Origin of the sequence: Henriciella mobilis, assembly GCF_003576285.1 — a bacterium.
GTDB classification, from domain to species: domain Bacteria; phylum Pseudomonadota; class Alphaproteobacteria; order Caulobacterales; family Hyphomonadaceae; genus Henriciella; species Henriciella mobilis.
On the sequence record NZ_QWFX01000016.1, the window covers coordinates 510,377 to 568,047 of the forward strand.

The 57,671-nt window shown below is 58.3% G+C and carries 42 protein-coding genes, 1 tRNA gene and 2 pseudogenes (2 of these 45 running past the window's edge); 22 read left to right on the forward strand and 23 right to left on the reverse strand.

Annotated elements, in window-relative coordinates; genetic code table 11:
- The 5 genes from D1223_RS17950 to D1223_RS17975 form a co-directional block, all read right to left on the reverse strand.
- Nucleotides 1–297: the beginning of a thiolase domain-containing protein gene (locus D1223_RS17950; RefSeq protein ID WP_119377716.1), read on the reverse strand. 867 nt of this gene lie to the left of the window's left edge; only the first 297 of its 1,164 coding nucleotides appear in the window; its start codon is at nt 295–297; its stop codon lies beyond the left edge, outside the window.
- A complete protein-coding gene (locus tag D1223_RS17955) occupies nt 294–2,189 on the reverse strand; it encodes a feruloyl-CoA synthase (RefSeq protein WP_119377717.1) in 1,896 nt (631 codons plus the stop codon). The genes D1223_RS17950 and D1223_RS17955 overlap by 4 nt, the downstream gene beginning before the upstream one ends.
- A gap of 101 nt (nt 2,190–2,290) precedes the next feature.
- Nucleotides 2,291–3,565 carry an amidohydrolase family protein gene (locus D1223_RS17960; protein ID WP_119377718.1) on the reverse strand — a complete coding sequence of 425 codons (1,275 nt, stop codon included), beginning with the start codon at nt 3,563–3,565 and terminating at the stop codon, nt 2,291–2,293.
- A gap of 48 nt (nt 3,566–3,613) precedes the next feature.
- Nucleotides 3,614–5,113, reverse strand: coding sequence for a class I adenylate-forming enzyme family protein (locus tag D1223_RS17965; protein WP_119377719.1), 1,500 nt, complete (start codon nt 5,111–5,113; stop codon nt 3,614–3,616).
- 351 nt (nt 5,114–5,464) lie between these two features.
- Nucleotides 5,465–6,679 carry a CaiB/BaiF CoA transferase family protein gene (locus tag D1223_RS17975; RefSeq protein WP_119377721.1) on the reverse strand — a complete coding sequence of 405 codons (1,215 nt, stop codon included), beginning with the start codon at nt 6,677–6,679 and terminating at the stop codon, nt 5,465–5,467.
- Between the two features lie 286 nt (nt 6,680–6,965).
- Here D1223_RS17975 and D1223_RS17980 point away from each other — a divergent pair, with 286 nt between their 5' ends.
- Nucleotides 6,966–7,838, forward strand: coding sequence for an alpha/beta hydrolase (locus D1223_RS17980; protein WP_158588527.1), 873 nt, complete (start codon nt 6,966–6,968; stop codon nt 7,836–7,838).
- Nucleotides 7,839–7,914: 76 nt separating this feature from the next.
- On the opposite strand, the gene D1223_RS17985 is transcribed toward D1223_RS17980, so the two are convergent.
- The 3 genes from D1223_RS17985 to D1223_RS19335 all read right to left on the reverse strand — a co-directional run bounded on the left by D1223_RS17985 (nt 7,915) and on the right by D1223_RS19335 (nt 10,279).
- On the reverse strand, nt 7,915–8,631 hold the full coding sequence (locus D1223_RS17985; protein ID WP_119377723.1) for a TetR/AcrR family transcriptional regulator: 717 nt from the start codon (nt 8,629–8,631) through the stop codon (nt 7,915–7,917).
- Nucleotides 8,632–8,699: 68 nt separating this feature from the next.
- Nucleotides 8,700–9,884 carry a thiolase C-terminal domain-containing protein gene (locus D1223_RS18775; protein ID WP_147372899.1) on the reverse strand — a complete coding sequence of 395 codons (1,185 nt, stop codon included), beginning with the start codon at nt 9,882–9,884 and terminating at the stop codon, nt 8,700–8,702.
- A complete protein-coding gene (locus D1223_RS19335; RefSeq protein WP_119377725.1) occupies nt 9,881–10,279 on the reverse strand; it encodes a Zn-ribbon domain-containing OB-fold protein in 399 nt (132 codons plus the stop codon). Before D1223_RS19335 ends, D1223_RS18775 begins: the two co-directional genes overlap by 4 nt.
- A 405-nt stretch (nt 10,280–10,684) precedes the next feature.
- Here D1223_RS19335 and D1223_RS18000 point away from each other — a divergent pair, with 405 nt between their 5' ends.
- The 4 genes from D1223_RS18000 to D1223_RS18015 all read left to right on the forward strand — a co-directional run bounded on the left by D1223_RS18000 (nt 10,685) and on the right by D1223_RS18015 (nt 16,633).
- The gene (locus D1223_RS18000) at nt 10,685–12,802 is read left to right on the forward strand and encodes a TonB-dependent receptor (protein WP_119377726.1); all 2,118 of its coding nucleotides are present in this window, start codon (nt 10,685–10,687) and stop codon (nt 12,800–12,802) included.
- Nucleotides 12,803–13,068: 266 nt separating this feature from the next.
- On the forward strand, nt 13,069–14,157 hold the full coding sequence (locus D1223_RS18005) for an enoyl-CoA hydratase/isomerase family protein (RefSeq protein ID WP_119377727.1): 1,089 nt from the start codon (nt 13,069–13,071) through the stop codon (nt 14,155–14,157).
- The gene (locus tag D1223_RS18010; protein WP_158588528.1) at nt 14,148–15,197 is read left to right on the forward strand and encodes a CoA transferase; all 1,050 of its coding nucleotides are present in this window, start codon (nt 14,148–14,150) and stop codon (nt 15,195–15,197) included. The genes D1223_RS18005 and D1223_RS18010 overlap by 10 nt, the downstream gene beginning before the upstream one ends.
- Complete coding sequence (locus D1223_RS18015) at nt 15,194–16,633, forward strand: amidohydrolase family protein (protein WP_119377729.1); 1,440 nt, start codon at nt 15,194–15,196, stop codon at nt 16,631–16,633. Before D1223_RS18010 ends, D1223_RS18015 begins: the two co-directional genes overlap by 4 nt.
- Before the next feature lie 62 nt (nt 16,634–16,695).
- Here the strand turns inward: D1223_RS18015 and D1223_RS18020 are convergent, their stop codons facing one another.
- A complete protein-coding gene (locus D1223_RS18020) occupies nt 16,696–17,211 on the reverse strand; it encodes an aromatic-ring-hydroxylating dioxygenase subunit beta (RefSeq protein WP_119377730.1) in 516 nt (171 codons plus the stop codon).
- Nucleotides 17,208–18,602 (reverse strand): Rieske 2Fe-2S domain-containing protein, encoded by a 1,395-nt coding sequence (locus D1223_RS18025; protein ID WP_119377731.1) that lies wholly within the window; start codon nt 18,600–18,602, stop codon nt 17,208–17,210. Before D1223_RS18025 ends, D1223_RS18020 begins: the two co-directional genes overlap by 4 nt.
- Before the next feature lie 269 nt (nt 18,603–18,871).
- Here D1223_RS18025 and D1223_RS18030 point away from each other — a divergent pair, with 269 nt between their 5' ends.
- From D1223_RS18030 to D1223_RS18040, 3 genes are all read left to right on the forward strand, one after another.
- Entirely contained in the window at nt 18,872–19,630 is a 759-nt protein-coding gene (locus tag D1223_RS18030; RefSeq protein ID WP_158588529.1) for a GntR family transcriptional regulator, read from the forward strand.
- A gap of 18 nt (nt 19,631–19,648) precedes the next feature.
- Entirely contained in the window at nt 19,649–20,503 is an 855-nt protein-coding gene (locus D1223_RS18035; RefSeq protein ID WP_119377733.1) for an SDR family NAD(P)-dependent oxidoreductase, read from the forward strand.
- Between the two features lie 203 nt (nt 20,504–20,706).
- On the forward strand, nt 20,707–21,594 hold the full coding sequence (locus D1223_RS18040) for a VOC family protein (RefSeq protein ID WP_119377734.1): 888 nt from the start codon (nt 20,707–20,709) through the stop codon (nt 21,592–21,594).
- Nucleotides 21,595–21,692: 98 nt separating this feature from the next.
- Here D1223_RS18040 and D1223_RS18045 read toward each other — a convergent pair whose 3' ends face one another.
- The 7 genes from D1223_RS18045 to D1223_RS18075 form a co-directional block, all read right to left on the reverse strand.
- On the reverse strand, nt 21,693–22,472 hold the full coding sequence (locus tag D1223_RS18045; RefSeq protein ID WP_119377735.1) for a 2-keto-4-pentenoate hydratase: 780 nt from the start codon (nt 22,470–22,472) through the stop codon (nt 21,693–21,695).
- 127 nt (nt 22,473–22,599) lie between these two features.
- A complete protein-coding gene (locus D1223_RS18050) occupies nt 22,600–24,957 on the reverse strand; it encodes a TonB-dependent receptor (protein ID WP_158588530.1) in 2,358 nt (785 codons plus the stop codon).
- A gap of 205 nt (nt 24,958–25,162) precedes the next feature.
- Nucleotides 25,163–26,497 carry an MFS transporter gene (locus D1223_RS18055; protein WP_233353225.1) on the reverse strand — a complete coding sequence of 445 codons (1,335 nt, stop codon included), beginning with the start codon at nt 26,495–26,497 and terminating at the stop codon, nt 25,163–25,165.
- 129 nt (nt 26,498–26,626) lie between these two features.
- Entirely contained in the window at nt 26,627–27,601 is a 975-nt protein-coding gene (locus D1223_RS18060; RefSeq protein WP_119377738.1) for a hypothetical protein, read from the reverse strand.
- Nucleotides 27,598–31,071: an indolepyruvate ferredoxin oxidoreductase family protein gene (locus tag D1223_RS18065; protein WP_119377739.1), complete on the reverse strand. Its 3,474-nt coding sequence runs from the start codon at nt 31,069–31,071 to the stop codon at nt 27,598–27,600. Before D1223_RS18065 ends, D1223_RS18060 begins: the two co-directional genes overlap by 4 nt.
- Before the next feature lie 2 nt (nt 31,072–31,073).
- Entirely contained in the window at nt 31,074–31,853 is a 780-nt protein-coding gene (locus tag D1223_RS18070) for an SDR family oxidoreductase (RefSeq protein ID WP_119377740.1), read from the reverse strand.
- Nucleotides 31,854–31,885: 32 nt separating this feature from the next.
- Nucleotides 31,886–33,676, reverse strand: coding sequence for an acyl-CoA dehydrogenase (locus D1223_RS18075; RefSeq protein ID WP_119377741.1), 1,791 nt, complete (start codon nt 33,674–33,676; stop codon nt 31,886–31,888).
- Between the two features lie 273 nt (nt 33,677–33,949).
- Here D1223_RS18075 and D1223_RS18080 point away from each other — a divergent pair, with 273 nt between their 5' ends.
- The 4 genes and pseudogenes from D1223_RS18080 to D1223_RS18095 all read left to right on the forward strand — a co-directional run bounded on the left by D1223_RS18080 (nt 33,950) and on the right by D1223_RS18095 (nt 38,823).
- On the forward strand, nt 33,950–34,720 hold the full coding sequence (locus D1223_RS18080) for an SDR family oxidoreductase (protein WP_119377883.1): 771 nt from the start codon (nt 33,950–33,952) through the stop codon (nt 34,718–34,720).
- Between the two features lie 145 nt (nt 34,721–34,865).
- A pseudogene (locus tag D1223_RS18085) lies at nt 34,866–35,510 on the forward strand (IS6 family transposase).
- 416 nt (nt 35,511–35,926) lie between these two features.
- On the forward strand, nt 35,927–37,270 hold the full coding sequence (locus D1223_RS18090) for a spinster family MFS transporter (protein ID WP_119377742.1): 1,344 nt from the start codon (nt 35,927–35,929) through the stop codon (nt 37,268–37,270).
- Nucleotides 37,270–38,823, forward strand: a complete 1,554-nt coding sequence (locus tag D1223_RS18095; RefSeq protein ID WP_119377743.1) for an FG-GAP repeat domain-containing protein — start codon at nt 37,270–37,272, stop codon at nt 38,821–38,823. The genes D1223_RS18090 and D1223_RS18095 overlap by 1 nt, the downstream gene beginning before the upstream one ends.
- A gap of 7 nt (nt 38,824–38,830) precedes the next feature.
- On the opposite strand, the pseudogene D1223_RS18100 reads toward D1223_RS18095, so the two are convergent.
- The 5 genes and pseudogenes from D1223_RS18100 to D1223_RS19130 all read right to left on the reverse strand — a co-directional run bounded on the left by D1223_RS18100 (nt 38,831) and on the right by D1223_RS19130 (nt 46,103).
- Nucleotides 38,831–40,498: pseudogene (locus tag D1223_RS18100) on the reverse strand (carboxylesterase/lipase family protein).
- An 18-nt stretch (nt 40,499–40,516) separates the two neighbouring features.
- Nucleotides 40,517–42,109 (reverse strand): AMP-binding protein, encoded by a 1,593-nt coding sequence (locus D1223_RS18105; protein ID WP_119377744.1) that lies wholly within the window; start codon nt 42,107–42,109, stop codon nt 40,517–40,519.
- Nucleotides 42,100–43,815, reverse strand: a complete 1,716-nt coding sequence (locus D1223_RS18110) for a carboxylesterase/lipase family protein (protein ID WP_233353228.1) — start codon at nt 43,813–43,815, stop codon at nt 42,100–42,102. Before D1223_RS18110 ends, D1223_RS18105 begins: the two co-directional genes overlap by 10 nt.
- Nucleotides 43,816–43,829: 14 nt before the next feature.
- Nucleotides 43,830–44,918 carry a TonB-dependent receptor gene (locus tag D1223_RS19125; protein ID WP_267896332.1) on the reverse strand — a complete coding sequence of 363 codons (1,089 nt, stop codon included), beginning with the start codon at nt 44,916–44,918 and terminating at the stop codon, nt 43,830–43,832.
- A gap of 9 nt (nt 44,919–44,927) precedes the next feature.
- A complete protein-coding gene (locus D1223_RS19130) occupies nt 44,928–46,103 on the reverse strand; it encodes a TonB-dependent receptor (protein WP_233349541.1) in 1,176 nt (391 codons plus the stop codon).
- A 307-nt stretch (nt 46,104–46,410) separates the two neighbouring features.
- On the opposite strand from D1223_RS19130, the gene D1223_RS18120 reads away from it, so the two are divergent.
- From D1223_RS18120 to D1223_RS18165, 10 genes are all read left to right on the forward strand, one after another.
- A complete protein-coding gene (locus D1223_RS18120) occupies nt 46,411–47,097 on the forward strand; it encodes a TetR/AcrR family transcriptional regulator (protein ID WP_119377745.1) in 687 nt (228 codons plus the stop codon).
- Between the two features lie 348 nt (nt 47,098–47,445).
- Nucleotides 47,446–47,530 (forward strand) — tRNA-Leu (locus tag D1223_RS18125).
- Nucleotides 47,531–47,634: 104 nt separating this feature from the next.
- A complete protein-coding gene (locus D1223_RS18130) occupies nt 47,635–47,964 on the forward strand; it encodes a CoA transferase (protein WP_267896333.1) in 330 nt (109 codons plus the stop codon).
- A gap of 215 nt (nt 47,965–48,179) precedes the next feature.
- The gene (locus D1223_RS18135; protein WP_119377747.1) at nt 48,180–49,469 is read left to right on the forward strand and encodes a 3-hydroxyacyl-CoA dehydrogenase; all 1,290 of its coding nucleotides are present in this window, start codon (nt 48,180–48,182) and stop codon (nt 49,467–49,469) included.
- Nucleotides 49,469–51,082 (forward strand): GMC family oxidoreductase, encoded by a 1,614-nt coding sequence (locus tag D1223_RS18140; protein WP_119377748.1) that lies wholly within the window; start codon nt 49,469–49,471, stop codon nt 51,080–51,082. The genes D1223_RS18135 and D1223_RS18140 overlap by 1 nt, the downstream gene beginning before the upstream one ends.
- A gap of 192 nt (nt 51,083–51,274) precedes the next feature.
- Nucleotides 51,275–52,396, forward strand: coding sequence for an acyl-CoA dehydrogenase family protein (locus tag D1223_RS18145; RefSeq protein ID WP_119377749.1), 1,122 nt, complete (start codon nt 51,275–51,277; stop codon nt 52,394–52,396).
- Nucleotides 52,397–52,413: 17 nt separating this feature from the next.
- A complete protein-coding gene (locus D1223_RS18150; protein WP_119377750.1) occupies nt 52,414–53,673 on the forward strand; it encodes an acyl-CoA dehydrogenase in 1,260 nt (419 codons plus the stop codon).
- Nucleotides 53,674–53,707: 34 nt separating this feature from the next.
- Nucleotides 53,708–55,747: an NADPH-dependent 2,4-dienoyl-CoA reductase gene (locus tag D1223_RS18155; RefSeq protein WP_233349539.1), complete on the forward strand. Its 2,040-nt coding sequence runs from the start codon at nt 53,708–53,710 to the stop codon at nt 55,745–55,747.
- Nucleotides 55,748–55,767: 20 nt separating this feature from the next.
- Entirely contained in the window at nt 55,768–56,541 is a 774-nt protein-coding gene (locus D1223_RS18160) for an SDR family NAD(P)-dependent oxidoreductase (protein ID WP_119377751.1), read from the forward strand.
- Nucleotides 56,542–56,569: 28 nt separating this feature from the next.
- Entirely contained in the window at nt 56,570–57,367 is a 798-nt protein-coding gene (locus tag D1223_RS18165; RefSeq protein WP_119377752.1) for an enoyl-CoA hydratase/isomerase family protein, read from the forward strand.
- A 26-nt stretch (nt 57,368–57,393) separates the two neighbouring features.
- Here D1223_RS18165 and D1223_RS18170 read toward each other — a convergent pair whose 3' ends face one another.
- Nucleotides 57,394–57,671: the 3' end of a sugar kinase gene (locus tag D1223_RS18170; RefSeq protein WP_119377753.1), read on the reverse strand. It continues 721 nt past the right edge of the window; only the last 278 of its 999 coding nucleotides appear in the window; its start codon lies off the right edge, out of view; it ends in the stop codon at nt 57,394–57,396.

Below are 57,671 nucleotides of genomic sequence, written 5' to 3' on the forward strand. Positions count from 1 at the left end.
TTTACCAGACTGTATCGCCATCGCAGCGTGGCGCACATGTCCGATATATGATGACCCACCTGTCTCAGTACTTTCCGAATAACGCAGATCGAGGCCGAGATGCTGCGCAATCGTCATACCCCCGATTCCGGGCGCATCGGCTGCACAAAAGTAGCCGTCGATATCTGACAGGGCGAGCCCGGCATCTTCAAGTGCACCTTTGGCTACATCGGCGTGAAGCTGAGCCAGTGACACGCCGACCGCCTTGCGCGTTGGATGCTCGTATATGCCGACGATATGGGCTGGATTACTTGTCATTGGCCTATCCCCTCAACTGCAGAGGAAAGCGAAATCACTGATCCGGCGGCCCCCTCGGCGTATAGCTGCTTTACATCATCGGCACGCCTGTTCAGGACCGCCCGCTGATTGATGTATCCCTTGTCGGTAATCTCATTATGCTCTGATGACGGAGGCTCCGTGAGAATGATCGCACGCTCGATCCGTGTTGATGATGCTGGATTGTCCTCATTGTAGGAGAGAAGCTTCTCGGTGATGACCTTGCGGACGACTGGTATGTTGACGAGTTCTTCTGCGCTTACGCCTTGCTCATTCTCCGGAACCAAGCGTTTGCAGGCCGCCTCGTTCAGCCAAATCAGGGCGCCAATATGGGGCCGGTTCTCTCCCGCCACGACGATGTCGCTGACATACGGCGACAACGCACTTACAACATTGGCCCGCACCGTCCCGACAGCAACAAATGTTCCGGAGAGAAGTTTGAAATCCTCGACAATTCGGCTATCGAAGCGCAATCCTTTCACCATCTTCCGCGGATCTACAAAAGAAACGGCGTCGCCGGTTCGGTAGAAGCCGTCCTCATCAAAGGCATTTTCTGTCAGTTCGGTCTCACCAAGATAGCCGGGGGTGACATTGGGGCCCCGTGCCCGCGCCTCAAACCTGTTTTCATCAACTTTCAGCAGCTTCAATTCGATTCCTGGGACGGGGATGCCGATGAATCCGCTACCCTCAACTGGCCAATAGAGCTGAGTGATTAGTGGACCTGTTTCAGTACATCCATATCCTGTGAGAAACGGCATTCGCATTCCGAGAGACTTGACACTCAGTTTCTGGAACCGCCGCCAGACGTCCAATGGCAGGCTTGCACCGGCATATTGCACAAATCGCAAATTTTTGAAGAAGCTGTCTCGAAGATCCTGGTCTTGCTCCATCGCGTCCGTCAGCATTGCGTAACCTGCCGGGACGTCTGAATAGCTGTGCGGAGAAATCTCGCGTAAATTTGCAATGGTTTTCGAGAATTCGCCCGGGAGCGGGCGCCCATCATCAATATAATATGTGCCGCCCTGACGCAGGGAGCGGTTGAATAGGCCATTTCCCGCCATGGTATGGTTCCATGGCATCCAGCTTATAGTTTCGTATGGAAAATAGTTTTCTTCATCCGACCACATCGCATCGCACATCGCCATGTTCGTACACAGCATTTTTTGCGTGTTGATGACGCCTTTCGGCCATCCGGTTGACCCCGAGCTGAACAAGATCTTTGCAACTGTATCAGGCCCCACTGCTTTGTGGGCACGCTCGACGTCTGCAGTTGCTTTCGTCTCTAATATTTGATCAAGCCGTTGGTATCGTCGTCCGTCTGGCAGCTCCTCTGCGCATACAATATTCGCCTTCTCTGTTCGATTTTCCTCTATTGCCCCCTCAAATAGGCGTCCATTTTGAGCAAATATCAATGACGGGCGCACTGCATCGAAGACTGACTTTAACTTAGGTTTGCCACCTGGCATGAGGGCGTAAGCTGGAGATATTGGCGCATATGTGACCCCCGCCATCATCGCCCCGAGCGCTACAATGGCATGCTCAATTGAGTTACCGGATAGAATAACTACTCTCTGGCCAGGCCCAATTTCATGATCAATCAGAAACTGCGCGAAACTCGAGGCCGAAGAATGCATCTTCGAATACGTTACGTGATTCCAACTACCATTTTTATTGCGCGCACAGAGCATCGGCCGCTCTGGCGCGTGCTCGGCCCAATATATTAGATAATCTACGATCGAATTCTTGGGGGCGCCTAGCGGTCTTGGATCATACAATAACCAATCTGACTCACCATACCTTCGGACCGCCTCAACGAGCGGTTCATTCGCATTCAAGGGCAAGAACGGTACGCTCTTCGAATCCGTCTCGGCCATCAGAGTATTCCTGTAGCGGTATCAAAAACCCATCGAAAGGGGAGCGGACAGCTGGGGCAACGCGAAACGCTCGGGCGTTGCATGTTGCCCCACGTCACATTCTAGAACTTTAGATTATAGCAACGTTCAGCATTGCCCTGTAGGACCTTTCGAAGGGTTGGCTTATCGACCCCGCCAAGCGCTTCCGTGATGTGAGCCTGAGGATCGGGATAAAGGGATGTAGGGTGCGGAAAATCCGTCTCGAACATCACATTGTCAGGCCCAATGATGTCGAGCATCTTTTGCGGTGCCACCTTCTCGAACCAGAAGGATGCAAACATCTGATCTCTGAAATACTCCGCGGGACGACGCTGAAGCTTCTTGTCTGGCATCATTTCATCCATCTGGTACTCAAGCGCCTCGAGAAGGAATGGCACCCAACCAATACCGCTTTCCACCGAGACGATCTTCATCTTCTGGTACTTATCCATCAAACCACTGACAATGAAATTGCCGAGTGTGGCGGCATTGCCGATGTAGAACAACATCGCGCCAATCGCGAGCTTGGTCTGGAACTCGAAGTCCTTCCAGGTGATGCTAAACCCATCAATGCCGCCGGTCGCAATGTGGAAATTTATTGGAATCTCTTTGGCATCGCAAATTTCGAACAACGGTGCCCAGTGATCCTCGGTAAAACTTGGAATACCGAATTGCTCCGGCCGATCAGGAAGGTTGAAACCCTTCATGTCCAAATCTTCCAGACAACGTCGAGCTTCCTTTTCCATTGCTTTTGAATCCCAGACTGGCAGCAGGGCCATCGGGAAGATTCGGTTGTTCGACCGCTTCTGAAAGTCTGCCCGGTCGTCATTATAGATCTTGATGAGCGTCTCGGCGAATTCCTTGTCGACCCACTGAAGCAAACTCACGGATGAACCCGCGAATGAATTCGGATAAGCAATCTGAGCCCAGATACCCATGTCATCCATGAATTTAACGCGTGCATCAACCTCGTACGCACCGGGGTGTATCTGCTCAACGGTTGGTAAGCTCAGCCGTCCGAGCGTCTTGTTTCGCTTCTTGTCGATTACGGACGCGCCGCCGGGCGAAATAACCTCATCACCGATATGCCAGTAATCCATGGCACCTACTCGTTTGATATAGGGCGCCTTGGCCTTCAAGCTCTGCGGCAGCCTGGCCGTCCAGAGGTCTCCGGGCTCTGACAGATGTGTGTCCACATCGACGATCTTGATATCCTTGGTGAGTTCTGAAGTTCCCTTGAGATCTACGGCAGGCTTTATCGTTCCGCCCGGCTGGAACGCACCCACCAGCCATCCCGCTACCTCAGTGTCTTCAAGATCCAGCTTTTCACCAAATCCAAATTTTCCATCGTCAGCCATTTCATACTCCCTTTCTTATTGGTGCGGTTAATTCGTCTTGCGCGAAATCTACTCGGTCACGGTCGTGCTTTGCATTTCCGCGAGGTCAGCCTTCAGGAAGCGGCGCATCAGTTTTCCTGTTTCATTGTAAGGCAGGCTGTTCCTGAAAAAGACCGTTTCGGGCGCACGCGTTGAGCGCAGGCGTCCCCGAACCAACGCCTTGATCTCGCTTGATGAGACGGGTTTTCTCGCAACGACTGCAGCGACAACGCGCTCGCCCCACTGCTCATCTGGCAGCCCCAGAACAGCGACATCCTCAACATCTGGATGCGTCCGGATCACATCTTCGATCTCACCAGGGGATATGTTTTCTCCACCGCGGACTATCACATCATCCAGGCGCCCCTCGACAAACAGGAAGCCGTCCTTGTCGACCCATCCTGCATCCTTGGTCGCGAACCAGCCATCGGCAGCGATCATCTTTCGCCCGGCATATTCACCTGAAACCTGGTCGCCCCGCACAAAAATCTCGCCCGAAACTCCGGGTGGCACGCGCGCGCCAGCTTCATCACGAATTTCAAGCTCAAGATCAGGCAACGGCTTGCCGACGGAGCCGAGGCGGCGACGGATTACAGGATCGCTGGAGGCCTTTGAGCTCCTGTGGGTTTCAGGGTCCAGTACTGCAATCGTCGAACTTGTCTCGGTCAGGCCGTATGCATTCACAAAATCCACATGAGGCAAGAGATCCATGGCGCGCTCAATAACGGCAAGCGGCATTCTCCCTCCGCCATAAGACAGGACACGCAAACTGCTGAGTGACACATTTTTTTGCTGGGCAACATCAAGGACACGCCCGAGCATGGTTGGAACGACCATAGCATGGGTAATCTTCTGCTCGCTAACAGCATCAACCCAGGCTTCAGGCTCGAAGCTTGGCAGATAAACAATGCGTCTGCCACAAAATACGGACGTCAGTACCGCCGAGATTCCTGCGATATGATAGGGAGGCACGCTGACAAGTGCCGCCTCGGATGCATCGGCACCGAGGAATTCAACGGTGGAGAGGACATAAGACGTCAAATTTTGATGGCGAAGGAGCGCTTCCTTCGGCTCACTTGTTGTTCCACTCGTAAAAAGGATAACAGCAATTTCATTCTCGCTGCCCGCCACATCTTCAGGCGATTGAGTGTAGAGCTGACCTACGGACGATGTATCGAATAGCCTAAGCTCCGCGCTCTCGCCTATCCTGGCGATCATGTCGGTATCTGCAAATGAGACGGCAGGCGCGCACCGCTGATGCAAGCGCATGAAATCCGAATCCGCTAAACGGTAATTGATCGGCGTGAACGTGACCCCCGCCATGGAGGCACCAAAGAGAAGCGCGGGAAAATGCTCGCTGTTCAAGCCAGCAAACGTAACGCGGGGCACGCCCGCATTCTCTATTTCGCCCGCGACAGCCCGAGACCTACGCACCAGCTCGGACAGAGTCACTGCCTCGGCCTTGCCCGTCAAAATGACCCGATCAGGCTCAGCATCTGCAACCATTTCAAGAAGTGTGTGCAACTGCATAACGTCAATCCGAAGCTGGCAGGGGTTTAGCGGATTTCAGGGAAAGCGCCCGTCCCTCATAAGCCAGGGCGCCAAACCCCGCCTTCGAGCAAAGAACTTCCAGCCCCGAATCCGGATCGACGTAACGTTTACCGACAGCTGCATGCCCCGGTTGCGGAACGCTCAATGACTCGCCCCCAGAAACATCCTCACCAAGCGGCACCATACTGACGCCCCCACAGCTCAACTCACCGGCCGGCAATGGGGGGACACGAATTATGACGAGCTCAGTGCTGCAAACGGCACTCTTGTAACGGGCTCCCGGTTTCATATCGTCTCCTGTCTCCCTAAATTTCTCGCCCTGGCGCGCTGCTAGGATATTGCGCCTGAAATCTTGAATTCGATCAGTTGGCCTTCCGAATACCCCAGCGATGCGAGCACCTCATCCGTATGCTCACAATGCTCGGGCGCCCTGCTCGCCGCTGGCGTGGCGCCATCAACGATGGCTGGCACGGAAACCAGGGGCAATTTACCACCGCCCGCATAGTCGAGGACTTTTATGTAGCCATTTTCCAGTGACTGCTGATCATCAACCGTTTCACGCGGCAGCTGGACCGTGCTCCACTGCCCCTCCTGGCCATTCAGCCGTCGGGCAATTTCGTCCATATCCATCTTGGCGAAAACTTCGTCTAGTATACCGACGAGCTTCTCGGAATTCTCCGCACGCGCACTCATTGAGGCGAACCGCTCATCCTCGGCTAGATTGCCGACATCAAAAGCCTCGCACAAGCCCGCCCAGTACCGGTCCGACTCCAGCATCCCCAGTAAAAAGAACCGGCCGTCCCCAGAACGATAGATATTGGCTAGCGGGTTGGGCGGCCTGTGGCGATCCAATTGCACGATATTGTCGCTGCCACGAGCATATGCGCCAGCAATCGTCGCCTGCATCGCCCAAAGCCCGGATCCGAGCAGCGAGACGTCTACAACGGAGCCCTTTCCGGTCTTTTCCCGTTGATAGAGCGCAGCGGCGATCCCGCCAGCCAGGTTCATTCCACTTTGCACATCACCGAAGGCCGGCCCCGGCAGCATGACAGGGAAGTCGTAATCCGGGGGCATGGCAGCCGTGCTTACACCCGGACGCCCCCAATAAGACAGGCCGTCAAAGCCACCCTTGTCCGCATCCGGCCCAAGTGGCCCCTGCCCCGTGCCCCGACCGTATATGATCCGTGGATTGCGGGTCATGATATCATCGACATCGATACCGAGCTTCTTGCGCGCAGGCGCCATGAAGTTCGTGAGAAAGACGTCGGCCTCATCAACAAGCTTCAGAAGAAGTTCCAGCCCTTGCTCAGAGGCAATATTGATGCCGACACTTTTCTTTCCACGGTTGAACACTTCCCATAGGGCCGTCACACCACCCATGCCGGGTGAAATTCCGTATGAAGCCAGCCCCCTCATGGGATCGCCCGTTTCCGGATGCTCGATCTTCAGGACGTCAGCCCCCCAGTCGGCCAGCGCAGCCCCTGTTGAAGGGACGAAAGCGTATATGGCGACCTCGACGACCTTTATGCCAGAAAGCAAGCTCATAAAATTCCTCCCATTCATCGGCGCGGCCTATTGGCCTTGTGCTCCAGCCGGAGGCTGATGAGTGCCGTTGTGCAAATTACCATCTCACAGATACGTGAATTTCACAATACGTTTCCGTTTTCAAGTGCCTGAAAATTTTACCCCAGACTGAAACGCACCCAAACTGGATAGCCATATAGTAAAATCAACGAGCGCAACCTCACCCGCTCATCAAAGAACTGAAAGGCGGGCTTCCGGCTTGACGGCATTAGATCAAATAACATAACGTGTGCTAATTATGAGGGGCGTGGCTGACGCGACAATGGTAAGCGAAGAAGTAGTCAAAGCAGGAAGGATTTGGCTTTCAGCGATCTCCGCAAAGCCGGACCGCGCACCCGCTCGCGCCAATATTATTGCCCTTCCCGGTGGGGGGCACACCTGTCGCTACTGGCATCATCCACGCAAGCAAGATGCCTCACTACTTCACCTTGGCGCCCTCCTCGGATACAGGGTGGTGGCATTCGATCGCCCCGGCTACGGCACATCGACCGACGCCAAAGGCTCAGGATTTTCGCACGACCAGCAAATTGAGCTCTTTGCCGAAGCGATCACAAGAGTCTGCCACGCGAGCGAGGCAGACCAATTATTTCTTGTCGGACACTCCATGGGGGGAATTCTCTCCATTAAACTGGCAGCTTCTGGAGAGCTTGCCGACCTGCAAGGCATTGATGTTTCAGGTGTCCCTTATCAATTTTCCGACGTCCTGCTGACCGCAATGGCAGAAGCCACCCCCACCAACGCTAGCCGCTCAGCGAGGTCCCTGTTTTATGGTCCGGAGGGATCGTTTGATCCGTCAATCTTCAAGGCCGACAATCAGGTAACAGCGCCAGTCCCCCCGAGCGAACTCGAGGATTCAAGCGTCTGGCCAAAGCAATTCTCGGCGATCACCCGAAGGGTCACAGTCCCCGTCCAGTACACCCTGGCAGATCACGATCGCACAACACCGTCCGATGACACCACGCTGGAGGCCATCCGAAACAACTTCTCTGCGTCACCAAGAGTTGAGACCAGGCGCCAACTGGCAAGCGGCCACAATATCAGCTTTCACCATATCGCGCGATCTTATCATCTTCGTGCGATTGCATTTTTTGATGAGGTTTTGGCACTTCAGGGACGCTAGCCGAGGCGACGGCGCGCCTTCTACCGGCAGCCATCACGTTACAGCGCCACAAGACACTATTCTCGCGGGTCCAGCTTCAGCTTGTGCTGCCGATAGCCTGACGAATTTCATCAAACTTCACTCTCCGCCCCATAAGGTCATTCAGGTACATGTTGACCTGCTTCAGTCCGGCGCCCCGGCAGGCACCCGCTGAATAGACAAGCAGAGCTTCCAGCTTCCTGAAAATGAAATCCTCATCGGAAATGGCGCCACGACACCACTCCAGCGAAACATAAAACAGCAAGGCAACGATGGAATTGGTGAAGTCGACTGGATTCACACCGGACCGCAAATAGCCGCCCTCTCTCAGGGCAACGACCCAGGGCCGCAGCGTCGATGTAATGTTTGCCCGAGTGGCAAGCTTGAGATCCTCATCCGAAGTATTTGAAAAATGGATGGCAACAATCGCACCGACAAACTCCCGCATATTAGTCATATTACGGTCGCTCCTGATCAACCGCTCGATCACGCCCTCCAGTGACGCTTTGTCAAAGTGATACGCTTGCTGCTTGGTAAAGAGCTGGAAATGATGCCGGATGGCCAGGGCGATAATTCGCTCTTTACTCTCGAAGGCCTTGTAGACTGTCTGCGGCGCGACGGATGCCCGCTCGCAGAGCTCACGAATTCCAAACCCGTCATATCCCCTCTCGGCGATCAGAAGACGAGCAGTCTCCAGGATACGCCGCCGCCGCTCAAAGATTTTTGGGCTACCATAAGTCAGATTCTCATTCAGAACCGGATCGTCAATATCCATAGAAAACTCGATGGGAGCGCCTCCTATTCCAATAACACCCGGCAACCTCACCGGACAGCATACACAAACTATAAGGTCCTTAGTATCATTCCGGCATTTACAGGATTATTTCCATTTGTGACCAAAGCAAGCCTTGCGTTTTCCACCTGCCTGCCCAATGCATGACCGCGCAATTGTGTCACCGCTTCCAGAACATGTCCAAATCCCTGTACACGCCCCTCACCGAGATTTCCTCCATGGGTGCTCATCGGTATGCGGCCATGAAAGAACAGCTTTTCCTGATCCTCTGACCAGGCATCTTCGAGGAAGCCACCAACCTCACCCCTGACACCAAAGATCGCCTCTATCCATTCAAGCGCCAAGGTGGAGAAACCGTCATAAACATTAATCAGGTCCATGTCGGTCGCCCTGCAGCCCGACTTCTCCCAGAGCCTATCAATCAAGACCCGGTATGACCGGTAGCTATCGAAGGCCTGAAAGAAAAAGTCAGACCTCCCAGCAATTCCATTGGACACCGCCTCAACCAGAACAACCGGCTGAGCCAGGTCCTTGGCCCTCTCAGCAGTTGTAATCACGACAGCCATTGCCCCGTCGATCGGCATATCCATGTCCAACATGCAAAGAGGGGGAATAATTTGCTCGGCCCCCATATAGCCGTCAAGGCTGAGGGGCTGGTCCTTGAGAATTGCGCGATCATTCTGCAGCGCCCATTGTCGGTTGTTCACTACGATACGCCCTAGATGGTCACGCCGTGTACCGAACTGATGCATATGACGCTGAAACGATGCAAACATTCCGTTCGGCGCACCCAGATGCTCAACCAAAGGAAGAGACATGCTGGCATCAAAACTGGTCGGCGGCGATTTGCGCAATGGATCATTCCGCGCTGACGCCGACGCTATGTCCCAGCGGAATTTCGAGTGATAGCAAACCGCATACTCGCACGCGCCGGCAGCGACCGCCCATATCCCCTCCGCGACTGTATTCGCCGATGGCGGCGTCGAGCAGTTGGACCAGACGATGTTATCGAGCCCGAGGCTTTCTGCGACATATCCCGGCCAGACCGTCGGTAGATCTGTGCTGTAGATGCCAGACACACCATTTATTTTTTCTTTTGGCACGCCGGAATCCAGAATTGCCGCGCGAACCGCATCACAAGCTAGCGCACCAATCGACCGGCCGGCATCCCTCGACAATTGCGAGGCACCTATACCAACAATCGCTATGTTGCCACGAACCGCATCCAGACTCATGTTTCGCACCTGCCTTTGAACATTGGCCCTTTTGCCCCATCTTTTTTTGACCAGAAAAGCTCAAGAGGCTCGCCTAGACGAGGGGGCGTTTCTGAATCCAGAACGACGGGCGCGACGATCAAGAGCCGGTCTTGTTCGACAAGCTCTACCCAACCGATGATGGCAGGAATGCCCCTGCCCCGGTTTCTGGGCGCAAGATAGCTGAAAAGCGTTGCGGCGCCTGAAGGCTCCTCATGATCAATCTCGTTCGACCAACATGAAGGGCAACACCCCTTGGGTGGATGTATCCATGTCCGGCACGCCTGACAGCGCGCAATAAGAAGGCGCCCCTCACCAAGCCCAGCCCAATAAACCCTTGTGTCGTGATCAATACGCGGTCCAGTATTGTTGAGCATAATGCCTCCCAAAAAACGAAAAGCCCAAGCCCCTCAGGACTCCATGCTCAGGCCATCAATTATGATACGGATTTTACTTTTATAACACGATGTCAACCCACCAACTCCTAACGAAGGGCCAGAAAGAGGCTCCATAAGCGGCCGTGAGCTTCTACCCGGCTCGGCTCATCTAACGCTCGCGACGCGAAAAAGCACTCCATCAGGCCGCCAATTTCTAGATCGCGTGTTATTTTTGTTGACCCCCGTCCGCGGTTTGCTAACATTCTAGCCCGTTAGGGGTGCGGTGCGCATAACTGGCGAACAAGAATTTAGGCACGGGGCAATGAATCCTGCGCCATCACTCACAAGGGAGGAATTAGGGTGAGATATCATATATCGAAGTACACGCTCGCTGCGAGCGTAAGCATGATCACACTGGGGGCCGCCACAGCTCAGGAAACCGCTCAACCGGTTGACACCTCCAGTACCGAAGCGGCTCAGACTCGCGTCATGGACTCGGTTGTCGTCAAATCGCAGCGCAGGGATGAACGACTGGTCGACGTTCCAATTTCCGTTAGCGTCGCTTCCGGCGAGCAGTTGAAGCAGGCCGGGATCACCAACTCAGCGGATCTAAAACTTGTTACGCCTGCGCTTAATTTGACCCAGCAGGGCAGCTTCGTACAGCCCACGATTCGCGGCGTGGGGACGTCTGTCGTAGGGCCCGGCGCGGATGGAAATGTCGCCCTTTATATTGACGGCGTTTACCAGGCCACGCAGGCTGCAGCCCTGTTCGAACTCAATGCAATCGATAGCATTGAAGTCCTGAAAGGCCCCCAGGGCTCCCTGTTCGGGCGGAATGCGACCGGCGGCGCCATCGTTGTAACGACAGCTGCACCAGAATTTGATTTCTCCGGCCGCGTAACGGGGAGCTATGGCAATTTCAACGACCGGAAACTGAGCGGCTATATAACCGGGCCGATTACTGACAAGATTGCTGCCAATCTGGCCGTTCTCTACCATGAAGATGATGGGTACGTAACAAACGTCGCGACCGGGAGCGACCTTGCAAAGACGAACGCATATCTCGCCCGCGGTAAAATTCTCGTTGAAGCCACTGAAGACCTGAGCCTCACATTTACCGGCTCTTACGTAAAGCATGAGAACAATGCCGCATTCTCATACATTCCTGTTCCTGAAAACTTTCGCTACGTGACCAGTGACGCCTATTCACTCGGCGTCGCCGGCTCCCGAGATGAAGCGTCGATGGACTTCAACCCCTACTCCCAGCTGGAAGGCGGTTCCCTGTCCATAAACGCTGTCTATGATGCCGATTGGGCCACAATCACGTCGACAACGGGCTACACTCAGCAACAACAGCCATTCTATACCGACACTGATGGTACAGAGCTTCCAATTCAGGAAGTTCACAGCCCTCAAGATCAGGATACTTTTGTCCAGGAACTCACCTTCGCATCTAACTCTGACGGGAATGTTTCGTGGATATTCGGCGGCATGTATTATGATGACGAATCCGAATCGTATGGGACGGTTTATGTAAACAACACGCCCGTGATCGTTCTGGTCCCGAATGTAAAAACCGAGGCAGCTGCCGCATTCGCTGAAGTGAGCTACAGCCCCACAGAGCGCCTGCATTTGCTGCTTGGGGGCCGATACAATACCGAGACAAAAACATTTGTTGGCAGAGTTGGCGGCCGCAACGGCCCGATCGTCGCAAACGACGATGAAAAGTGGGATTCGTTTACACCCCGCGCATCAATCCGTTACGAACTCAGCGATCAGTCGAGCCTGTACCTGACCTATAGTGAAGGCTTCAAGAGCGGCTTGTACAATGCCACAAGCCTTGACCCGGCACCTGTGGATCCGGAAGAAATCAAGTCCTATGAGGTCGGCTACAAATACAGCGGGTCGACCTTACTGTTCACTGGAGCCGCTTACTTCTACGATTACACCGGCATTCAGGTAAATGCGATCGACCAGAGCCGGGGCGGCTTTGTTACCGTAACAAACGCGGGTAACGCAGAGATTTACGGTGCAGACTTTGATCTCTCGTTCCCGATTACAAACGAACTGAGCGCCCGTACAGGTGCCTCCTATATTCATGGCGAATACAATGATTTTCCGGGAGCCATCGTCTACATTCCAGAGCCGAACGGCATAGGTTACGTTCAGGTCAACCGCGATGTGAGCGGCAATCGGATCATGAAAACTCCGGAATACACTGCCTTCGGAACGCTGCTTTATACACGCCCCATTTCTCAGACAGGCGAAATTCAGGGCGCCCTGACCGTATCGTACAATGACGGATGGTACTGGGATCCATCAAATACGTCCCAGCAGGATGGGTACACCCAAATAAATGCCCGCCTTTCCTGGTCGCCAAATGATCGCTTCACAGTAACCGCCTATGGACAGAACGTCTCGGACGAGAAAGTCGAGATCTTTCGCCGAACGGGCACAATGGGCGACCTGGCCTCTTACAACAAACCCGCCTCCTACGGCGTAGAACTTGACCTGAAATTCTAGCGCTTCCTCCTCGCCTGATTTCGGGCTAGTTAACTGCCGGCTGCATTGTGCAGTCGGCTCTTTTTTGACAGCTTCGACCCGGCGGGCCGACGGCCCCAATTTGGTCAGATGATTCCAAGCCCTCCAATCAAAGAGACCGGCCTGCCGACCCAGCCCCGCAATTGTTGTCAGCTTTTCATATTTTGATAGGCTCTATTCTCTTTAAGGTAAATGGATAAACAGGGTTTACGGGTTGGTCTACCCAACCGCAAAACTGAACGGGCTTAATGCACATGGTCGCCAGGCTCCCATCTGAGGCTTCCCCGCCACATAGCCGGAATGCGCAAGACCTGCAGGCCATCAGCCAGACTGATCAGCACCTGTATTCGCCAATCGGAGATGCGCCCTGCGTTGTCTTAAACGTCGAAGAGGTCGATGTATCCAGCAGCCCTGCGCGCTGCAACGCTCTCGACCACGCTGTCATTATCGGTGTGGACACATCTGAAAAGCCAGTCGCCTTCAGCGCCGAAGATTTTGACGTGCTCCTGACCACCAACCCTGGAAGGGGAAGGCCTTTTGTTGAAGTAACGCGCAGTGAGCTAGACGTGGCTCTTGGCGTTCTTGACCGGCAGATCAGGGCTAATCCCGCAGCAGCATCGATCCTCTGCCAGGTTTTGCGCGCAGGAAGCAACCTCCCCTATAATCAGGCATTGCTCGTGGAATCACTGGGTTATTCAACCCTTCTCGGAGGTGGAGAATTCCAAAAATGGCTGGCGAGCCGGTCTGACAGGACGCCGATCAAGGGTGGCCCGAAACCACCGCCCGTACTCGTTGATCGTGTGGATGACTGCGTTTATATTACATTAAATAATGCTGGCGAGCGCAATGCCATGTCAGCAGCCATGCGGGACGCCCTGTTTGAGGCGCTGTCATCAGTAGTTGACGACCCAACCGAGCCCGACATTGTCCTTAATGCAAACGGGAAATGCTTCTCAGTCGGCGGTGAACTCGGTGAGTTCGGGCTGTCAGACGACCTCGCACTGGCGCACAGCATTCGATCACTTCGGTCTTGCACACGTCTCCTGGCCTCACTCGGGGACAGGGCATCCGTCAGGGTTCATGGCGCATGCATAGGGTCGGGCATTGAAATCGCAGCGGCCGCAAAATACAGGCATGCTGCATCAGGCGCATTCATCCAACTCCCCGAGGTCAGCATGGGGCTGATCCCGGGCGCTGGCGGCACTGCTTCCCTGGCAAGAGCGATCGGCAGGCACCGCACCGCCTATCTCGCCCTTAGCGGTAAGCGGTTCCGGGCAGAGCGCCTGTCAGGATGGGGGCTTTTCAATTCCATCGGCGAACCTTCCCGATGCCGTTAACACCCCTTTTCCATCGGCTCACGAACGAAATCGAGCGCTTGACGGGCTTGCTAGGCGATGCGGTCCGGCTGCCTCCTGACAGGATCTTTGACAGATCTGATTCTGTCGATCTCGGCCCGGCTGGCAAGGTCTCTGCTAATGGCTCTTGCAGGCTGCTGCTGGCGAACGATGGGTGGCTTGCGCTCAACCTTCCACGCGAAACGGACCTGGAATTGATCCCCGCACTGGTCGAAGCCAATATAGATCATGCCGACTGGCGGGACGTTACGGAGCGGATACAACGAAGACCGAAACGCGAAGTTTTTCAATCGGCGGCGAGACTCGGCCTGGCGGTTTCGATTCCCGGCGAAGTTAATACCTGCGACGAGTTTCCATTTGTTTCTCGGACTAAACCTGTCGGAGCCTCCGCGCGAGGGCACAGAATGCCTCAGGTTATTGATCTTTCGAGCCTTTGGGCAGGGCCGCTCTGCGGATCCATATTTGCAGAAATGGGAGCAGATGTGCTGAAGGTGGAAAGCATTCACCGCATGACAATCGGAGCAGCGGCCCGCTCTCCCCATCACCACCGCCTCAACAGCAAGAAGCGACATCTGCAGCTCGATTTCCGGAGCGAACGGGACCTTGAAAAGCTACGGCACCTTCTGTCCAACGCCGACATCGTTATTACAAATGGACGCCGGCGCGCCTTCGAGCAGATGGGAATAATTCCTTCAGATCTCATGAAGGGCAAACCTGGCTTGGTCTGGATCGCGATTACGGGATACGGATTTTACGGGCCCCAGTCACACAGGATCGCTTTCGGTGACGATGCGGCCGTCGCCGGCGGGTTGGTTGATCTAGCCGATGACGGCAGCCCCGTGTTTATGGGAGATGCGATTGCGGACCCATTGACCGGATTATCAGCAGCGATTGCAGCAATCGAACTGGTGACGAAAGACACAGGTGCCTTCATAGATGCATCTCTTTCGCGTGTTGCTGCTGGCGCGGCCCGCTCGAGCTGCCAAACGACGGCAACGACTGGTGGACAAATTTCTGAATGAAGACGGCACACCCCGATACATTGCTGATCCATAATGCGGAGATCAACGGAATCCCGGGATTGCAGCTCCTTATTGAGTCCGGTCATATTCGCGCCATTGGGGGCAATTTGTCGCCGGAACCGCGTCCCCATCTACGAATAGACGCAAAAGGTGGCGCATTGCTCCCCGGATTAACCGACCATCACATTCACCTACTGGCAACCGCCGCCAAGCGCGCCTCGCTGTCAGCAGAACATGTCACCTCTTTTGAGGAGCTCGCCACCCTCATAAGAAATGCAGCATGCGGTCTTTCTCCCGGGGAGTGGCTGAGAGTGACGGAACTGGACACATTTACTGTAGGAATTCCTGATAAGGATGAGCTAGACAGGATTGAATCCACCCAACCGATACGAATACAGGACCGAACCGGAGCGCTATGGATCCTTAACAGTTGCGGGCTTTCCTTCATTGACTCAAACCGTGGCGACCACCTCCCGGAGGGCGTCGAACGAAACAAAGCCGGCCAACTCACAGGCAGGATCTGGAGAGAATCCGAATGGTTGAAAGATTGTCTCAAGTCTCCCCCGCCGGATCTCGAACGTCTCGGGGCAGAATTGTCCTCACTAGGCGTTACAAGCGTCACTGACGCAAGCGTTTCAACAACCCAGGAAATGGCAGGTGTCCTTGGCAGGGCACATAAATCCGGCACGCTCCCTCAGCGCCTTCGCCTGATGAGCGGCGGAAAGCTGACGCCTTGTGAAGTCGGCAGCTTTGAAGTCGGAGAAACAAAAGTCTTGCTGGATGAACGCAGCCTTGTCGACTTCGATGAGTTCGGGCTCACAATCAGGCGATCCAGGGAACAAGGCAGACGCGTCGCGGTGCACTGCGTAACGGCCGTGGAGTTGTCCTATTGCCTTGCGGCCTTTGAGACATATGGGGCATATCCCGGAGATCGGATCGAGCATGGCTCAATCATTCCGAAGGAGGCGATTCCCCCCATAAATAAGCTTGGCCTAGCCGTTGTCACACAACCAGGCTTCCTGCATGCTCGCGGTGAGCGCTATCTGGCTCGGGTGGATCCGTGCGAACAGGAGGATCTGTACCGTTGTGCCAGTCTTGTTGAACAAGAGATCCCCGTCGCTTTCAGCTCAGATGCTCCGTATGGACCGATCGACCCTTGGCTGGCCATGCGAACCGCCACGGATCGCCTGACAGAAACGGGCCACCCAATCTGCCTAAAGGAGCGTATACCGGCAGCGCGCGCTTTGGACATGTATCTTGGCACTCCCCCGCATCAAGCGGCCCGCGCGAGGCAGGTGCGGGTTGGTACCGCAGCTGACCTCTGCCTTCTCAAGCTGCCGCTGGTGGAAGCCTTGAGCGATCTATCAAGGCACCATGTCGCTGCCACGTTTATTAATGGCAGAATCGTTTTCCAGTCCGACTGCACGCCAAGCTAAAACGCGGCTCGAAAGACTGAAACGCGGTACACCCATCCCTGAAGATGCCCAGCAAACCCGGATTATATTGAGTAAATGTCAAGCACGTTCGGAATTGTGTCACTATGCACGAGTGTTCGGCGCTTCTTGATCTGAAACCCGGTCTCCGTCTCCTTGAGGAGATAATTTGACAGGCCGAACAAATGAGCCGCCTTCTCAAACCGATAAGAGTAAACAGACCAGCTACAATCGGCTTCTACGAGGCCATCGTCCCGTCGGGCAACCCGTGCAATATTCATCATATGGCATGTCCGCGGAAGCGGGGTAGATGCAAGAGACTTTCCGGACTTGATGCGAAATACTCTGTCCTCGAGCCCAGTCCTGTTGGGATAATAGATCAACGAAAGCTCCCGCGCAGGATCTTCAGTAACGGATAGGTCGTCTTTCCACGCCGGCACCCAATATTCTGCATCCTTTGCATAAAGATCCAGCCAGTCGTCCCAACGCTTAACGTCCAGGAGGTACCCTTCGAGCGATAGTATCCGCTGAGCCTTTTGATACAGGCTCTCTTCTTGAGGCCGCTCTGTCATCACACTCATTCTGCTGCCCTCACTTCAGTGTCTGATTCTGCCTCTAATTCTGCAGCGAGACCTGCCTTGAGGAGGTCCAGCCATTTGTGGTGCTGGTTGAGGTAGATGCCTTCGTCCTGAAGCTGGCTTCCACCAAACTGGGGTTCAAAACCTGATTCTTCAGCCCTTTCATCGGGCCCTTCAAACCTGTTCAGTGCCCCCCGCGAGATATCGCTCCATTCAGCATCAAGCGCTGACAGGCCAGACTGTGTTGCATTGAATGCAGCAAGGTCGTCCGGTGTCGCCATGCCTGAGGCGTTGAAGAAATCTTCATACTGACGCAACCGCGCGACACGGTCGCTGGCCGACTCATTTTTCGGGGCGAAACAGAGACTAGTGACTACGGTCTTATCAACGGCCAGAGGCCTGAAAAACCGAATCTGCGAACTCATCTGATCCATCAAAAAGACGTTCGGATACAGAAGAAGGTTCCGCCAGCAACTGGACATCCAGTGCGCCCGGGCAGCCCCATACTTCTCTCCAAATTGATCGCGGTGTCTATATGCCGGGCGCACTTCCGGGTTAGGAGATTCATTCCAGAGAAGAACATGGCCGTTTTCAAAAGCGTAGTAGCCGCCAGCAAAGCGGCTGAAGGCACTGACATCCATGACATCCTGCACCTGACGCCCTTCGGCAATTCTTTTGCGATTAGCGGTCGTCTCGACATAATTGCCGTGAATTGGACCGACATGATAGCCATCGACACCATTCTCGGCCTGAAGCTTCCAGTTCCCATCATAGGTATAGGAGTGCACGCCAGGCAAGACTTCGATTTCGCCCTTTGGGTCCTGGTCTACGATAAAGTCGATGAATGTCCTGGCGGCGCCGAGATGGCTCAACAGGTCCGGCACATCAGCATTGAGACTTCCGAAGATAAAGCCACGATAGCTTTCCAGTCTGGGAACACGCTTGAGATTATGGTTTTCCTTGGCAAACCCAGGTGCGTAACCCGCCGTTTCGCTCTCCCCGCAACTGAGTACCTTTCCATCATTTCGGAAGCTCCAAGCGTGAAATGGGCAAACAAACAGTTTTTTGTTACCGCATTTTGAACGCTCAAGGGATGCCCCGCGGTGCGCACATGCATTCAAGACGGCCGACAACTCTCCACTCGCGGTCCGCGTCAAAATGATGGGCTGTCGCCCTATATAGGTTGTGAGGAAATCGTTACGATTGGGAATTTGGCTTTCATGAGCGATAAAAACCCAGTTTCCCTCGAAGATGTGGCGCATCTCCAACTCGAATATATCCTCATCAAGAAACATGCTCCGATGCACACGGAAGACGCCGTCTTTCGGACGCTCATCCACGAGTTGCTCCAGTTGTTCGGGAGTGAGTGTGCTCATTAACTTCGCCTTCCTTATTTTTCCGTGTCGAGCGGCTCATCAGTATCATTGACATTCTAGCATGTTTTATGCGACGAGTTCAACTCTCCAAGGCATCGTTAGCCGTTTCCCGGCGGCGCCGAGCCAGCTACTTTTCCGTTGATTGGTCAGTTATGATAACAGCTACAACAACACGGCCATCATGGACAAACTCTTGTCTCCGCCCTATGCGCCCCTGTCGTTGGCTTGTTTCAAATCCTTGCAGTAGTATCACTTTTTATTCGCGGGACGCCGGTGCAGTCCGCCCGATGAAACGCAAGGCAATATGGAATTCAGGCTCAGGACAAATGAACATGCAGCTTTCAGAACGTCGCTCCACCCTGGCCGGCAAGGCGGGTGAAGTCGCCGAGGAGATGAAACGCCGGCTCGTACTCGGTATTTACAAATTTGGTGAGTCGATCTCCATAACCGATCTCGCCAACGAAATGAGCGCAAGCAGGCAGCCCGTCAGTGCCGCTCTCTCGCACCTGAGAACATTGGGCTTCGTCGACATCATCCCCCAAGTCGGTTGCCGCGTGGTGAGCCCAGGCCCCGAAGCCATAGAAGATTTCTTCCTTGCTTTCGGGAAAATCGAAGGGGTCTTTGCAGCATTTGCAGCCTCAAGGCATCGTGGCGATGAAGCCAAGGATCTGATCAAAATTGCCGAAGGGCCAGGTCCTGACGCTCTTGAAAGCCTCGCCAGCAGACAGGACTACATTAATAAGCTCAACGATTTTCATGACCAGATTCGCCGGATGGGCCGGTCGCCGCTGGTTGAAGCACGTACGGCCAGTTTCCGGCAGCTGTCGATTTTCTATCTCTGGCAAGGCCTGCCGAAAATGGCCCCCAGATCGGCCAAGTATTTCATCGGGCAGAGGCGCCAGATCGCCGAGGCAATCGCAGAGCGCGATGCGAAAGCGGCAGAATTGCTGATGGCTGAACATATTGCCAAGAAGCCCCAAATGAGCGGGCTCCTAGAAAGATCGGCAGCGAGCGACCCGGATCGCACTGACCATACACCACCATAAAAGACCGAGAGAGAAGCCTTGCTCAATTTCACCAACAAAGTAGCTGTTGTGACAGGCGGCGCATCGGGAATTGGCAGAGCAACTGTCAAGACGCTTGCCAGCCTCGAGGCAAATGTCGTCATCGCTGATATTGATGAGAAGAATGCAGGTACGCTGATTGACGAATGCGCTGACCTGCCTGGGAAAGTTGTCTTCTGCTCAACCGATATTCTGCACGAAGAACAGATAGCCAATATGATCAGCCACGCATTATCGAGCTTTGGTCGTATCGATATCCTGCACAATAATGCAGGAGTCCCGAGAAGTCGCGCACCCGACTGCGAGATTACCGACATGACTGTCGAGTGGTGGCACAGGACGATTGATGCCCACCTCACCAGTGCGATGCTTGGCTGCAAGTATGCCCTGCCGCACATGATCACCAATGGCGGTGGCGTCATCGTCAACACCTCCTCTTCTGCTGCCGCAGACGCCACGGTCGACTTGCCTGCCTACAGTTCCGCAAAGGCTGGCCTGCATCAGCTCACACGAGAAGTGGCGGCAACTTATGGGAGGGATAATGTCCGTTGCAATGCTGTCGTACCCGGCTTGGTTCTGACAGAGCGGGGACGGGCAACACTTCCTGCAGAACAGATCAAATTGTTCGCCGCCCAGACCCCGCTCCCTTATCTGGCTGAAGCGCAGGACATTGCCAATGTCGTTGTCTTCCTCGCATCGGATGCATCGCGCATGATCAACGGTGAATGCCTTCGCGCTGAAGGAGGCATGATGATCAAGCTCCCTTATTGGGAATCGAAACTCAAAGCGAGCCGGGGCCCCTCATTCAGCCGAAAAGCGTACCGGGACACCCGCCCAGCAAAATCTGCCGGCTGAAGCTAGGTAAAGTTCGCGCGGGAATTGCCAACGAAAATCTAAAATGCTAACATTTCAGTGGGACGTACTAGCGTTTGCCTACATGTACGGATGAAGCCCACCTGAAATGCAATACGAACGGCTCATGCGAGCCTTGGGTCCGTCATCTGCCCGAAACGCTGACCGAAGAAACATGGACAGAAAATATCAGGGAAGGAATTCAAATGGCAGCAGTCACCGAGCTTGGTTATGTCGGCCTGAACGTTACCGATATAGAGGCGTGGAAGGACTTTGCTTCCAGCGTCGCTGGCCTGGAAGTCATGGATGAGGGGGAAAAAGATCGCTTCTACCTCCGCATGGACTATTGGCATCATCGGCTTGTCGTTCACCGGTCCGATGAAGATGACATGGCATATATGGGTTGGCGCGTGCCTGACGCAGAAGCCCTGAATGAAATCAAGGACCAGTTGCAAGCCGCCGGTTATCAGAGCCGGATCGCTTCACCCGAGGAAGCTGCCGAGCGTCGCGTGCTTGGACTGCTGAAGCTCGATGACCCGTCTGGCAATCCGGTCGAGGTGTTTCACGGCCCGCTCGTCGATTCCCACCTGCCCTTCCACCCAGGCCGGCGCATGCATGGCAAGTGGGTTACCGGCGCCCAAGGCATGGGACATGTCTTGGTGCGGGCATATGATCAAGCTGAAACCTACAATTTCTATTCGGCGCTCGGTCTGAAAGGAAATGTACAGTACCACCTCAACACGCCAAATGGCGTCGTCAAGCCGACCTTCATGTATTGCAACCGCCGCCAGCACTCTCTGGCCTTCGGCGTCGGAGACGAAAAACGACTAAACCACATGATGCTCGAATATGAGCATCTCAATGACCTTGGGAAAGCTCATGACATTGTCCGCGAACGCGGGATCGATGTTGCCTTGCAGCTTGGCAAACATGCCAATGATGCCGCTCTGACATTCTATTTTGCCACGCCATCAGGATGGCTGCTTGAATTGGGCTGGGCCGGCGAACCGTCCTTCCAGCAGCAGCAATATCACATCAAGGATGTCTTCGGGCATGGTATCGAGGCATCCGGCATGCACGATGTAGAACTCTAATAATGCCTCTTCGGAATGCGCTTTGTTATGTGGATTCAGGCCCGGTTTTCAACATATGAAGACTGGGTCGCCTGTGCTCATCTTAATTGGAATGTGTGCTAGCGACCGAGAGTAAAATCGAGAGAACCGAGCCTCTCAATGCCCGTTCGCACACTAGCGCCGCGTCGAATCTTCACAGGAGGCATCAGACTGCCGGACAGGATGATCTCTCCCTTTTGCAAGGGGACCCCAAGCTCTATAGCCTTGCCCGCTAGCCAGTAAGCTGCTTCGGCGCCCTCATCGATCGCCTTCTCTGTCAAGACCTGTTCAGACCGGTTTTGCCCAATCTGGCAAAAAACACTCCCATTCAAACCTGAAGACCGGACCGCTTCCGTAAGCATGAAATCGCCGATCACGAAGGCTCCTGCCGCTCCATTGTCGGCAATCATATCCGTCAGATCGATCTTCCAGCCTGCTATCCGGGAATCAACAATCTCAACCGCCAGCGAGATTTCGGCCAGCAAACTCGGAAACTCTTCAAAGCTAGGCAGGCTTTCAACCGTAGCCGCCATGCGAAAAGCTAGCTCCACTTCCGCTAGTGGCTCTATGAAGCCTTGCCACGGAATGCACGCACCCGATGCGTACATCATGTCTGACAGAAGGAAGCCCTGATCGGGAGCGTCGGCATTGAATGCCTTTTGGGCAGTAAGGGTGGTCAGACCGATCTTCCTGCCGACCAGTTTGTGCCCTTCATCAAGTCTGCGATGGAAATTTCTGGTTTGAACCTGATAGGCCGCATCTATATGGCCTTCCAGCAAGCTTCGTACAGGCTCGCAGGACCGGCCATGCTTCTGGGCATCGAAAAGCATACCCGCGGCAGTTTCGACGTTTGCAGCCATCAGTCACCTTCTGAAGTACAGGGGTTCTATATTCAGCCTATCCGCCATCACTTCCGGGCGGACGCCTGCGGCTCCTCGATGGCAAAATGCCATCGAGGAGCCCTTTGTGGCCGTCAGGGCCGAGCCGCTAGTAATCTACCGTCAACTCAACCCCAAGAACCGTCCCCCGCCCGAGCGGGGCAAAAGTCGGAAACGCATTGCCCGGAATACCGTCACCACCAAAGGCCGGACTGTCAGGCAATACGACATTGTTCCCGTAAGTCGTCTCGTTTGTCAGGTTCTTTCCGTACAGCGTCAGCCGGAAACTGCCCGAATTGGGCTCAAAGGCGATGCTGCCATTGAGCAGGTCTACGGGCGCATAGAAGCCGACATTGTCATCGGTGTGATACGACTTGTCACGGTGGCTATAGGCCAGACGGCCCGTAATCAGCCCCGCCCCGACCGGAATGTCCAGTGTTGCATTGACGCCGTAGATCCAGGGCGCAAGGCGCGGCAACAGAAGTCCATAGTCATCTTCGTCGATGACACCGTCCCTAGTAATGTCGATGTTCAGGGAATTGTACTCGCTGTCGAGGTAGCCAAAATTCGCAGCGAGCACGAGATTGCTCGTTACAGCATACTGAACTTCACCTTCAAAACCGATGACCTGGGCTTCCCCGACATTCTGGATTTGCTGCACAAAGCCAAGGTCGCCAAGGGGGACCTGTACTTCCCTCTGGATATCCTGAATCGTGTTCTGGAAGGCAGCCAGGTTGACCCTGCCCTTACCTTCGTTGAAGTCCTTCTTCAGGCCGATTTCATAAGTAGTATTCTCTTCCTGGTCATATGGACCAGGAGTCGCCCCCGGCACCGTATTGCGGAAGTTATAGCCACCGCTGCGAAAGCCTTTTGCCACATAGGCATACACTTGTGTGTCGCTGTCCGGTTCCCATTGAACACCGAGGCGCGGCGAGAAGCTCTCCCAGGTATCTTCATCCTCGAAATCGGGATTGAGGCCAGACCGGCTTTCATAATCCCCGCCACCGGGACGAAGCGTTGAAACGCGCGCTTCTTTATCTTCCTGACTGTACCGGCCGCCTATATTGATCGTCCATGTATCGTTCAGGTGCCAGTCAAGGGCGACGAATGCTGCAAGTGTAGAGAACGTGCCGTCCCCGCCACCATCCAGTATGTTTGCTCCACCCCCAAAAATGCGCCTCTCAAGGAAGAACATGTCCTGGGAAAAATAGTAGAGCCCGGTTGTCACATCGACGGGACCGAATGTTCCAACATAGCGAAGTTCGTTGCTGATTTGCTCTTGATCGAGATAAGTGCCTGAATCAAATACAGTATTCGGTGTGCTGTCGACGTCGAGAAATGCATCACTTTCGAGCGTCCGCCAGCCGAGGATGTTTGTAATGCGACCATTGCCGAAAGAAACATCTATGTTTGTTTCCAGCGTCGCAGAGGCCCACTCATTCTCGTAAAATCCGGGCTCATCAATCGAAAAATTGAACGAATCGCGATCGAAAAGGCCATGGTTCTGGGTTGCCGGGCCATCGCCTTCGGCATGCCCGACCTCCATGCGCAACAGGAATTCGACATTGTCCGTCGGCATGAAAGCCAGGGCCGGCCGGATAATGTACTGCTCGTCTTCTCCGAATTCACTATTGTCGAAATCGTTCGTGTGCCAGCCATCATCATGAGAGTAATAGGCCGCGAGCTTGGCATTCAGCCTATCTTTGATGATCGGACCTGAAACCGACGCGTCGGCGATGGTTCTGAGGCCTGTTTCGGCTGCAAGCCGGCCATGAACCCTGAGCTCGTCCGTGGGCTTCTTTGTGCGGATCAGTACAGCACCGCCGGTAACATTGCGGCCGAAGTAGATTCCTTGCGGCCCGCGCAGGACTTCAATGGCTTCAATGTCGAAATTGTCCTGGACCTGGCCGCCTGAAACCCCCTGATAGATACCGTCAACGAAGAGGCCGACTGTTGGGTCCAGCGAGGGAATCGAGCTGTTCAGGCCCTGACCGCGAATGGAAAAATTCGCAAAGCCCTTCACCTGGCCGTTATCGTCAAACGAAACATTGGGAATCGTGAAGCTGAGCGATGACAGGTCTCGAAAGTGGATTGCTTCGAGCTGCTGCTCATCAATCCCCGTCACGGCAACCGGGACATCCTGTTGGTTCTCGACCTTCTTGGTCGCCGTAACAGTCACTGTCCCCATCAGCTTTTCAGCAGAAGATCTTGGCGCCTTACTTGCCTGATCAGCCCCATCTTCCGTAGACTGCGCATATACGGGCGGCGCAAGGAGCGCACACAGCAGGGTGCCGCTCGCCAGGCACGTCCGCACCCTTGTTGAATTCAATTGTATTTTCGTCATTTTTTCCTCCCTTGAATGTGCAGCACCGGGCCGCGTCATGCACGGCTTCGTTATGTCGTCCTGGGGATGCACTAGATGTTGATATTTTGACCTTTCACTTGTGCCCGATGCGTGGCCGCCCATACAGATGACGCGCCCGAACACCATAGATATTCTAGCATGCTAGCGTTCCAAGAGCTTGGTGTCACGAAATAATTCGTCCGTTCTCAGGAATTTTCGTACTGTGCGTAAAAAGCAACACAAACAGCGGTCTCCCGCCGAACCGCCGCAGTATATCCCCCTGGCAAGGCGAGCAGATGATCCCGTGTCATGTCAGCTCGTCAGCTGCTCAATCCCGGCTGATCCGTAGCACGATGATGGCCCCCACGATTGCAGCAGGCACACCCAGCAAAAGCACCGCATCAAAAACCGCCCAGCCCAGATCCAGAACATAGCCTGCGATAAGCGGTGACAGGATGGCACCAAACCGGCCGACTCCGATGCTCCACCCAATCCCCGTGGCCTGTATCTCGACAGGATAAATTCGCGACACAACGGCGTAAAGAGCCGTGAGTCCTCCATTCAGACTGAAGCCGACGAGGAACATCGCCCCGTAACTGAGGTAGGGACTGGCAGGCTTTGTAAGGCAGAAAGCAGCCAGCAGGGCCGCTGCAATGAACAGCACTGCCGATACGAGCCGGTTGATGTTGATCCACGTACTGGCAACCGCCAGGAACCAGGCACCGATAAGCCCCCCCAATGTCAGGATTGTAAGCGCGAAAATACTTTGCTCAAGCTCGAAACCATTGAGTGTAAAAAGCTGGGGAATCCAGTTGAGCAGAAAATAGACCGCAAAATAGACCACGAAGAACAAGATCCAGAGCAGCAAGGTGTTTCGGATATATTCGCCATCTATAAGCTTGAGGATTCCCGTCTTCGCGCCCGTACCCGGCGTTTCCGCAACGGGCAATTGAGAGACTGGGGCAAGCCCGATCTTCGCAAGCGCATCATTGACCTTGTCCAGCCGGACATCATGACTGGTCTTGCGGGAGGACATGAACTCGATGGATTCCGGAAGCAGGAAGAAGGCACACAAGAGCGTCGTGTATCCAAGCACTGAACCTGCCACGAACACCGAATGCCAGCCTGCCCGATCGATCAGGAAACCGGCAAGCGGCCCGACGACTACCGTCCCGACTGTAAATCCTGTTGCCACGATTATGATCGCCAGGCTTCTGCGGCGCCCTGGCATAAATTCGCTTGTTATGGATGTGGCACTGGCAAGCACTGCTCCAATGCCTATCCCGGTCAGGAACCTGAGTGCGACCAGTTGGACAAGGTTGCCCACAAAAGCCGTAAGCAGCATCGACGTCGATATTGCAAAAACAGACAGCAATATGACTTTCCGACGCCCCCATTTGTCGCTGAGCGGTGCAAGGAACAGGGAACCGATCGCCATTCCGAATAGCGCTGCTGAAAAGACGACACCAAGTTCGGTCTGCCGGACTGCCAGGTCTTCGGAGACGACAGGGGCGGCCACGGACATCGCAATGACATCGAACCCATCCGTGAAGTTTATGGCAAAGCAGATGAAGACGATAAGCATTTGCCGCATGCTGATTGCGCTTTCGTCAATTCGTGCACGGATCGTATCATTGGATACAAGATGCGCTTGTTCGCTCATGGCCTTGTCCTCCCGGCACATTTTCTGTTCGGCCGTGCCGTCGAGGGCACGGTCCATAATACTGGATTGAATTCGAAGTAACCGACAATGCCAGGCGATGGCCCGGAACCGGAACAGGCCTGGATTCCATCATGACCCTGATGAGGTCAGCTGGCGCAGGTCCCGCTCATAATCAGCATAGGAGTCATTCAGGCTCGCCGTGCTGAGAAGCATTCGGGCAATTAAGACGTCGCTTCCACATTCAAAAACGTCGGTCTGCGTCCACAAAGATTCGGTACGCTGGCTGCCGGAACGCGCGCGCACGCTACGCTCGATCTCATAATCCGTGTTCGAGAACAGAGGTCCATCATACATCTTCACTTCCTGGGCCGTGAAAAAGTCGACAGTCGGCCCGTGAATGGTCCAGAGATCACTGTCCGAGACATGGTTGAGGACAACACTGACCATTTCAAAGGGAATGACCACACGGCCCCATGGTGTTGCCGAAGCGTCAGCCGTGTACCAGGGCGAGGGTTCGGTGATGTTGGCAATCTTGTTATTCAAGGAGAAAGGATAGAGCTCTTCCATCTCTTGATCCGGATGAACATTGAGCTTGATACGCTGCCGCGTCATCCCCGGCAGAGCATCGCGCAAGATCGCATAAGGGTCGGCCTGTCTCAGGGCGCCGAACTTTGCCTCGATACAGCTGGGCGGTGCCGTCTGTCCGACGGATACGGTGCCCTGAAGAATTATCTCGCCATCCTCGCGCAAAGTCCGGATGCGCGCAAAGTCTTCGCTCGCGGAATCACGCTCGACCTCCGCCCTTACCGCTTCGCCCTCATAGCTTGGGGAGCGGCATTCAACCGAGATGCAGCCCTCCTCAAACCATCGCTTTCCCCACAATGTAAAGCAGATCGGATCGAACTGAGTGAAATGTGTCGGCTCTTCGATCGCCCCCCCCTTGAAGCCCAATGCCTGCGCCGTCTGATCATCATGAATGGACGCATGCCCATCATTGATTTGCGATCTCAGCATTTGTCTGGGCGACCGCAGCGGCCCTATGATGCACTGCCCATCCTGCTGCAGAGGCGTCAAAAATGCAGGTTTGGCCGTCGTCTCGATCATATTGCAAGCCGCTTTCTGGTTTCCGGATTGCGAAAGACCTCAAGCAGACGGGCAACCTCTTCCCGATAGACCGCGGCATTCCTTTCCTTGACATGTCCATAGCCCTTCACCAAGCTCGGCGCCGCTGCAACATCGATGGCGATGTCCATATTGGCGGTGGTCAGATTGTCGAGGAGCTCGGCCAGCATGGCTTCATACTGAGCAATTAGCTGCCGCTCCATGCGCCGCTCAGCTGTCCATCCAAAGATGTCGAAGGGGCCGCCGCGTAATCCCTTGAGACGTGTCAGGAGCCGGAAAGCAAACCTGACCCAGGGGCCAAAACTGCTTTTTTTCAGCTCTCCGGTCTCCCGGTCGCGACGCGAGAAAACGGGCGGTGCGAGGTGGTAGGTCACCCGAAGGTCACCGTCGAACTGGGCCTTCAGGTCGTTCAGGAAATCGCCGTCCGTATAGAGACGGGCAACTTCATACTCATCTTTGTAGGCCATGAGCTTGTAGTAGTTGCGTGCCACGGCCTCGGTCAGCCTTGCCTGACCGGGTATCAAGCGCGTCTCCGCCGCTTTTACCTTCTTCAGCATGTCTGCATAGCGCTTCGCGTAGGCCTCATCCTGATACGCTGTCAGGTCCTCACAGCGGCGCTTGATGAAAACATCGACATTGAACGGCGCTTCGACAGAATCCGCAGTCTTGCCCAATGCCAGTTCATTCACGGCATGCAGGTCATGAGCTGCCGATCGGCCCCACTGAAAAGCCTGACGGTTGGCTTCAATCGCGACTGCATTCAACTCGATTGCACGATCGATGGCATCGAAGGACAGGGGCACGACCCCCTTCTGCCAGGCATAACCTAGCATGAAGAGATTGGTCGCGATTGAATCGCCCATGAGGGCGACCGCGAGTTCACTCGCCCTGACGAATTCTGCAGATTGCCCCAGGCGTTGGGACAGGGCCTTGCGGTCCGCCGCCGCTGAAAGGTTGATGGCCCCATCGCGCACGAATGCGGCGGTTGGCGTAACCGTTTCATTGATCAGGGCCCACGTCCTTTCCGCATCCAGCCTTGAGTTGCAGGCGGGACTTGCTGCCACCACGAGATCGCAGGCAAGAAGGAGGTCGGCGCTTCCGGCCCCAATTCGCGCCGCTCTCAGTTCGTCCTGTGTCGGCGCGATACGTACATGGCTTGTCACACCGCCATTTTTCTGGGCGAGCCCGGTTTCATCAAGGACCGTGACGCCCTTGTTCTCAAGGTGTGCGGCCATGCCGAGCAGGGCGCCAATCGTTACAACTCCCGTTCCACCAATACCAGTAATCAGGATGTTGTATGCATGGTTCGGCGCCGGAACCTGCGGGTATGGCAGCTCATTTTGCCACGCGGATGTTTTCGTCCTGGCCCGTTTTTTTAGCCGGGCGCCCTTCACGGTAACAAAGCTCGGACAGAAGCCATTCAGGCAACTGAAATCCTTGTTGCAGCTCGACTGATCGATTTTCCGTTTACGGCCATATTCGGTTTCTTTTGGCCGAACAGAAATGCAGTTGGACTTCACCGAACAATCGCCGCAGCCTTCACATACACGGTGATTGATGAAGACGCGCCTGTCAGGGTCAGCGAATGTGCCGCGCTTGCGCCGCCGGCGCTTCTCCGCGGCGCAGGTTTGATCATAGACCAGAACCGTGACACCCGGCGTATCGCGCAATTCCTTCTGGATCGCTGTCAAATCATCCCGGTGATGGACCTTTACCCCACTCGCGAGACCGGCGCGGCTTTCATACTTCTCGGGCTCATCCGACACGACATAGATTTTCTTCGCGCCTTCGGCAGCGACCTGCCGTGTGATGAGCGGAACCGTAAGCTCGCCATCATGCTCCTGCCCACCCGTCATTGCGACTGCGTCGTTGAACAGGATTTTGTACGTAATATTGACGCCTGCAGCCGCGGCGGCACGAATGGCCAGCAGACCGGAATGCATATAGGTGCCGTCACCCATATTCTGGAACACATGGCCTTCGCTCGTAAATGGTGCCTGCCCAATCCATGTCGCCCCTTCTCCACCCATCTGCGTGATCAGGGATGTCCGCCGTTCGGGTATGGAATAGGCCATGCCGTGACAGCCTATGCCGGCCATTGCCCGGCTGCCTTCGGGGACATTTGTCGACGTATTGTGGGGGCAGCCCGAACAGAAGAATGGCGCCCGCGCGCTCTGTCCCTCGAGACGTACGGCCTCGGCCATCGTATTCATCTGCCGGGCACGGCTTTCCAGCTCAGGCACCGGACCGGAATGGGGCTTCAGTCGCTTGACGATCACATCCGCGACGAGGCCCGGCGTAATCTCTCCAAACGATGGTAAAGCAATGGCATCGCCGGATGTCAGCTTGCTTGAAAGCACTGGCCGGTCCACAAGATTATAGAGAATTCGGGCTATCTGGTCTTCCAGGAAGCCCCGTTTTTCTTCAACGACGAGCAGCTCGTCAAGCTGGCTGGCGAAGCCTGCAATGCCCTCCGATTCAAGCGGCCAGGACATGCCGACCTTGTAGACCGAAATCCCGAGCTGCTTTGCCTCTGTGTCTCCGATGCCGAGCGCATGCAGGGCTTCGACAACATCCCCATAAGCCTTCCCGCTTGCGACAATCCCCAGTTTTGCCGTTGCATCGCCGAGAACCCGCCTATCGATCGCATTAGCCCGGGCGAATGCGAGGACCGCATCCATTTTTGGACCATGCAGCCGCCGCTCCTGATCGAGGGGCGGATCAGGCCAGCGGATGGAAACGCCGCCCTCGGGAAGTTTCAAATCGGCCGGCTCCTGGATGATAAGCCTGTCCGGGCTGACATCCACAGTCGCGCTCGTCTCGATGATTTCCGTCGTCGCCTTGAGGCCAACCCAGCACCCGGAATAGCGCGACAATGCAAAACCAAGCAGGCCGTAGTCGATATGCTCCTGCAGGTCGGACGGATTCAACACCGGAATCATCGCCGCCATCATCACCTGCTCGCTTTGATGCGGCAGCGTCGAGGACTGGCACCCATGGTCATCACCCATGATCGCAACAACCCCACCAAACTTGGATGTGCCAGCTGCATTGGCATGCTTCAGGACATCGACCGAACGGTCGACACCGGGACCCTTGCCATACCAGATGCCAAAAACACCATCGACCTGCTTCTCGGAAAGGATCGAAACCTGCTGCGTCCCCCAGATCGTCGTCGCGGCAAGGTCTTCATTGATTCCGGGCTGAAAGTGCACATTGTTCGCCGAAAGATGCCCCGCAGCCTTTTTGAGCGCTGCGTCATACCCGCCAAGCGGAGAGCCTCGATACCCCGTGATAAAGCCCGCCGTATTCAGGCCTGCGCGTCGGTCAAGCGCCGCCTGAAGCAGCGGAAGGCGCACCAGGGCCTGCATACCGGTAAGGTATACCCGCCCCGACGCCTGGGTGTACTTGTCCTCAAGCGTCGCATCCTTGAGCTGAACAGGCCGTCCCATGCTCAAAAGACCCCCGGATAGCGGCCGCCATCAAGCAGGATGCTCTGCCCCGTCATATAGCCTGCCTGGACGCTGCACAGAAAGGCGCAGGTCCCACCAAATTCATCGGGCCTGCCCATTCTGGCTGCCGGACAATCTGCCAGCTGGACATCAATCGCTTCTTGCAACGAGAGGCTGTCCCGCTTGGCAAGGACGCCGATGTTGTTCCTGAGCCGGTCCGTATCGAACAGCTCGGGCAGGAGGTTGTTGATTGTCACGCCCTTTGCGGCATAAGCCGGCACAATCCCGCGAACGAAACCTGTCAGCCCCAGGCGCGCGGCCACAGACAGGCTCAAGACATCCCTGGGCGCCTTGACCATTCCCGATGTGATGTTGACGACTCGGCCGAAGCCGCGCTCGGCCATTCCGTCCAGATAGGCCCTCATCAGGAAGATCGCCCCGATCATGTTGCTGTCGACCGCCTTGTGCCAGTCTTCCCGCTCAAACTTGCGCCAATCGCCCGCAGGCGGGCCACCTGCATTGTTGACGAGTATGTCCGGCGCCGAACAGCGCTCTTGCAGGGCCTCGCATCCCTCCACGGTTGTAACGTCCGCCGCGACCGTTTCGACCGTCACCTTGTAAGCGTTCCGGATCTCGTCCGCAGCAGACTCCAGTGCCTCAGGAGAGCGCGCATTTATGACCAAGTTAACCCCGGCTTCGGCGAGTGCCTCTGCACAGGCCCGGCCCAGCCCTTTGCTGGAAGCGCAGACGATTGCTGTCCGTCCCGATATTCCCAAGTCCATTCAATCCTCCAAGATTTTATCTATTTTCACGGTCAGAAATACTCCGGCTCCATATCCAGCGCCGTCCGGTCCTTTGACTTCAGCAACTGGATCGCAGTCCCGACTTTCGGCAGTTCCTGGGCGAAAAAGAACTTTGCGGCCGCCTTCTTCCCCTCGAAATAAGGGGTCGACCGTTCACCAATCGCCAACAGCTTGCTTAACCATATCCATGAAATGGTAAGATGCCCGAAGGCATCGAGATATATCGATGAATTGGCCAGGGTTTCAGCCTTGTCATCCGCCGCATGCAGAACATGCGTGGCCTCAATCATATCGTCGAGATACTCGGCGAGTTTTCGGGACATCTCGGCCAGCATTCTGGAGCCAGGACCCGCCTGGTCGCAGGCCTGCATGACCTTTTCGCGGAAGACATTCAGCGCTCGTCCGTCCTGCATGACGACTTTGCGGCCAAGCAGGTCGAGCCCCTGTATACCGTGCGTGCCTTCATGGATCGGGTTCAACCGATTGTCGCGGTACAGCCGTTCCACATTGTAATCGCGCGTGTAGCCGTAGCCGCCATGCACCTGGATCGCGAGATCATTGGCTCTAAGGCAGTATTTCGAGGGCCAGCTCTTTGCGACAGGTGTCAGCAGTTCGAGAAGCAGCCTGACATCTTCAGTATGTTCTGCTGGCATGGACCGGATGTCGTCAATGAGACGAGCACAATAGAGGTTGAGTGCGAGCGCGCCCTCCACGACTGCCTTCTGATACAGCAACATCTGTTTGACATCTGTATGCTGGATGATGGGGACCTGAGGGGATTCCGGGTCCTTTGAACCGGGCAATCGGCCCTGTGGCCGGCTACGGGCATAGTCCAGTGCATGCAGGTAGCCGGAATATCCGATAGCTGCCGCGCTCGCACCCACGGCAATGCGGGCCTCGTTCATCATCGTGAACATGCATGTCAGGCCCGCACCTTCGGCGCCAACCCTGTAGCCGACGGCGCCAGCCTCGCCAAAGGGCTTATGCCGTCCTTCCCCAAAGTTGAGCGCGGCATTCACAGTTCCTCTCTGCCCCATCTTGTGGTTCAGGCCGGCGACGGTCACGTCATTGCGAATACGCCCGCCATCTTCAGACGTCAGAATTTTGGGCACCAGGAAGAGCGACAACCCCTTCACGCCGGGCGGCGCGCCCTCGGTTCGGGCGAGCACCAGGTGCGTTATCGAATCCGAGAGTTCGTGATCGCCGCCGGATATCCACATCTTATTGCCGAAGATTCGGTACTGCCCACCTCCCGCTGGTTTTGCTGTTGTCCTGATATCCGAAAGCGATGATCCCGCCTGAGGCTCGGAGAGGCACATGGTCGCGAAGTCCGTACCATCCGCAAGACGCGGAACATATCTTGCGCGCTGCTCTTCCGAGCCATGCTCAAGAAGGAGGTTAGCCGCAGCCATGCTCAACAGGGCATATCCCGAAGTCGCCGCATTGGCAGCCTGAAACCAGGCAAATGCAGCCTTATCGAGAACGAAGGGCAGCTGCATGCCCCCAGCACTTACGGGCATGGAAGTCGCGATGAACCCGGCGTTCGCGAGCCCTTTCAAGGCGGTCCGGACCTCTTCGGGCAGATCGACTTTTCCCTCGGCAGACAGCGTCGGCTCCTCGATGTCGGCCTGTCTTGCATGGGAAAAGAACAGGCCGGACGCCATGTCCTCTGCCAAGTTCAGAACGCTCCTCAAGGTCGGCAGATCATGCTCAGCATACAGGTCGCGACCAAGAAGATCTTCGACTGATAGCCAGTCAAAAAGCTGAAAATCAACATCCTGTCTAGATAATAACAAATTCAATTGACACCGCAACAATATTAAGGATAAACGAATATTTAATATAGATACACCTTTACATCAATATTACTCCTAAAACGTGATTATAATTCGCGCTCTATTTCAATCCTGAAGATGCCAAAAAGCGACAAGAACTGTATCTATGCACGGCTAACATGTTAGAATGCTAATGACAATGACGATGATACGTGCACCATTCGAAAGTCCCGCCAAGTTCAGGATTTTGAAATTAACCCGCCGAACTCAGACACAGGATTTCGCCAAATGAGCACTGAGATCACAGACCTGTTCAGCGTGCAGGGCAAAACCGTTCTGGTCACTGGTGGCAGCCGTGGCATAGGCGAAATGATCGCAAGCGCATTCGTGCGCGCTGGTGCAAAGGTGATTATCACTGCCCGCAGTGCGGAGGATTGCCAGACTGTGTGTGCCGCCCTGAGCGAAGCGGGCGTCATTTCCGCCATCCCGGCCGATTTGTCCTCAATCGTGGGAATTGAGGGCTTGGCATCGAGCTTGGACAACAAAATCGATGGACTGGATGTCCTGATCAACAATGCCGGCGTCGCCTGGGGAGCAAGTATCGATGATTATCCGGAGTTCGGATGGGACAAAACAGTTAACCTCAACCTGAAATCCCCATTCTTCCTCTGCCAGAAACTTCTGCCGCAACTTCGACTCAAAGCCGCCCAAACCTCGTCTGCGCGCATCATCAACATTGCGTCCATTGATGGCCTGCACCCGCCAGACTTCGACACATTCGCTTATTCTGCGTCCAAGGCGGGCCTGATCATGCTGACCCAGCACCTAGCCAAGAAATTGGCCCGCGAACAGATTCAAGTAAATGCCGTTGCGCCCGGCTTCTTCCTCAGCAAGATGACTGAAAAATCACTCGAGACAATCGAACAAGATGTGATCAGGAGCACCCCTCTCGGCCGGCTGGGTCAGCCCGACGACATTGCCGGGCTGACTCTCTTCTTGGCATCGCAGGCGTCGTCATTCATCACCGGCACCTGTTTTCCCTGTGATGGTGGACGATCCACGTGCCGGTAAGTGGTACTGTCACAAGGGATTGTAAGGGCATTGTCAGAAAAACTAGGCTTGAGGAGCGATATCTAAGTGCCGTACCTTCATCGGCATAGCCAGGTCACCCTTCCGCTACTTCAAAACGTCGCCTGAGATCATTCGCCTCGCCGTTATGATGTATGTCCGCTTTCCACTATCACTTCGGAACGCCGAAGACCTTCTGCACGAACGTGGGATCGAGGTCAGCCACGAGACGGTCCGCTACTGGTGGAACCGGTTTGGCCCGATGTTCGCCGGCGAGATAAGGAAGCGCCGGTCCCAGCAACTTCGTCAAATCACTCAATGACGATGGCATCTCGATGAGGTGTACGTAAAGATCAATGGCGTAATCCACTACTTGTGGCGCGCCGTCGACCATGAGGGCGAGGTGCTCGAAAGCTACGTTACGAAAACACGAGATAAATCAGCGGCATTGAGGTTCCTGCGCAAAGCAATGAAGCGGTACGGCGCGCCACGAACTGTCGTGACGGATCGCCTCAGATCGTACAGAGCTGCGATGAAAGATATCGGGAATATCGACTGCCAGGAGGTCGGCCGGCATCTCAATAATCGGGCCGAAAACAGTCACCTGCCCTTCCGGCGACGAGAGAGGGCCATGTCGAGATTCAGACGAATGTCGAACCTGCAGAAATTCGCTTCAACCCACGCCTCCTTCTACAACCATTTCAATCTCGACCGCCACCTCAACCGCCGCTCAATATTCAAATCACTACGTGACATCGCGCTCCAAGAATGGCGCCAACTTCTGGCCGCCTGACAGCGGCTCACCCGCAGCTAGCAGAGACGAGTTTGCGTTTGTCTGACGACACCGCCACTTGGGCCCCTGACTTGAAGCCCAAATCCGGGAATACCCCAAATCGCCCGCCACTGGCGGGCTTTGTTATGGGCTGCGGTCTCTGCTCGCCCAATGTTCCCTGCTCTTCCCGCAATATTCGCCGAAAGGCTCTGAGCACCACTTTCGCCAGATCTCTTGGGCCCCGATGCCCTTTGGCGAGCGTTCGCATAATGCCGTTTCTGAGAAACAGATCGGCGTGTTCAATTTCGGCTTTCACCCATACAGATGTTGACTTCACTCACGTTTGAGCGAATATCTTTGCGCGATCGAAATTCTGGTCTGGAGCGTGCTCTGGGCAAGGGAAGGTGACGGGGCTTTGAAGCCTCGCGGGAGGATAAATGAGTAATGACGTGCCCAGCGCCGGGAGCGCTGTCGACTCTCAGACTACTCAGGCTGATGACCCCGCGAAGACCGCTTATTCAAGGCCGCTCTACCGCTATTATGTGCTGGCTGTCCTGACGGTCGTCTATGTCTTCAATTTCGTCGACCGCCAGCTGCTCGTCATCCTCCAGGAGCCGATCAAGGCGGAGCTGAACCTGTCAGATACGCAGCTCGGTCTGCTGACCGGGTTCGCGTTCGCGCTGTTTTATGTGATCTGCGGCATCCCGATCGCGCGCTGGGCTGACAAGGGCAACCGACGAACCATCATTGCCATTGCGCTGACGATATGGAGCGTGATGACCGCCATGTGCGGGCTTGCGGCGAACTATGTCCATCTTCTGCTCGCGCGTGTCGGTGTCGGCGTCGGCGAGGCTGGCGGCAGCCCCCCTGCCCACTCCATGATCTCGGACATCTTCAAGCCGAAGAACCGGGCGCTGGCGCTGTCGGTCTATTCCATCGGCATTTACATCGGCATCCTTATCGGCTTCGCCGCGGGCGGCTTCCTGGCGGAGGCATTCAGCTGGCGGCTCGCCTTCTTCGTTGTCGGCATACCGGGTGTCGCCCTCGCCCTGCTCCTACTTCTGACGGTTCGCGAACCGATCCGGGGTTGGTCAGAAGGCGACCGTAAAGCCGCCGAACCTGCTCCGCCGATCGGGGATGTTGCAAGGCTTCTGTGGACGCGGATATCCTTCCGCCACATTGCGCTCGCCGCCAGCCTTCAGGCCTTCATCATCTACGGAATCGGCAACTGGCTGCCCTCCTATTTCCTGCGCACGTATGAGCTCGACCTGGGAACCATCGGGGCCTGGATGGCGCTCACCACAGGTTTTGGCGGGGGGCTCGGCTCCTTTTTCGGAGGCTGGCTGGCTGACAAGTTCGGCGCGAAGGATGTGCGCTGGTATCTCTGGGTGCCGGCAATCCTGACCTCGCTCCTGGTCCCGGTGCAGCTCGCCATCCTGCTCTCCGGACAGGTCTATTTCGCGCTGATCATGACGGCGCCCTTCCACTTCCTGTCGGCGGCTTATCTCGGCGCGGTGCTGGCGGTCTCGCACAATCTTGTCAGCGGGCGGATGCGGGCGCTCACATCGGCGGTTCTGTTCTTCGTCCTGAACCTCATCGGTCTTGGACTTGGGCCGGTGATTGTCGGCTTCCTGAGCGACACCTTTGCAACCGCCGGCATGGCCGCGCCGCTCGGCACGGCGATGGTGATCTGTGGTACGATTGCCGCGATATGGTCAGTCATTCACTACGTCCTGGCTGCGAACAAGGTCACCGGGGATATTGCGCGGCGGCAGGCCTGATGCGGCGGGCAGGCGTCTCCACACTGGTGCTGGCGATGGCGGCGTGTGCGCATACGCCGCCGACCGAGCTGAGCGTTGCGGACACGCCGACGCGAGCGCAGGCCCCAAACGGGCAGTTCATCTCCTGGGTCGAGCACCGCATTGACGACGAAGGCATGAACGGCGGCGTTCCCATCCGCGGCGGCGATGGGCTGCAGATGGCGGATATGGATGGGGATGGCCGGGCGGACATCGTCTCGGTACACGAGGACTCAAACCATCTGCGCATTGCCTTTGCGACGGATGATCCAGATGTCTGGGTCAATGTCACGATTGGCGAAGGCGCGGAGGTCGCGGCGATCGAGGATGCCGCGGTGGGCGATCTCAATGGCGATGGTTGGCCGGATCTCGTCGCAGCGTGCGAGGAAGCGCATCTCATCTATTTCGAGAACCCCGGCGCGGCCGCGCGGTCCGCGCCCTGGCAAAAACTCATTCCGCCGGTCACGCAGGATCGTGGCTCCTGGCTGCGGACCTTCATCGCGGATGTTGATGGCGACGGACGCATGGATGTGCTCGGGGCGAACAAGGGCGCGTCCGACATCATCGATCCGTCGCTGCCGTCTGCGGCGCGGCCGACCTCGCTTTTCCTGATCGAGGGCGACCCGCTTGAGCCTTCAAGCTGGCGCGAGCAGGTGCTCTCGCGCGAAACCGTGCCGAACACCGCCATGCCGGTGGATGTCGACGGTGATGGCGACCTCGATGTGCTCGCTGCCGCGCGCCTGCGCCAGACCATGACGATGTTGGAGAATACGTGGCCGCGCGAGGGCGGCGGCATTGAGGTTGCACCTCACCCAATCAAGATCGCTCCCGGTTTTAAGGTGCCCGCAAACTGGAAAGGCACATCCAGCGGTTTCCAGACAGACTTTGCAGACATTGATGGCGACGGGCGGCTTGATCTTGCTGTTGCGGTGCATGAGACGCCGTCTGCGATCGAGGGCACGCCGCTCATGGCCGGGCTTGGCTGGCTGAAACAGCCCGGAAGCCTCGATGAGCCGTGGGTCTATCATCGCATCGGCGACATCCTGCCGGACGTCGTCATCGGCATCGAACTGGCTGACATTGATGGCGACGGAGACCTCGACGCGGTCACAGGCGGCTATTCCGGGCTCAACATCCTGAAAGGCGGCTATTCCGGCGCATCGCGCGACTTCGACGAACCGGGCGTGACGCCGTCATCGAGCGCCGGGCGCATCGCTTGGTTCGAGAACAGTGGAGACCCGGCCGCCACCTGGACACGCCACGATATCTCACGGCGGGTTCGCGGCATGTACGATGCCTTCATCGCCACCGACATGGACGGCGATGGGGATCTCGACCTCGTCACGACGCGCGGGAACAGCGGCGAATATGATGGCGTAATCTGGCTGGAGCAGGTGCGCTCGTCAGGGCCGCGGTCCGCTTTCGCGCCAGCCCGCGAGACGGAGAGCCGCGCCCTGCCCCTGCCGCCGGAAAACTGGGCCGAAAACTATGAGACCGACATGACCTTGATCGCGCCAAACAAGGCTGGCGAATAGGGCCGTCTTATTCGAGCGGCTCGGCGGCGAGACCAACCCGAAGGAACCAGCCTTCGCCTGCCGCGCGGCGCTCCTGATAAAGCCGCTCATGGAACTCGAACATGCCGGGATAGGCGTCGCGGCGCAGCTCTGGCGCGTCGCCGATATGCAGGTAGGCCTCGCCGTCGCTATAGGGCGCCCAGGCCGGGCCGTCGTCGCTCTCAGGCTTGCCGGTTTTCGCGAAGGACGCCCAGTAGTCGACAAGGACCGACGACAGCGCTTCTGCGGCTTCTGGTTCGGGTTTTGGCCATTGCGCGGGATAGGAGTCGACGTCCCCGACCGTGCCGAAGACGAAGGGCACCTCGCTCGCATGAAAGGCGCAGAGATCGCGCTCGGCCATGGCGGGATAGCAGTGGTCGAAGACATAGAGATAGGCCGGTTCGCCCGCCTCGCTGGCTCGGCGCACAACGCGTTCTGTCGCCCAGCCAAAAACATTGTCGCGGTTCGCCGCAAGCATGGATTCTTCCATCTCACTCGCCGGATAGAGTGCCAGGAAGTCATCTGCCTTTTCACCATAACGCGCCCGGATCGCAGCCTCATAGGCTTCGGGCGTTTCCGGCTTCTTCGGTAGAAGCATGCGGTAGGTGCGCGCCTCGCCGCTATTGAAACCGGCCAGCACGGGCACTTTCGCAAACGCGCCGTCATCGAATGCTTCATTGATCTGCCGCGGCAGGTAGACACCATCGATCGTTCCAGATGGGGCGTAGCCTGCCAGCGTTGTGCGATTGACGAGGCTTTGCGCGTTGGCTGCACGCGCCTCTTCAAGGGTATCGAAATCGAGCTTGTCCAGAAGCGCCGCACCGACAGCCTCTGCGGCGGGCAGGTCGTAGCTCGCCTGTCCAAGCTCTGCGAAATTTCGGGTATTGGTCGACTGGATGATCGCCTTGTCGAACAGGCCTTCGGCGGGCGGGCTGGCGAGGAGATAGGTCACACTGAGCGCCCCGGCCGACTCGCCCATTACGGTCACGTTCGAGGGATCACCGCCAAATTCGCCGATGTTGTCCTGCACCCATTCGAGCGCGGCGATCTGGTCCATCAGGCCGTAATTGCCGGACAGGCCCTGCGGGCTTTCGGCCATCAGCGCTGGATGCGCGAGCCAGCCAAGAACGCCAAGGCGGTAGTTGATCGAGACGAACACAACACCGCGATCGGCGTAGGCCGTACCGTCATAGACGGGCTGCGCGGCCCCGCCGATGCGCAGCGAACCGCCATGAATCCACACGATCACGGGTGCATTTTCCGCGTCTGCGGGGGCCCAGATATTCAGGGACAGACAGTCCTCCGAGGACTCTTCCGGCGGATCATTGTAAACGCTCGTCGGTGGCACGGGCGGCTGGATGCAGCTCGGCCCGAATGCGTCAGCATCGCGAACCTCCTCCTAGGCGGCAGGCGCCGCAGGCGGGGCCCAGCGCAGGTCGCCGAGGGGCGGGGTGGCATAGGGGATGCCGCGAAAGACATTGACGTCGCCTTCGCTCACGCCTCGCACATCGCCCTGCGCGACGCTGACGACAGGGCCTGCCGAAGCGGTCTCCTGCGCCGGCGCCGCTGGGGAGGAAGTCGTGTCGCCATTGGAGCAGGCGCTCAGCGCGAGCGCGGCAAGCCCGGCGAAAATCAGGGTCGGGATCGATCGTTTCATCTGTCAGCTCCTCCCGCTTCAGGCCGACCCATAAAGGCTCCTCAAACGTATCTTGTCGATCTTGCCAGTGCCAGCAAGCGGCATCGCCGGCACGCGGATGACCTCGTCCGGCAGCCACCAGGACGGCACTCGGTCCCGCAGCGACTCCAGCAGGCGTTCATCCTCGAGGCTCGCTCCATCGCGGAACTGGACAAGCAGCACGGGCCGCTCTCCCCATTTCTCATGCTCGCGGCCGACGACGGCCGCGAAGGCAACTTCCGGCAAGCCGGAGACCAGGGCTTCGATCTCGGCCGGGTTGATCCACTCCCCGCCGGACTTGATGAGGTCCTTGGCGCGGCCGGTGATGAAGAGCTGGCCGTCTTCGGTGATCTGGGCGAGGTCGCCTGTCGGGAACCAGCCATTCCTGGTGGCGGGCTCGGCCTGACCGAAATAGCGCTCGACGACGGATGGGCCGCGCACCCAGAGATGGCCTTCGCGGCCGCGCTGCTGTGTCAGCGGTGTGCCTTCATGGTCGGCGAGCATCAAATCCATGCCGAGCGCGGGGCGGCCGGCCGTGTCTGGCGAGCGGGCGTCTCCGGGTGGGGCGGCTGTGCCGAGTGGGGAAAGTTCCGTCATGCCCCAGGTCGTCTGGACGGCGATACCGCGGGCCTCGATCCGGCGCATCAGGGCCGCATTCATCGGCGCGCCGCCAACCATGATCCGTTTGAGGGTCGGCACGTCGAGACCGTTCGCATCGAGATGGTCGAACACGTCGAGCCAGAGCGTCGGCACGCCGACGGCTATTGTGACGCCTTCCCGGCGGATAAGGTCCACAAGTGTCGCACCGTCGGACTGACGACCACTGAAGACGAGCCGGGCGCCGGTGGCGGGTGCTGAATAAGGCAGCCCCCAGGCATTGGCGTGGAACATCGGGACGACGGGCATGACGACATCGTGTGAATTCAGCCCGCTGACATCGGCCTGGAGTTGGCGGAGCGTGTGAAGATAGCTGCCGCGATGGGTGTAGGTGACGCCCTTGGGCCGGCCTGTCGTGCCAGACGTGAAGCAGAGGCCACAGGGCGTCGTTTCAGGAAAATCGCCCCAGACAATGCCGTCGGGGCTGGCTTTCGAGATCAGCGCTTCAAGGTCGCGGACCTGCGGAAGGTCCACGTCAGCGCAGCAATCGGGGCCGACAGGGTCGATGACGAGCACATGGTCGAGCGTGCCAGCCTCCGCGGCGATCTCTGCAGCGAGCGGCTGGAGGTCGCCGCTGACGATCAGGATACGCGCTTCGGACTGGCCGATCATCCAGGCGAGCTGCTCAGGCGTCAGGCGCGGATTGAGCGTGTGGCAGACCGCGCCGAGGCCCATAATGCCATACCAGCATTCCATATGCGCCTGGCTGTTCCAGGCGAGCGTCGCGACCCGGTCGCCGGGCTTCATGCCGAGGGACTGCAACACGGCGGAAACCTTGAGCGCGCGGACGCGAAGGTCGGCATAGCCGATCCGGGCGAGACTACCGTCGAAGCGGCGGGTCACCACGTCCTTGTCGGGATGCCATTTCGACGCGTGGTCGATCATGCGGTCGAGCGTTAGTGCAAAGTCCTGCATGGTGCCGTCGGTCAGTTGCATTCGGGCACCTCCGGCGGCAGGGGCGGCGAGATGATGCCGACATTCCAGTTCCATTGCAGCGTGCCATCGGCCCGCCTGCGGCAGACGACAGTCTCATGCAGCTCAAAGCGGGCGCGGGCGAGACCCGGCCAGGCTTTCGGCGTCGCGGCGAAGACCATGCCGGTCGCATCATTTCCGTAAGCGGGCCAGTCCGGCGCACCTTCGGCAGAGGGCGTGCCTGTGCGCGCGAAGCTTGCCCAATAATGCATCATCGCTTTCATCAGATCGCGTTCGGACTGTTTGCGTGGGGCCTGCGGCCAGGGCTCGGGAATGTCGAACAGAGTGCCGAAAACATATGGGATTTCCATCGCGTGGAAGGCGCGAAGGCCGAGCTTGTCGGCCGCCGGATAGGTGTGGTCGAAGAAGTAAAAGTATGAGGGCTGGCCGGCTGCCGTCTGTGAGGCGGCGAGGCGCTCGGCCGTCCAGCCATACATGGCGTCGCGCGTGGTTGCGAGCATGCTGGCTTCCGGCTTGTCGGCCGGATACGTATCGAGGAAGCGGTCTGCGAGGTCGCCATGGCTCGCGCGGATTGCCGCTTCATAGGCATCGCTCTCCGGGACGGGCGGCAGGAGGAAACGCAGCGAGCGAATCTCACCCTCATTGAAGCCGGCAAGAACCGGGACCTTTGCCTGTTCGCCCTTGTCGAAGGCCGCCGGCATCTGGTCGGTGATCCAGACATCGTCAATCACGCCAAAGGGGACGAAGGCCCGTCCAGCGATTGAGACGAGTTTATCCGCGTCCATCTCGCGAAGCTCGCCAAGGGAGGCCGCGCCGGTCTTTTCCTGGAAGGCAACCCCTGCCTCTTCAGCGGAAGGATGCCCATTTCTTGTTCCCCGGAGCGGGGCCATGGACACCATGTAGGCGCTTTGCGCGACCGCTTTGTTGAACAGGCCACGCGCTTCAGGCGACACCATCAGCAGCACGACGCTGAGTGCGCCGGCCGACTCCCCGGCAATGGTGACATTGTCCGGATTGCCGCCAAACGCCCCGATATTGCGCTCGACCCATTTCAACGCCGCGACCTGGTCCTTGAGGCCGTAATTGCCAGAAATGTTCTGCGGGGATTCCGCGCTGAGGCCCGGATGGGCGAGATAGCCGAGGACGCCGAGGCGGTAGTTGATCGTAACGACGATGAGCCCCGTCTCGCGGGCAAGCTTCGCGCCGTCATACATCGCCTGGCTCCCGGCGCCAGTGACCAGCGAGCCGCCGTGAATCCAGACGAAGACGGGCGCGTCTTCCGCGCCGTCCGGCACCCAGACATTGAGACTGAGACAGTCTTCGTTCACCTCGCCGAGTTTTTCGTAATAGATGCTGCCCGGGCGGGCGCCGGGCTGCGGACAGGCCGGGCCGAATTCGGTCGCGTCGCGAACCCCGTCCCAATCCGGAAAGGCTTGTGGCGGAGCCCAGCGGCGCTCGCCGACAGGGGCAAGCGCGAAGGGGATGCCGCGATAGACGGTGACGCCATCCTCAGCCACGCCCTGGAGCGCGCCGGCGGGCGCAGTCGTCACATTTACTGACGGCGTCTCAGTTGCGCCAGCGTCCAGTCCATCATTCGCCGCGCAGCCGGCCTGCCAGAGCAGCGCCGAGGCGAGCAGTGATGACGCAACAAGCTTGCCGAAGCGGCGGGGCGTTCTGCCACCGTCCAGCCTTCTGCCGATATTCAGCACAGTCCTGCCCCCGATCAGTAATCGACGCTGACGCGGACACCGAAGGTCTGCGGGCGCTGGCGCGCATAGCGGGCGTCGATGAAGGATTCGGGGTGAACGTAGGTGATCGAATTATCGTCAAAGAGGTTCTCGACATAACCTGTCAGCTGCCAGTTGTCCTTGGACAGGCCGGCCTGCAGATTCACCACAGTGTAGGCGTCGGTGTAGTCAAAGGTCGGCGCCGGCACCGTCGGACGGCCTGGAACGTTCGGCAGCATGGCCGGGAAGTCGCCGACATAGGCAGCCGTGCCCGAGAAGAACGCGTCCATCTCTCCGACATTGAAGTCATAGCGCGCCGTTGCCGCTCCCTGGAAGTTCGGCATGGCGAGTTGCAGGCCAGGCTCAGCACCCGAAATTGCGGCTTCCTCTGGGGTGAGCTCGGTGATCTCGGTGTCGTTGATTGAACCGTTGACGAACAGGCTGAAGCCATTGCCCGGATAGAAACCGACCTCGAATTCGATGCCCTGGCTGACGGCTTCACCGATATTGGTGGCGAACTGGACCTGGTCCGAAAGCCGGTTGGCCTGAACCTGGATGTCCGACCAGATGATGTAATAGGCGGCGAGGTTGGAGGTGAGCTTCCCGTTGAAGAAGGTGCCTTTCGCGCCGACTTCATAGTTGATCAGCTCGTCGGAGTCCGCGCCATTCGGAATGACGAGGTCATTCGGGTCAACAATACTTACAGCACCTGCCCGCGCATTCGCGACCGGAGAGCGGAAACCGGTGGCGATCGACGCGTACGTCGTCAGGTTTTCCATCGGCTTGTACGACGCGCTGGCCTTGTATGACAGGTTGTCAGCTTCGACCTTGAGGCCCTCGACACCGACAACCGGGAAGACGGTCAGCTCGACATCGGTGAAGCCGCCAAGCGCAACCGCCAGATAGTTGGAGTTGTAGCCACCTGGCAGAGTGAAGGACTGCACGGCGGTTTCAGTATAGCGCAGGCCACCCGTGACCCAGAACTGGTCTGAGAAACGGTAGGTGAGCTCACCAAAGGCGGCTGTTTCGATGGCGTCGAAATAACCCGCGAAGCTCTGATAATATTCGTCTGGAAGGCCCGTCAGATTGCGGGCCTAGAGGAATTCGATCGAAGAGCGGTAGTCATAATCGATGTCGCGGCGCTTGTTGAAATGAAAGCCCCCGACGACCCAGTCCCAGTCACCGCCGTCGGCAGAAACGAGGCGAACCTCCTGAACGAAATTCTCGTCAGAGCCAACTGCGTCGAGCGCAAAGGGGATCGCCTGATTAAACGTTCCGGCGAGGTCGACAATGAACAGGCCGTCCACATTGGAATAGGTCGAGGAGCTGGTCAGCGTCGCCCAGTCCATTTCATAGTTCGCCGTCAGATTGTAGCTGGTGAAATCTGACTGGAAGAGGTCCGGCCGCTCGGTGAAACGAAGGAATTCGCCCCGGTCCGGATTGGTCAGGCCGGAATCGGCTGGGTCATTGTCTTCGTGGATGATCAGAAGGCCGAGATCAAAATTGCTGGTCGGCTCCCAGAGGAGGTGTGCGCGGCCACCGACGGCTTCGAGCGAGTTCGACCCCTCAATGCCGGTACCGAGATTGTCGACCCAGCCATCTTCGTCGCGGTAGAAGCCGACAAGACGAAGCGCGAGCTGGTCCTCGAGCAGCGGGATGTTGACCATGCCATTATAGCGCTGGCGGAAGGCATCGCCGTCGACAAGACCGTAATCGACAAGCGCCGAGGCTTCGAATTCGTTCGGGTTCGGCGCCTTGGTCAGGATGCGCACGGCCCCGGAAAGAGAGTTTGCGCCAAACAGTGTGCCTTGCGGGCCGCGCAGGACTTCGACCCGTTCAACATCGTACAGGGTCGGGTCGAGGATGGTGGAGTTGCCGTTCGAGGAGATCGGCAATTCATTGATGTAGATGGCGGTCGCGGCCTGGAGGTTCGCGCCATAGCCATTCGTGGCGATACCGCGCGTCGTTATGGTGTTGAAGTTGGCCGTCGGCTGGTTGAGCACGATGCCCGGCGTTTCACGAGCAAGGCCGTCATAGCTGACGATCCCCTTCTCGCTGAGCGCGTCCTGCTGCCAGGCCGTCACGGCGAGCGGCACATCCTGCAGGCTTTCCTCGCGGCGGGTTGCCGTCACCAGGACGCGTTCCTGGCGCGCTTCGTTTTCCGGTGTCGCTTCGCTTGTGTCGGGTGCATCGGCGTCCTGGGCAAAGGCTGGCGCTCCAAGCGCGATCAGCGAAATTACCGAAACGGATGCCATGAATTTCATCGTCATATCTTCCTCCCTTGGTCCCGCGGATTTCCCGCTTGTGCCGACGATAGAAACCAGAAAAAAAGCCGTGTCAATAAAATTCACTCTTGCGATAATGAACATTATTGCGCTTGTGTCTTTTGGCGCAGGGCTGGATAGGTCAGAGTGGAAACCGGATGAGGTGAATGACAATAAACAGGGCAGTCGTGACCACAGCGAACCTTAGCGCCAGTGCTCGGCTGATACCCTGCCTGCGACCTTGCCGAGCGTTGACATGGCGGACGATTGGCCATTCACCAGAACTGATCAAAAAGAATGGCTGACTGACCGAATGACGAAAACCGCACCCAAGCGCCGCCGCATGACCAAGGCTGAACAGCGCGCCGAAACCACGGAGCAGATCCTGGACGAGGCCGAATATCTGTTCGCCCAGAGCGGCTTTAACGGCGTCACGCTAAAGGACATCGCAAAGCGCGTCGGGGTGCACCACACGCTGCTCAACTACTATTTCGACGACAAGAAGAGCGTGTTCGATGCCGTGATCGCCCGCCGCGCCGGCGTAACAAGTTCACTGCGCATGAAGGCCCTAGACGAGTATGACAAGGCGAGCGGGGGCAAGCCGACGGTCGAAGGCGCGCTGCGGGCTTTCCTCGATACGGACCTCGATCTTTACAGCCAGGGCGGCGAAGGCTGGAAGAATTACGGCGTGCTCGGCGCGCAGTCTTCCAACACGACCTACGGCGCCGAACTTTTCGATTTCCATTTCGACCAGGTTGTCCTGCGCCTCATCGACCTCCTCCAGAAGGCCCTTCCCGACCTGTCGCGCGAGGACCTTTTCTGGGGCTATCACTTTGTCACAGGCGCCCTAATGCTGACGCTTGGCCGAACCGGCCGGATCGACCGGCTGTCTGACGGTCTCTGCAAGTCTGATGACTTTGAAGCCGCCAAGGAGCGCATGGCTTCTTTCATGGCCGGCGGCTTTCACGAGCTCAATGAGAAGGCCAAGCGACGCCCCTAGCTTAAATTCGGGCGGCTTGTTGACTTTCGCGCCACTTTAAAAAGTGATCCGGTATCGTATCGCGTTAGAAAGCCCTCTGTGATCAGACGGCAGAGACGCGTTTGCACATGTCGCGCCTCACCGCCAAAACGGAAGACGGGTTGCTGGCATTTGTGTTTCTCCAAGTTCATTAATGCATAGGTTTCATTTTTTCTCGAGAAATGCAAGCTGTGGTTTTGCTTAAAGTAAATTCGTAGCTCCGACCGGGCCACGGTATTCTGAAGTCATCAATTGCGTGATTACATTGCTGGATTTCCCCGTTGACGTTCTGGCCTGCCAGCCCTATCACCCCGCCTTCGCAGCCGGATTGCCCAGGTGGCGGAATTGGTAGACGCGCACGGTTCAGGTCCGTGTGTCTCACGACGTGGAGGTTCGAGTCCTCTCCTGGGCACCATTGCTTTTTCCGAGACAGTCCGAATAGCTCCATAAACCCTTCTAAAACAGGCGTATCGACGCGACCCATTCGGCGCGCGGCGCGGACCGGCAGGCACTCGACCGATCACCAATGAGTGGACCCGCGAGCGTGGCATCGACGAGATCGAATCCCACATGATCGAGCATGCCGTAACCGTCGGGAAGGTGTACCGCGCCGGCGAGATGTTGGACGACCCGCACTATGCTGCCCGCGAGGCCCTGGTCGAGCTCGCCAGCGCGCGCTGGGGCAAGATCGCCATGCCCAATGTAACGCCGAAGCTCTCCTCGTCGCCCGGCAGCGTGCGCTGGCCGGGGCCGGAGACGCTCGGCGAGCACAATGAGGAGATGTATTCCAGCCTTCTCAAGCTTGACCGGGAAGCGTTGGATGCCCTTCGCCGCAATGGCACGATCTAGTCCGCCCGCCGCCGCCGCATGCGGGAACGATCAAGCCGGCACGTGACGACTCGCAACGACCGCTGGTGGTTGTCTCACGGACGGATCGATCATCCCTCCAATGGATTATGCGATGTCGGAGGTTCGCGCGATCGTGTTCGCGATGTATGACATCGGGAGATATTGACGGCGATCACGCCGCAACGCCGTAGCGACCATGTGGAGGACCTTGCACCATGTCAGATACAACCATGACCCCCGAAGCCGTTTCCGACTACATTGCCCAGGCGGGCAGGGACGCGTGGAAGGTGCCGGACATTCCGGCCGGCACGCCGAGACGCGAAATCAAGAAAGTCGGAATCATCGGCGCCGGCACGATGGGCGGCGGCATCTCGATGAACGTCGCCACAGCCGGCTTCCCGGTTGTGATCCTCGAACAGAAGCAGGAAGCCCTGGACCGCGGCCTGGGCGTCGTGCGCGGTCACTACCAGCGCAGTGCCGACAAGGGACGCTTCCCGCAGGACGAGGTCGAGGCGCGCATGGCGCGGCTTTCGGGCACGCTCAACATGGAAGATTTCGCCGATTGCGACCTGGTGATCGAAGCGGTGTTCGAGGACATGGACCTGAAGAAGAAGATCTTCTCGGACCTCGACCGCATCATGAAGCCGGGCGCCATCCTGGCAACGAACACGTCGGCCCTGGACATTGATGAGATTGCCAGCGCGACGAACCGCCCGCAGGACGTCATCGGCCTGCACTTCTTCTCGCCGGCCAATGTGATGAAGCTGCTTGAGATCGTCAGGGCCGATCACACGGCCGATGACGTGATCATGACCTGCATGGACCTGGCGAAAACGATCAACAAGGTTGCGGTCCTGGTCGGGGTCTGCCCGGGTTTTGTCGGCAACCGCATCCTGTTCGCGCGCCAGGCCCAGGCCCAGAAGCTCGTCTACAAGGGCGCCATGCCCTGGGACGTCGATGCCGCCCTCAACGCCTTCGGCTTCCGCATGGGCCCCTATCAGATGTCCGACCTCGCCGGCCTCGACATTGGCTGGAAGAAAGGGGCGAAGACGGCCAACCCGATCCGCGACGCGCTCTGCGAGCTGGACCGGCGCGGCCAGAAGACCGGTGCGGGCTATTACGACTATGATGAGAACCGCCGCCCGATCCCGTCGGATGTGACCGCGAAGATCATCGCCGAGATTACGGGCGTGGAGGCCGGCAATGCGCCGGGACAGGACGAAATCATCGCGACCTGCATTCATCCGATGATCAATGAGGGCCTGAAGATCCTGGAGGAAGGCAAGGCCCAGCGGGCATCCGACATCGATATCGTCTGGCTGAATGGCTATGGCTGGCCGGCCGACAAGGGCGGGCCGATGCTGTATGGCGACATGGTTGGCGCGCAAACCGTGCTCGAAACAATGCAGCGCCTTGGCGCGGAAGACGATCGCTTTGCGCCGGCCGAAACGCTCAAGCGGCTCGCCCGCGACGGAGGCAGGTTCATCGAGGTTCAGCCAGGCTGATGGACGCCCCCGCGCAGCCCCTTTCCGGTGACTACGACTATATCGTCATCGGCGCCGGATCGGCGGGATGCGTGGTGGCCAACCGCCTGTCGGCCGATCCGGGCAAGCGCGTCCTCCTGCTGGAAGCGGGCGGGAAGGACAGCTGGATCTGGTTCCACATCCCGGTCGGCTACCTGTTCGCGATCGGCAATCCACGCGCCGACTGGATGTTCAGGACCAGCCCGCAGCCCGGTCTGAATGGCCGCTCGCTCGACTATCCGCGCGGCAAGGTGATTGGCGGTTCCTCGGCGATCAATGCCATGATCACCATGCGCGGACAGGCCTCCGATTACGATGCCTGGCGCGATGAGGGCAATCCCGGATGGGGATGGGACGACGTGCTGCCCGTCTTCCGTGACATCGAGGACCACTTCCTCGGCGCAAGCGAGGCACATGGAGCGGGCGGGGAGTGGCGGGTCGAGCCGCCGCGTGTCAGCTGGCCGATCCTCGATGCCGTCCGCGATGCCGCCGAGGAGATGGGTATTCCCAAAACCGCCGATTTCAATACCGGCGACAATGAGGGCTCGGGCTATTTCCACGTCAACCAGAAGACCGGCCGGCGCTGGTCGGCCGCGCGCGGCTTTCTGAAGCCTGCTCTGAGGCGCGCGAACCTCCGGCTTGAGACCGGCGCGCTGACCGAGCGGCTGGTGCTGGAAAACGGCAAGGCGACGGGTGTCATCTTCAGGCAGAACGGCCAGCGCTTCAGCGCGACGGCCCGCGCCGAAATCATCCTTTGCGCCGGCTCAATCGGCAGTCCGCAAATCCTGCAGCGGTCCGGCATCGGGCCCGGCGCCGTCCTGGCCGCAGCCGGTGTCGATACCCTCGTCGACCGTCCCGGCGTCGGGACCAATCTGCAGGACCATCTCCAGCAGCGGGCCATCTACAAGGTGTCGGGCACGCGGACGCTCAACCAGACCTACTATTCGCTGTTCGGAAAAGCCGGCATGGGGCTGGACTATGCGCTGCGCCGGCGAGGCCCCCTGACGATGGCGCCATCCCAGCTCGGCATCTTCACGCGCTCCGATCCGGCGCAAAGCCGCGCCAATATCCAGTTCCATGTCCAGCCATTGTCCCTCGACAAGTTTGGCGAGCCGCTTCACCGGTTTCCGGCGATTACCGTGGCGGCCTGCAACCTGCGCCCGACCTCCCGCGGGCATGTCTGCATTCAGAGCCCCGACCCGGACGCAGCGCCGGTCATCGATCCGAACTATCTGGACACCGATCACGATCGGCGCGTCGCGGCCGATGCCATTCGCGTCACGCGGCGCCTGATGGACCAGCCCGCGCTTGCCCGCTTCCAGCCGGAAGAACATGTCCCCGGACCGGCCGCCGCCGGAAAGGACCTGGCAGAACTGGCGGGCGACATCGGCACGACGATTTTCCATCCCGTCGGAACAGCTAAAATGGGTCCCAACAATGACCCCATGGCGGTCGTCGATCCGATGTTGCGCGTCCGCGGTGTGGGCGGTCTTCGCGTGATCGATGCGTCGGTCATGCCGCGCATCGTCTCTGGCAACACGAACACGCCGACCATCATGATTGCGGCGCGAGGCGCGGCGCTGATCGATCGCTGATGCTCCGGGGCAGCTACGCCCCGACAAGCCTCTCCCCCTTTGCCCTTGCGGCATGTGACGTTCGGGCAATCCTTGTCGAAACGCCGCCCCCGGTGGCAATCTGTCACAAACAGGTCTGCCGCGCGGCGGACGAGAAAAAGACAGGACGCTGGCCGGTCAGGCCTGACGTCCGGCCAAGGGAGCAAGGGACACATGAATCTCGATTTTTCGGACGAACAGAACCAGCTGCGCGATCAGGTTCGCCGCTTCCTGGAAGAGCGCTGTCCGCCAAAAGCGGTCCGGGCCGTGCTCGAAGGCGACGCCAATCATGACGCGGCGCTCTATGGAGGGCTCGCCGAGCTCGGCGTACTCGGCGCGGCGATCCCGGAGGAATATGGCGGTGTCGGCCTTGGCCATCTGGAGCTCTGTGTGCTCGCAGAAGAACTTGGCCGCGTGCTCGCGCCGGTGCCTGTCGCCTCATCCATCTATCTGGTTGCCGAATGCCTGATGCAGGCCGGCAGCGAGGAACAGAAATCGGCCTGGCTGCCGAAACTGGCTTCAGGCGAGACGATCGGATGCTGGGCAATCAATGAAGGTTCAGGCCGGATGCAGCCGTCGAAGATTTCTGCACGCTTCGAGAATGGCAAGCTGACCGGCACGAAATCGCCGGTCGCAGACGGCGCCATCGCCGACATCGCCATCGTCGCAGCGCGCGAAGGCGATGGCGTCTCGCTTGTCCTGGTCGATCTCTCAGCGGGCGGCGTCAGCCGCGAGAACCTCAACTCCGTGGACCCTACGCGGGTGCAGACCCGGCTCCGCTTCGAGGACGCACCAGCGACCCGCATCGGCGGCACAGGCGATGGCTGGCACATCGCAACGCAGGTCATGGACCGCGCGGCGATCCTGATGGGCTTCGAACAGCTCGGCGGGGCAGATCGTTCGCTGGAAATGGCGCGCGACTATGCACTGGAGCGGATGGCCTTTGGTCGTCAGATCGGCTCCTTCCAGGCGATCAAGCACATGCTGGCGGACATGTATGTGTCCGCGACCCTGGCCCGGTCCAATTGCTATTACGGGGCATGGGCCCTCGCCACCAGCGCGGCCGAACTGCCGGTCGCAGCCGCGACCGTGCGCGTCTCGGCGACCACGGCCTTCCAGCACTGCGCCAAGAACAATATCCAGACCCATGGCGGCATGGGCTTCACCTGGGAATATGACTGCCACCTCTATTACCGCCGCTCCAACGCCCTCGCCCTTGCGCTCGGCTCGCTCTCGACCTGGGAGAGCCTGCTGATCGAGCGCATGAGCGCCGGCAATGTCGAAGCAGCAGCCTGAACGGAAGGAACGACCAGATGGATTTCAACGACACCCCTCAGGAAGCCGAATTCCGCAAGGAGGTCCGCAGCTGGCTCGACGCGAATGCGCCGAAGCACCTGGAAGCTGAACTCAAGCGCGCGAGCTTCGGCTCAAGCGGCCTGACCAGCGAAGACCCGATCAAGGCCGGCAAGGCCTGGCAGAAAAAGAAAGCCGACGCCGGCTGGGCCTGCCTGCACTGGCCGAAGGAGTATGGCGGCGGCGCCCGCACGCCGATCGAACGCGTCATCTGGGGCCAGGAAGAAGGCGTCTACTCGGTCCTCTCCGGCCCGTTCACCATCGGTCACGGCATGTGCGGGCCGACGGTGATGGCCTGGGCCAATGAAGCGTGGAAGGAAAAGCTCCTGCCGCCGCTCGCAAGCGGCGAGGAAATCTGGTGCCAGCTCTTCTCCGAACCGGCCAGCGGCTCCGACCTTGCGGGCCTTCGCACCCGCGCGGTGAAGGCCGATGACGGCTCGGGCGACTGGATCATCAATGGCCAGAAGATCTGGACCAGCGGTGCACGGAACTCCGACTGGGGCCTGCTCATCACGCGGACCGATCCGGACGTGCCCAAGCACAAGGGCCTGACCATGTTCTTCCTGCGCATGGATTCGCCCGGGGTGAAGGTCGTGCCGATCAAGCAGGCCAATGGCGCCTCCGGCTTCAACGAAGTCTACTTCACCGATGTCCGCATCCCTGACAGCCAGCGCCTCGGCGCGGTCGGCGAAGGCTGGAAGGTCTCGCTCACCACGCTGATGAATGAACGGCTCTCCATCGGCTCCGGCATGTCGACCGGATTTCCGGAGCTGTTCAGATTCTGCATGGAAGCCGAAGTCGACGGCGAGCCGGCCGTGGCCGATTCCAATGTCCGCTCGAAGCTGGCGCAGTTCGCGATCAAGCAGTCGGGGCTCAAATATACCGGCATGCGCGCCATCTCGGCCCTCTCCAAGGGGGAAACGCCGGGCCCGGAAAACTCGATCGGCAAGCTCGTCGCCGGCGCCACCATGCAGGAACTCGCCATGTTCGCGCTCGACCTGCAGGGCGAGTCGGGTGTCGTCTGGGATGAGGACAGCCCGCAGAATGGCCGCTTCCAGGCCATGCTGATGCGCTCGCCGGCGACCCGTATCGAAGGTGGCTCGGACGAAATCCTGCGCAACATCATCGGTGAACGGGTGCTGGGCCTGCCGGGCGACATCCGCGTCGACAAGGACGTTGCCTTCAAGGACATCCCGACCAGCGGCAAGCAGAAGAAATAGCGGTTCGCTGCCACGACAGTCACAGGAGGCGCCTGTGGGCGACGCACATCCGAAATACCCGCTGCTTTTCTCCCCGCTCAAGGTCGGCAATGTCACGATCAAGAACCGGGCGATCATGGGGTCGATGCATACCGGGCTCGAAGAACAGGCTGACGGTCATCTTCGCCAGGCCGAATACTTCGCCGAGCGCGCACGGGGCGGCGTTGGCCTGATCATCACAGGCGGCATCTCGCCGAACGAGGAAGGCGGCGGCGGCGCGAAGCTGGCCAATGCCGAGGAAGTCGCCCGCCACCGGGTGATCACTGATGCCGTGCATGAGGCCGATCCGGAGGTGAAGATCTGCATGCAGATCCTCCACGCCGGTCCGCTGGTTCGCAGCGAAGCCTGCGTCGCGCCTTCGGCGGTGGCCTCACCGATTGGCGGATACACGCCGAGAGAACTCGACGAGGCCGGTATCGAGAAACAGCTGTCGGACTTTGCCAATTGCGCGCGCTGCGCCGAAGAGGCCGGCTATGACGGCGTCGAGATCATCGGCTCGGCCGGCTACTTGCTGTCGACCTTTCTCGTCCGCAAGACCAATCTCCGGACCGACAAGTGGGGCGGCTCCTATGAGAACCGCATGCGTTTCCCGCTGGAAGTCGTCAGGCGCGTGCGGGCGGCGGTCAGCGAGGACTTCATCGTCATCTTCCGCATCGCGGCCATGGACATGCTGCAGGACGGGATGTCGTGGGAAGAGATCGTGCAGCTCGCCAAGGCGCTGGAAAAGGAAGGCGTGTCGATCATCTCGACCCACTTCACCTGGCATGAATCCGCCGTTCCGACGATCGCGACCATGGTCCCGCGTGCGGCCTTTACCAGCGTGACCGGGCGGCTGCGCAAGGAAGTCAGCGTGCCGATGATCACCAGCAACCGGATCAACATGCCGGATGTGGCCGAGGGGGTCCTTGCGCGCGGCGATGCCGACCTTGTTTCCATGGCCCGGCCGATGCTCGCCGACTCGCAGTTCATGGTGAAGGCCGCCGAGGGCCGCGAGGACGAGATCAACACCTGCATTGCCTGCAACCAGGCCTGCCTCGACCACACATTTGGCGGGCGCCAGGAGGTCAGCTGCCTCGTCAATCCGCGCGCCTGCCATGAAACCCAGCTCTCCTACGAGCCGACCGCAAAGCGCAAGAAGATCGCCGTTGTCGGCGCTGGTCCGGCGGGCCTGGCCTATGCCACCATCGCCGCCGAACGCGGCCACGATGTCGAACTGTTCGAGCAGGCCGACGAGATTGGCGGACAGTTCAATCTCGCCAAACGCATCCCCGGCAAGGAAGAGTTCCACGAAACGCTTCGCTATTTCCGGCGCCAGCTTGACGTGACCGGCGTGACACTGCGGCTTGGCACCCGTGTCGATGCAGACCAGCTCAGCCATGGCGGCTATGACGAGATCATCATCGCGACCGGTATCAATCCGCGCACGCCTGCCATCGACGGCATCGATAACCCCAAGGTGATCGGCTATATCGACGCCATACTCGGCCGCAAGCCGGTCGGCGAGCGCGTTGCGATCATCGGCGCGGGCGGCATCGGGTTCGACGTCGCCGAACTCATTTCGCATTCCGGCAAATCCTCGGCGCTCGACATCGACCTGTTCGCGAAGGAATGGGGTGTCGACTTCAAGAACCATCCGCGCGGCGGTGTCACCGGTGTCGAGCCGGAGGTTGCCCCTTCCCCGCGCAAGATCTGGCTGCTCCAGCGCAAGACCTCCCGCGTCGGCCGGGGCCTTGGCAAGACCACCGGCTGGACCCACCGCCTCACGCTCAGCCGCCGCGGTATCCAGATGGTGCCCGGCGTCAACTATGACCGCATCACCGATGAGGGCATCTATTGCACCATCAGTGGCGAGCCGACGCTGCTCCAGGTCGACACGATCATTCTCTGTGCCGGCCAGGAACCGCTGCGCGATCTCTACGACGCGCTGATGGAAACGGGCGCGAACGTGTCGCTCATCGGCGGGGCCTATGAGGCCGCCGAACTCGACGCCAAGCGCGCCATCAATCAGGCGGCCTACGCCGCTGCCGCAGTCTAGCCCCTTAAGGAAAGACACCAATGACCTATCCCCTTCCCAACGCATCCACCGACCTTTCCGGCCAGGTGGCGCTTGTCACCGGTGCCTCGTCGGGCCTCGGCGTTCGCTTTGCCAAGGTGCTCGCCAGCCAGGGCGCCAAGGTGGCCCTCGCCGCGCGCCGCGTCGACCGCCTCGAAGCCCTCGCAAAGGAAATCCGCGATGCTGGCGGTGAAGCCGTTGCTGTCGAGATGGATGCCACTGATGCCGACCAGATGATCGGAGCCGTGGCCAAGGCCGAGGAGGCTCTCGGCACGGTGACCATCCTCGTCAACAATGCCGGTATTCCCGACGCGCAGCGCGCTCACAAGATGAGCGTCGAGCTCATCGACCGCGTGCTCGACATCAATGTCCGTGCGCCCTTCATCCTGAGCTGCGAGGTTGCCCGCCGGCTGATGGCCGCCGACAAGCCGGGCCGTATCGTGAATATCGCCTCTGCTGCAGCCTTCCATTATGCCGGCAACGGCGCAGCGCTCTACTCGGTCTCCAAGGCCGCCGTCGTTCGCATCACCGAGACGCTGTCGGTGGAGTGGAGCCGCAACCACATCAACGTCAACGCCATCGCGCCGGGAGCCTTCGAGTCCGAGATGATGGACGGCATGCTCGAGCGGATGGGCGACATTGCCCAGCACTTCCCGCGCAAGCGGATCGGTAATCCCGCCCAGCTCGACTCCGCCCTCCTCTTCCTCGTCGGCCCATCTTCGGACGCGGTGACGGGCACCTGCGTGCGCGTCGATGACGGGCAGGGCTCACGCTAGCGGCCGCCGGCTCCAGGGGAGAAAAGAGATGTACGACTACAAAACGATCAGCGTCGAGGTTCGCGGCAGCGTTCATTATCTGACGCTCAACCGGCCTGACATGCTGAATGCGATCAACACCGAAATGGTCGGCGAGCTGTCGGACTATTTCGGCGGGCTGTTTCACAATCGAGCCTGCCGCATCGTTGTGATGAAGGGCGCCGGGCGCGCTTTCTGCGCCGGCCTCGATATCAAGGCCCGTGGCGAAGGCAATGAGCCGCCCTTTGGAGGCGGCTTTGGCTTTCAGGGCTTCCTCGCGGACGTCTACATCAAGATGCGGCGCTGTCCGCAGCCAATCATCTCACTGATCCAGGGGGCGGCCTGCGGTGGGGGCTTTGCCTTTGCGCTCGCCTCAGACATCCGCATCGGCGGCGAGAGCATGAAAATGAATGCCGCTTTCATCAAGCTCGGCCTGTCAGCCTGCGATATGGGTGTCAGCTATTTCCTGCCGCGGCTGGTCGGCGTGACCATCGCCTCGGAGCTGATGATGACCGGCCGTTTCATCCATGCAGACCGCGCGCTGGCGGTTGGCCTCGTCAACCAGATCGTTCCCGATGCAGAGCTTGATGCGGCCGGCGAGGTGTTCGTCGAGGAGATGCTGGCAACATCGCCCATGGGGCTGCGGCTCACCAAGGAAGGCCTCAACATGGCCGTCGATGCCGCCAGCCTCGAAGCCGCCATGGCGATCGAGAACCGCAACCAGGTGCTGTGCTCCACGACCGAAGACGTAAAGGAAGGCATGCAGGCCTTCATCGAGAAGCGCAAACCCGTCTACCGCGACGCCTGATCCGGGAAGCAGGTGCCGCCCTGTCTTCAGCGCCTGACGTCGAGCCCGTTTTCGCTCATCGCATCCTCGACTTCCCGGACCGTGGTGAGGTTCCAGTCGCCCGGAATGGAATGCTTGATCACGCTGGCAGCCGTCGCGAATTCGACCGAGCGCTGTGCGCCATAGGCCTCGATGGAGCCGTGCAGGATGCCGGCCGCAAAGGCATCGCCGCCCCCGATCCGGTCGACGACGCCGCTCATCGTGTGAGGCTTCGAGGTCCAGTGTCCCTCGCGGGTGTATAGCTCGCCGGTCAGGGTCTGGTCGG

Bases quoted from the DNA above. Each gene is read 5' to 3' on its own strand.
- D1223_RS17955 (WP_119377717.1), bottom strand. From the start codon at position 2,189: ATGGCCGAGACGGATTCGAAGAGCGTACCGTTCTTGCCCTTGAATGCG.
- D1223_RS17960 (WP_119377718.1), bottom strand. From the start codon at position 3,565: ATGGCTGACGATGGAAAATTTGGATTTGGTGAAAAGCTGGATCTTGAA.
- D1223_RS17965 (WP_119377719.1), bottom strand. From the start codon at position 5,113: ATGCAGTTGCACACACTTCTTGAAATGGTTGCAGATGCTGAGCCTGAT.
- D1223_RS17975 (WP_119377721.1), bottom strand. From the start codon at position 6,679: ATGAGCTTGCTTTCTGGCATAAAGGTCGTCGAGGTCGCCATATACGCT.
- D1223_RS17985 (WP_119377723.1), bottom strand. From the start codon at position 8,631: ATGGATATTGACGATCCGGTTCTGAATGAGAATCTGACTTATGGTAGC.
- D1223_RS18775 (WP_147372899.1), bottom strand. From the start codon at position 9,884: ATGAGTCTGGATGCGGTTCGTGGCAACATAGCGATTGTTGGTATAGGT.
- D1223_RS19335 (WP_119377725.1), bottom strand. From the start codon at position 10,279: ATGCTCAACAATACTGGACCGCGTATTGATCACGACACAAGGGTTTAT.
- D1223_RS18000 (WP_119377726.1), top strand. From the start codon at position 10,685: ATGATCACACTGGGGGCCGCCACAGCTCAGGAAACCGCTCAACCGGTT.
- D1223_RS18005 (WP_119377727.1), top strand. From the start codon at position 13,069: ATGCACATGGTCGCCAGGCTCCCATCTGAGGCTTCCCCGCCACATAGC.
- D1223_RS18010 (WP_158588528.1), top strand. From the start codon at position 14,148: ATGCCGTTAACACCCCTTTTCCATCGGCTCACGAACGAAATCGAGCGC.
- D1223_RS18015 (WP_119377729.1), top strand. From the start codon at position 15,194: ATGAAGACGGCACACCCCGATACATTGCTGATCCATAATGCGGAGATC.
- D1223_RS18020 (WP_119377730.1), bottom strand. From the start codon at position 17,211: ATGAGTGTGATGACAGAGCGGCCTCAAGAAGAGAGCCTGTATCAAAAG.
- D1223_RS18030 (WP_158588529.1), top strand. From the start codon at position 18,872: ATGAAACGCAAGGCAATATGGAATTCAGGCTCAGGACAAATGAACATG.
- D1223_RS18040 (WP_119377734.1), top strand. From the start codon at position 20,707: ATGGCAGCAGTCACCGAGCTTGGTTATGTCGGCCTGAACGTTACCGAT.
- D1223_RS18045 (WP_119377735.1), bottom strand. From the start codon at position 22,472: ATGGCTGCAAACGTCGAAACTGCCGCGGGTATGCTTTTCGATGCCCAG.
- D1223_RS18050 (WP_158588530.1), bottom strand. From the start codon at position 24,957: ATGGGCGGCCACGCATCGGGCACAAGTGAAAGGTCAAAATATCAACAT.
- D1223_RS18055 (WP_233353225.1), bottom strand. From the start codon at position 26,497: ATGAGCGAACAAGCGCATCTTGTATCCAATGATACGATCCGTGCACGA.
- D1223_RS18060 (WP_119377738.1), bottom strand. From the start codon at position 27,601: ATGATCGAGACGACGGCCAAACCTGCATTTTTGACGCCTCTGCAGCAG.
- D1223_RS18065 (WP_119377739.1), bottom strand. From the start codon at position 31,071: ATGGGACGGCCTGTTCAGCTCAAGGATGCGACGCTTGAGGACAAGTAC.
- D1223_RS18070 (WP_119377740.1), bottom strand. From the start codon at position 31,853: ATGGACTTGGGAATATCGGGACGGACAGCAATCGTCTGCGCTTCCAGC.
- D1223_RS18090 (WP_119377742.1), top strand. From the start codon at position 35,927: ATGAGTAATGACGTGCCCAGCGCCGGGAGCGCTGTCGACTCTCAGACT.
- D1223_RS18095 (WP_119377743.1), top strand. From the start codon at position 37,270: ATGCGGCGGGCAGGCGTCTCCACACTGGTGCTGGCGATGGCGGCGTGT.
- D1223_RS18105 (WP_119377744.1), bottom strand. From the start codon at position 42,109: ATGCAACTGACCGACGGCACCATGCAGGACTTTGCACTAACGCTCGAC.
- D1223_RS19130 (WP_233349541.1), bottom strand. From the start codon at position 46,103: ATGACGATGAAATTCATGGCATCCGTTTCGGTAATTTCGCTGATCGCG.
- D1223_RS18120 (WP_119377745.1), top strand. From the start codon at position 46,411: ATGACGAAAACCGCACCCAAGCGCCGCCGCATGACCAAGGCTGAACAG.
- D1223_RS18135 (WP_119377747.1), top strand. From the start codon at position 48,180: ATGTCAGATACAACCATGACCCCCGAAGCCGTTTCCGACTACATTGCC.
- D1223_RS18140 (WP_119377748.1), top strand. From the start codon at position 49,469: ATGGACGCCCCCGCGCAGCCCCTTTCCGGTGACTACGACTATATCGTC.
- D1223_RS18145 (WP_119377749.1), top strand. From the start codon at position 51,275: ATGAATCTCGATTTTTCGGACGAACAGAACCAGCTGCGCGATCAGGTT.
- D1223_RS18150 (WP_119377750.1), top strand. From the start codon at position 52,414: ATGGATTTCAACGACACCCCTCAGGAAGCCGAATTCCGCAAGGAGGTC.
- D1223_RS18160 (WP_119377751.1), top strand. From the start codon at position 55,768: ATGACCTATCCCCTTCCCAACGCATCCACCGACCTTTCCGGCCAGGTG.
- D1223_RS18165 (WP_119377752.1), top strand. From the start codon at position 56,570: ATGTACGACTACAAAACGATCAGCGTCGAGGTTCGCGGCAGCGTTCAT.